The following is a 57,671-nucleotide window of genomic DNA, read 5'->3' as shown; positions in this document are numbered from 1 at the left end:
TGCTGCCGCAGGCGCTGCGCCGCATGGTGCCGCCGCTGGTGAACGAGGCGGTCACGCTGCTCAAGGACTCCTCCCTGGTCTCTGCCATCGGCCTGGCCGAACTGGCCATGGCCGCGCGTACGGTCGCAGGCGCCTACTCGCGCTACTGGGAGCCCTACCTGGCCATTTCGCTGGTTTATCTGGTGATGACCGGAGTGATCACGCTGGCGGCGCGCCGGCTGGAAACCTCCGAGGAACAGCGCGGGCGCTGAAGCTTCTTGAAATTGCGGCACCCGTGCCCATCTGCATCCCGAGACGCAGCAGCCCTGCTGCCCTGCCATCGGACTATTGAAAGCAAGGCCCCATGACGAACCCCGAACAACAACCCGATTCCCTCCAGCCCGAAACGCAAGCCCCCGCCGACGCAGCACCTGAAGCGGCAGCCGACGCCGCCGTCGACGTCGCTACCCTGCAGGCCCAGGTCGCCGAACTGCAGGACCAGTACCTGCGCGCCCAGGCCGAAGTGCAGAACGCCCGCCGCCGTGCCGACGAGGAAGTGCAGAAGGCCCGCAAATTCGGCATCGAGAGCTTCGCCGAAAGCATGCTGCCCGTGATCGACAGCCTGGAAGCCGGCCTGGCGGTGCCCAATGCCACCGCCGAGCAGATCCGCGAAGGCACCGACGCCACCCTGCGCCAGTTGCTGAGCGCGCTGGAGCGCAACAAGGTGGTGGTGGTCAACCCGGCCCAGGGCGAGAAGTTCGACCCCAACCAGCACCAGGCCATCAGCGTGGTGCCTGCTCCTGCGGGCGTCGAGCTGCCCCCGAACAGCATCAACACCGTGCTGCAGAAGGGTTACCTGATTGCCGAGCGCGTGCTGCGCCCGGCCCTGGTAACCGTGACGCCCGCGTGAACCAGACACTCCCTCAAAAATATTGCGGACACGGCTTGAAAAACCGCCAGTGATCCGCAAGTTCAGACCAGCAGCCAGCCTCGAGGTGAAACAAGCAGGACTGGCAGATATTGAAAGATCAGGAGAATCCAGACATGGGAAAAATCATCGGTATTGACTTGGGCACCACCAACTCGTGCGTGGCCATCATGGAAGGCAACACCACCCGCGTGATCGAGAACAGCGAAGGTGCGCGCACCACGCCGTCCATCGTCGCCTACCAGGACGACGGCGAAGTGCTGGTCGGCGCGTCCGCCAAGCGCCAGGCCGTCACCAACCCGAAGAACACGCTGTACGCCATCAAGCGCCTGATCGGTCGCAAGTTCTCCGAGAAGGAAGTCCAGAAGGACATCGACCTGATGCCCTTCGAGATCGTCAAGGCCGACAACGGCGACGCTTGGGTACAAGTGCGCGGCAACAAACTGGCACCGCCCCAGGTCAGCGCCGAGATTCTGCGCAAGATGAAGAAGACCGCCGAGGACTACCTGGGCGAGCCCGTGACCGAAGCCGTAATCACGGTGCCGGCCTACTTCAACGACAGCCAGCGCCAGGCCACCAAGGATGCCGGCCGCATTGCCGGTCTGGATGTCAAGCGCATCATCAACGAGCCCACTGCTGCCGCCTTGGCCTTCGGCCTGGACAAACAGGACAAGGCCGACCGCAAGATCGTCGTCTATGACCTGGGCGGCGGTACCTTCGACGTGTCCATCATCGAGATTGCCGACGTCGACGGCGAGAAGCAGTTCGAAGTGCTGTCCACCAACGGCGACACCTTCCTGGGTGGCGAGGACTTCGACCAGCGCATCATCGACTACGTGATCGGCGAATTCAAGAAGGAACAAGGCGTCGATCTGAAGAACGACGTGCTGGCCCTGCAGCGCCTGAAGGAAGCCGCCGAGAAGGCCAAGATCGAGCTGTCCAACAGCACGCAGACCGACATCAACCTGCCCTACATCACGGCCGATGCGTCCGGTCCCAAGCATCTGAACATCAAGCTGACCCGCGCCAAGCTGGAAGCCCTGGTGGAAGATCTGGTCGAGCGCTCCATCGAGCCCTGCAAGATCGCGCTGAAGGATGCCGGCATCAGCCTGAGCGACATCTCCGACGTGATCCTGGTCGGCGGCCAGACCCGCATGCCCAAGGTGCAGGACAAGGTCAAGGAGTTCTTCGGCAAGGAGCCGCGCAAGGACGTGAACCCCGATGAGGCCGTGGCCGTCGGTGCCGCCATCCAGGGCCAGGTACTCTCCGGCGACCGCAAGGACGTGCTGCTGCTGGACGTGACGCCGCTGTCCCTGGGCATCGAGACCATGGGCAACGTCATGACCAAGATGATCCAGAAGAACACCACGATCCCGACGAAGTTCGCACAGACCTTCTCGACGGCCGAAGACAACCAGCCGGCGGTGACGATCAAGGTGTTCCAGGGCGAGCGTGAAGTGACGGCCGGCAACAAGCTGCTGGGCGAATTCAACTTGGAAGGCATCGCTCCCGCTCCGCGTGGCATGCCCCAGATCGAAGTGACCTTCGACATCGACGCCAACGGCATTCTGCACGTCAGCGCCAAGGACAAGGGCACCGGCAAGGAAAACAAGATCACCATCAAGGCGAACTCCGGCCTGTCCGAGGACGAGATCCAGAAGATGGTGAAGGACGCCGAGCTGAACGCCGCCGAAGACCACAAGAAGGTCGAGTTGGTGCAGGCCCGCAACCAGGCTGATGCCATGGCGCACAGCGTGAAGAAGAGCCTGGCCGAGCATGGCGACAAGCTGGACGCTTCCGAGAAGGAAAAGATCGAAGCCGCCATCAAGGACGTGGAAGAGGCGATCAAGGGCGACGACAAGGACGCCATCGAAGCCAAGAACAACGCCCTGATGGAAGCCAGCCAGAAGCTGGGCGAGAAGATCTACGCCGAACAGGCCGCTGCTGCCGGTGCAGCAGGCGGCCCCGGTGCAGACGCCTCCGCAGCAGCCGGCAACGACGATGTGGTCGACGCCGAAGTCAAGGAAGTGAAGAAGGACTGATGCCGATCGGGGCAAAAGCGTGAAACCTTTCACGCTTTTGCCCATGGCATCAGCTGCGCCGCGTGCTGCCCCGGGCCACGCGGCGTTTGTGTTGAGGCAGCCGGCTTTTTGGCGCTGCCCCGACCGCCCCCTCAGGAAGTGTCATGTCTAAACGCGACTATTACGAAGTGCTCGGCGTTCCGCGCAATGCCGGCGACGACGAGATCAAGAAGGCCTACCGCAAGCTGGCCATGAAGTACCACCCGGACCGCAACCAGGGTGATGCGGCCAAGGAAGCCGAAGCCAAGTTCAAGGAGGTCAAGGAAGCCTACGAGATGCTGTCCGACCCACAGAAGAAGGCGGCCTACGACCAGTACGGCCATGCCGGGGTCGATCCCAACATGGGCGGCGCCGGCTTTGGCGGCGGTTTTGGCGGGGGCTTCGAGAGCTTCAGCGACATCTTCGGCGACATCTTCGGCCAGGGCCGCGGCGGCCGTGGCGGCGGCCGCCAGGTGCACCGCGGCAACGACCTCAGCTACGCCATGGACATCACGCTGGAAGAAGCCGCTGCCGGCAAGGAAGCGCAGATCCGCATCCCGAGCTGGGATGACTGCGACACCTGCCACGGTACCGGCGCCAAGCCCGGCACCAGCGCCAAGGACTGCCCGACCTGCCACGGCTCCGGCGTGGTGCAGATGCGCCAGGGCTTCTTCAGCGTGCAGCAGACCTGCCCGCACTGCCACGGCACCGGCAAGATCATTCCCGATCCCTGCACGACGTGCCACGGCCAGGGCAAGATCAAGCAGCAGAAAACGCTGGAAGTGAAAATCCCCGCCGGCATCGACGACGGCATGCGCATCCGCAGCGCCGGCAATGGCGAGCCCAGCCCGAACGGTGGCCCTCCGGGTGACCTCTACATCGAGATCCGCATCCGCAAACACCCCGTGTTCGAGCGCGATGGCGATGACCTGCACTGCATGGTGCCGATCAGCTTCACCAAGGCGGCGCTGGGTGGCGAGATCGAGGTGCCCACGCTCAATGGCAAGGCCGTGATCGACATTCCCGAAGGCACGCAACATGGCAAGCAGTTCCGCCTGCGCGGCAAGGGTATCAAGGGCGTGCGCTCGGCCAGCACCGGCGACCTGTACTGCCATATCAGCATCGAAACGCCGGTGAAACTCACCGAGCACCAGCGCAAGCTGCTCAAGCAACTCGATGAGTCGCTGGAAAAAGGCGGTGGCAAGCACAGCCCGAACGAGAAGAGCTGGTTCGACAAGGCGAAGGACTTCTTCTCCTGAGCCAGCACGCTCGTGAACGCATGGGGCCGGCATCACTGCTGGCCCTTTTTTCATCGCGGATGTGCATGTGACCCCTACGGCCGCAGACTAGGCCGCCCGCCCTGGATCCATGCATGTTGCGCTTGAAAAAACGGGTTGCCATCATGACAACCCGTTCTCGTTCAACGCCAGGGGGCAGCCCCGGGATCAGGCGCCACACAGCTCCTTGCGTGCCTGCGCATATTCGCGTTTGAACTGCTCCACCAGTTCGCCGGCCGGCTGCACCTTGTCGATGGCGCCAATGCCCTGCCCGCAGCCCCAGATGTCCTTCCAGGCCTTGGCCGCCCCGCCGCCAAAATCCATCTTGCTCGGATCTGCTTCCGGCAGATGCGCCGGATCCAGCCCTGCAGCACGGATAGATGGCGCCAGATAGTTGCCGTGCACGCCAGTGAACAGGTTGGTATACACCACGTCATCCGAGTTGGAATCCACGATGCACTGCTTGTAGGCGTCGCTGGCGCGTGCCTCGTCGGTGGCGATGAAGGGACTGCCGATATAGGCAAAATCCGCGCCCATGGCCTGCGCCGCCAGGATGGAACGGCCCGAGGCAATCGAGCCACTCAGTGCCAGCGGGCCGTCAAACCAGGTGCGGATTTCCTGCACCAGCGCAAACGGGCTCTTTGTGCCGGCATGGCCACCGGCGCCGGCCGCCACGGCGATCAGGCCATCAGCGCCCTTCTCGACCGCCTTGCGCGCAAAGCGGTTGTTGATCACGTCGTGCATCACCACGCCGCCGTAGCTGTGCGCGGCCTGGTTCACTTCTTCCACTGCACCCAGGCTGGTGATGACCACCGGCACCTTGTACTTCACGCACAGCGCCATGTCTTCCATCAGGCGGGCATTGCTCTTGTGCACGATCTGGTTGATGGCAAACGGTGCTGCCGGATGATCCGGATGCGCCTTGTCGTGCGCAGCCAGCTCTTCGGTGATCTCGGCCAGCCATTCATCCAGTTGCGAAGCCGGACGCGCGTTGAGTGCCGGCATGGCACCAATGATGCCGGCCTTGCACTGCGCAATCACCAGCTTGGGGTTGCTGATGATGAACAGCGGAGAACCAATGACGGGAAAAGGCACGCGCGCCAGTGCGCCGGGAAGTGTGCGGCTCATGAAACTTGTCTCCTGAAAGGCGTTGTTCTGCAGGATGATGAAGATATCACAAAACCGAACGAACGTTCACTTTCGCGTCACCCTCTTCCAGCTGGCCGACAATGGCCGCATCAGCAAACCCTGCCTGGCGGAAAACATCCAGCACTTCCTGAGCAGCCTCGGGCGCGCAACTCACCAGCAGGCCGCCCGAGGTCTGCGGATCGCATAGCAGCTTCTGTTTCCATTCCGGAGTGCCGTCCGGCAACACTATCTCGGCACCATAGCTGGCCCAGTTGCGGGTGGAGGCGCCAGTGGCAATGCCCTGCTGTGCCAGCGCCACGGCTTCACCGATCATGGGCACCGCCGCATAGTCGACACTGGCTGCCAGGCCGGAGCCACGGCACATTTCCAGCAGATGGCCGAGAAGACCGAAGCCGGTCACATCGGTCATGGCATGCACGCCGGGCATGGCTGCCAGCTGCGCGCCGACGCGGTTGAGCTGTGTGGTCAGCTGCACCATGCGGGCATAGCCGTCCGCACTGAGCAGCTCCTTCTTGAGCGCCGCCGACAGGATGCCGATGCCCAACGGCTTGCCGAGGATCAGCACGTCCCCTGCCCTGGCCGCGGCATTCTTCTTGACCTGATCCGGATGCACCAGGCCCAGCGCCACCAGGCCATAGATCGGCTCGACCACGTCGATCGAGTGGCCACCGGCAATCGGAATGCCGGCGTCGCGGCAGACGGAAGCACCCCCTTCCAGGATGCGGCCGATGGTCTCCAGCGGCAGCTTGTCCAGCGGCATGCCGACCAGCGCCAGCGCCAGGATGGGTGTGCCCCCCATGGCGTAGATGTCGGAAATCGCGTTGGTGGCCGCTATGCGGCCGAAATCATGCGGATCGTCGACGATGGGCGTGAAGAAGTCGGTGGTGGCCACCACGGCCTGCTGATCGTTCAGGCGGTACACGGCCGCGTCATCCGATGCCTCGGTGCCGACCAGCAATTGCGGCGGAACAATGCCGGCGGGCACCGATGCCATGATGTCCTGCAGCACGGAGGGTGCGATCTTGCAGCCGCAACCGCCACCGTGGGCGAGCGAAGTCAGTTTGGGAAATTCCATGATGTGTTTACAGTTTCAACTGGATCATGCCGATGATACGTCTTAAGATGAGAGGTTATCGAAAATGCGGCTTTCCATGAAAAACAACTGGCTGGTTCCCCCCTCTGCCCTCCACGGCTACGACATGATAATCGACGTGCGTACGCCGGCAGAATTTGCCCTCGACCACATCCCGGGTGCTGTCAATTTTCCAGTCCTGAGCAACGAAGAGCGGGTGGTGGTTGGCACCACCTACAAGCAGGTCTCGCCCTTCGAGGCCAAGAAGATGGGCGCTGCCATGATTTCGAGGAATGTCGCGCGCCACATCGAAGAGCAGATGCTGGACAAGCCCAAGGAATGGCGCCCGCTGATCTACTGCTGGCGCGGTGGCCAGCGCAGCGGCGCCATGCAGGTGATTCTTCGCCAGATCGGCTGGACCGCCGACCGGATTGAAGGCGGCTACAAGGCATTTCGCAATCATGTGATGGAAGATACCCGGTACCTGGCTGAACAGTTCGACTTCTTCATCATCTGCGGCGCCACCGGAAGCGCCAAGACGCGCATTCTGCAGCAGGTCGAGGCCCAGGGCGGTCAAATCCTGGATCTGGAGACACTGGCCAGCCACAAGGGCTCGGTGCTGGGCAATCTGCCCGGGCAGCCCCAGCCCAGCCAGAAGGGTTTTGAAACCCTGGTGTGGGATCGCCTGGACCAACTGGACCCGTCCCGGCCCGTCTTCGTGGAAGCCGAAAGCCGCAAGGTCGGCAACCTGCATATTCCCGAACCTGTGATCGAGGCCATGCGCGCCAGCCCATGTCTGGACGTACAGGCCAGCATGCATGCCCGCGTCAATTTCCTGCTGCGCGACTATCCCTACGCCCAGCAGGACAACGAGTGGCTGCTGCCGCGTCTGGCCAAGCTCAAGGAGCGCCAGGGCACCAAGGTGATCGAACACTGGCATGAGCTGGCCGAGCACGGCCAGTGGCCGCTGCTGGTGGAAGAACTGCTGACCCAGCACTACGACCCGCTCTACCGCCAGTCGCAAGGCCAGAACTATACCGGCGTGCGCCCGTGGCCCACCTTCGAAGCCAGCGATCTGTCCGAAGCCGGCATCGCAGACGTGGCTGCACGCATGCTGCGGGCGGTGGAAAGCTGACAACCTCGCCGGCCAGCAAGAACACAGGTTCCGATCGCACCGACCACGCCCGCTTCGCTGCGGGCACGAAAAAACCGGCCGAAGCCGGTTTTTTGCTGCATGGAGCCGGCATGCCTGCGGGCATGCCGGAAGTCACCATCAGAATGCGTCCACGTTGAACGCATTGGTTGCACCGTGCCCCTTCACGATGCTGTAGCCGATGCCAGGCACGCGGCTCAGGATCTGGTCGGCGTAGAAACGCGCCGTCTGGATCTTGTTCTGATAGAAAGCCGGACCGTAGTCGTCATTGCCGCCTTCAGCCAGCTTCTGTTCGGACACCAGCAGCGAACGGGCCATCTGCCAGCCGGACACCAGGTTGCCTGCCAGCATCAGGTAGGGCACGCTGCCTGCGAACACGGCATTGGGGTCTGCCTTGGTATTGGCAACCACGAAGTCCACCACTTCCAGGAAAGACTTGCGGGCAGCCGTCAGGGACTCCAGCATGGCCTTGGCTTCTTCGGAACCGCTCTGGGCCAGTTCGGCTTCGGTCTGCTCGATCATGCCGGCGATCTTCCTGGCAACGGCGCCGCCGTCACGCACGGTCTTGCGGCCGACCAGGTCGTTGGCCTGGATGGCGGTGGTACCTTCGTAGATCGTCAGGATCTTGGCATCGCGGTAGTACTGGGCAGCGCCGGTTTCCTCGATAAAGCCCATGCCGCCGTGCACCTGCACGCCCAGGCTGGTGGTTTCCAGGCTGGTTTCGGTGCTGTAGCCCTTGATCAGCGGCACCATGAACTCGTACAGCGCCTGGCTGTCGGCAGCGATGGTGGCATCGGGGTGGTTGTGCTCGACGTCATACAGCGAAGCGGCGTAGATGGCCATGGCGCGCGTGCCTTCGGCAGTGGCACGCATGGTCAGCAGCATGCGCTTGATGTCGGGGTGGTTGATGATGGCCACGGGAGCCTTCACGGAACCATCCACCGGACGGCTCTGCACGCGCTCGCGGGCATAGTTCACGGCGTGCTGGTAGGCGCGCTCGGTCACGGCGATACCCTGCACACCTACAGCGTAGCGGGCAGCGTTCATCATGATGAACATGTACTCGAGGCCGCGGTTTTCTTCGCCGACCAGGTAGCCGGTGGCACCGCCATTGTCACCGAACTGCAGCACGCAGGTTGCGCTGCCCTTGATGCCCAGCTTGTGCTCGATGCTCACGCACTGCACGTCGTTGCGAGCGCCCAGGCTGCCGTCGTCGTTGACCATGACCTTGGGTACGACAAACAGGCTGATGCCCTTCACACCCTCCGGAGCGCCAGCCACGCGGGCCAGCACCAGGTGGATGATGTTGTCGGCCATGTCGTGCTCACCCCAGGTGATGAAGATCTTGGTGCCGAATATCTTGTAGCTGCCGTCGCCCACGGGCTCGGCACGGCTGCGCACGGCAGCCAGGTCGGAACCGGCCTGGGGCTCGGTCAGGTTCATGGTACCGGTCCACTCGCCGGAAACCAGCTTGGGCAGGTACTTGGCCTTGAGCTCGTCGGAACCAGCCGTCAGCAGGGCCTCGATGGCGCCGTCGGTCAGCATGGGGCACAGGGCAAAGCTGATGTTGGCAGCGTTGCACATTTCGCCCACGGCCGCGCCGATGGTCTTGGGCAGATCTTGGCCGCCGTACTGGCCGGGATGCTGCAGGCCTTGCCAGCCGCCTTCCACGTACTGCTTGTAGGCTTCCTTGAAGCCCAGGGCAGCGGTGACCACGCCATCCTTCCAGGTGGAGGGATTCTTGTCGCCCTGGAAGTTGATCGGGGCGATGACGTCCTGCACCAGGTTGGCGGCTTCCTGCAGCACTGCCTGAGCGGTTTCCATACCGGCATCTGCGTAAGCAGGCACGTCCTGTGCCAGCTTGTCGAGGTTTGCCAGATACTGCATGTCGAACAGCATGTCTTGCACGGGTGCGGTAAAGCTCATCAGGAACTCCTTGAGTTGTTGAAATAGTTATGCGGGTTTTTACGGACCGCTCAAATACAACAGCCGTCCAGCTGCTTTACGGCAGAAGAACGGCTGCTTGATCGTAGTTTACTACGCCTACATTACAGGGCTTTGACAAGCTCCGGAACGGCGGTGAACAGATCGGCTTCCAGCGCATAGTCCGCCACGGCAAAGATCGGGGCTTCCGGATCCTTGTTGATGGCGACGATCACCTTGCTGTCCTTCATGCCGGCCAGGTGCTGGATGGCACCGGAAATGCCGCAGGCAATGTACAGCTCGGGGGCAACGATCTTGCCGGTCTGGCCGACCTGCAGGTCGTTGGGAGCGTAACCGGCATCCACCGCAGCGCGGCTGGCGCCGATGGCGGCGTTCAGCTTGTCGGCCAGCGGAGTCAGCACGGCCTGGAACTGCTCTTCGCTGCCCAGGGCACGGCCGCCGGCCACCACCACCTTGGCGGCAGTCAGGTCGGGACGGTCGGACTTGGACATCTCGCGGCCCACGAAGGCGGACTTGCCGGTGTCGGCAACAGCGGCCACGCTCTCGACGGCGGCGCTGCCACCGGTAGCGGCGGCGGCGTCGAAGCCGGTGGCGCGCACGGTGATGACCTTGGTGGCATCGCTGCTCTGCACGGTGGCCATGGCGTTGCCGGCGTAGATCGGGCGCTCGAAGGTGTCGGGGCTGTCGACCTTGGTGATTTCGCTGATCTGGGCCACGTCCAGCTTGGCAGCAACGCGCGGAGCGACGTTCTTGCCGGAAGCGGTAGCGGGGAACAGGATGTGGCTGTAGTTGCCGGCAACAGCCAGCACCTGCTCGGCCAGGTTCTCGGCCAGGCCTTCGGCAACGGAAGCGCCGTCAGCGTGCAGCACCTTGCTCACGCCGGCGATCTGTGCAGCAGCCTGGGCAGCAGCGGCGGCGTTGGAGCCGGCAACCAGCACGTGCACGTCGCCGCCGCACTGGGCAGCAGCAGTCACGGTGTTGAGCGTGGCAGCCTTGATGGAAGCGTTGTCGTGTTCAGCAATCACGAGTGCAGTCATGGGGTATCTCCTGAAATCTTGTTGTGGTTTAGAGGACTTTGGCGGTGTTCTTCAGCTTGTCCACCAGGGTCGCCACATCGGGCACCTTGATGCCGGCGCTGCGGGCAGCAGGCTCGGACACCTTCACGGTTTTCAGGCGCGGAGCGACGTCGACGCCCAGATCTTCGGGCTTCATGGTGTCGATCGGCTTCTTCTTGGCCTTCATGATGTTGGGCAGCGTGACGTAGCGCGGCTCGTTCAGGCGCAGGTCGGCGGTGATCACGGCGGGCAGGCCCACGGTGATGGTTTCCAGGCCGCCGTCCACTTCACGCGTGACAGTTGCCTTGCCGTCGGCCAGTTCGACCTTGCTGGCAAACGCTGCCTGGGGCAGGTCGGCCAGGGCAGCCAGCATCTGGCCGGTCTGGTTGGCGTCGTCGTCGATTGCCTGCTTGCCCAGGATGATCACCTGCGCCTGCTCCTTGTCCTGCACGGCCTTGAGCAGCTTGGCCACGGCCAGGGGCTGCAGTTCTTCGCCGGTTTCGACCAGAATGCCGCGGTCGGCGCCGATGGCCATGGCGGTACGCAGGGTTTCCTGAGCCTGGGTCGGGCCGCAGGACACGGCGACGATCTCGGTCACAACACCCTTTTCCTTCAGTCGCACCGCCTCTTCCACGGCGATTTCGTCAAAGGGGTTCATGCTCATCTTGACGTTTGCGATGTCCACGCCGGTGTTGTCCGACTTGACGCGGACCTTGACGTTGTAATCCACCACGCGCTTGACAGCGACCAATGCTTTCATGAGTTTATCTCCTGAGGGTGTGTTGATATTTTGGAAAATTCGCGTGTAACACACGAACATCTTATCGCGTTATATCCATTGACGTAAACGTCAATCAACAAGCATTTTACGTTGGTTTTCCTCGGCTTTGCCTGCGGATAATAGAACGATCGTGCTTTTAGTGAGTATACTACCTTCCGGCCACTCGGTTGCGCCCCATTATCGGCCTTCCGTCTGACTTGCCTGTGACAGGGCCTTCGCTGCCGGCGCATGCCCGCCTTCTTCCTGCGAATGCAGTGCTGCCGCGGTGCTTTCGACGCCGCCGCCCGATGCATACAGCCCCTGATGGTGCACCACACGCTGCGGGAAGGGAATCTCGACCTTGTGGGCGCGCAGCGACTGCAGGATCTGCTTGTTGATCTCCGAGCGCAGCAGGCCGGTGCCGTTTTCGGGGTCGCGGATCCAGAAGCCCAGACGGAATTCCAGCCCGTCCGCACCGAAGTTTTCCAGGTTGGCCGCCGGAGGCGGCTCGCGCAGTACGCGCGGCTGCCCCAGCGCTGCCTCCACCAGCAGCCGCTGCACCAGATCAATCTCGCTGTCGTAACCCACAGCCACGGTCGTGGACACCCATACCTGCCGGTCGGCCAGCGAGTTGTTCTCCACGCGCTGGGTGACCAGGGTTTCGTTCGGCAGGATGGCCTCGACGCCGGTGAGGGAGCGGATCAGCGTGTAGCGCGCGGTGATGTCGGAAATGCGGCCCTCGAAACCGTCCACCTTGACCGTGTCACCGATGCGGATGCTGCGCTCGGCCAGGATGACGAAGCCGCTCACGTAGTTGGAGGCCAGCTTCTGCAGGCCCAGGCCGATGCCCACGCCCAGCGCGCCACCAAACACCGACAGCGCGGTCAGGTCGATGCCGGCGATCGACAGCGACACGATGGTACCCACGATCATCATGGCCGCACGCAATACATTGCTCATGATCTTGCGCAGCGACAGCATGCTGCCGGTGGCATTGCGCATCAGCTGCTGCTCGGCCAGCGCCGACAGCCAGAGCGTGAGCAACAGCGTCAGGCCCACCATCAGCGCCCCTTCCAGCAATGAGCGCGCGTCGAACTGGCTGTTGCCGAGCTTGAAGCTGATGCTCTCGAGCTGCTCCAGGAAAACCGGCAGGATACCGCTCACCCACAGCACCATGCCCAGCCAGATCAGCCAGGAGCCGCGCCGCTCGAGCGTGAGCACCCAGCGCGCCTCATGGAAGGCGGCGCGCAGGATCTTGGCGCCCAGGCGGATCAGCACCAGAGCCACCAGCACCGGCAGCGCCACGCGGAACAGCGAATACCGCAGGGGAACGTCTAGCACGTATGGCGCCACGTTGGCCAGCAGCAGCCAGAGCGCAGGGAACAGCACACCGTCGAAATCGCGGCGCCCGAAGATCACGGAAAAGTGGCGGTCTTGCGCACTGGCGCGCCCCAGAAACAGTCTGCGTCCCAGGTGCGTCAGCAACAGTGCCAGCAGGCCCGCTACCAGGATGGCTCCCAGCTGCGTCAGCGTTTCGGGGCGCGAGATGCGGCTGTACCACTCGATCCAGTCATCGAAGCCCAGGCTTGTGCTGCCCATTGTGTCCTTTCCAGCGTATCGGCAAAAAAATGCCATTCTGGCACAGGCGTCCGCTTCAAGCTGCGTGCACTGGCGCGGCTACACGGCTACACGGCTACACGGCTACACGGCTGCTCGCAGCCGGACTTCGGACAAGGCAATAAAAAGCCGGGCGTGGCCCGGCTTTGCAACGGTTGATTCCCGCCGTCGTCAGACGTCTGCCAGCACGCGCAGGTGCGCCTCGACGCTGCGCGCCAGCGAGCTGAGATTGTAGCCGCCTTCGAGGCAGCTGACGATGCGGCCTTCGCAGTGGCGCTTGGCCACGTCCTTGATGCGCTGCGTCATCCACTGGTAGTCAGCCTCGACCAGGCCGAGCTGGCCCATGTCGTCCTCGCGGTGGGCATCAAAGCCTGCGCTGATGAAGATCAGTTGCGGCTTGAACTCGTCCAGGCGCGGAATCCACATGGCATCGACCAGTTCACGGATGTCCATGCCCTTGGTATAGGCCGGCACCGGCACGTTGACCAGGTTGTCGTCGTGGCGCAGCGGCCAGTCTTCGGGGTAGAACGGGTGCTGGAAGTAGCTCAGCATCAGGATGCGATCGTCGCCAGCGACGATGTCCTCGGTGCCGTTGCCATGGTGCACGTCGAAATCGATGATGGCCACGCGCTCCAGGCCATGGCGGGCCACGGCGTACTTGGCGGCAATGGCCACGTTGTTGAAGAAGCAGAAACCCATGGCACGGTTGCCGCAGGCATGGTGCCCGGGCGGACGCACACAGCAGAAGGCGTTTTCGAGCTCGCCGGCCAGCACCGCATCGGTGGCCTCGACGGCTGCGCCGGCCGCCAGCAAGGCTGCACGATAGGTCTTGCTGTTCATGGAGGTGTCGGTGTCGAGCGAGAAGTGCTGCGAGGAACCTGCGGCAACGTCGTCCTCTTCCAGCCAGTCGCTCATGCCGCGGATGGCGGCAATGTGCAGACGGCGGTGCGCCAGCTTGATCTCGGCCAGGTTGGCCTCGCCGGGGGTACGGCGATCCAGCGCGTCGGCCACGCCGGTAATCAGGAGCCGGTCTTCGATCGCATCGATGCGTTCGGGGCATTCGGGATGGCCTGCACCCATATTGTGCAGCTTGCAGTCAGAATGAATGTAGTAGCCAGTGGCGCCCATTCTTTTGTCTCCTCGGTGTCTATTTTTATCACTACAAAGTGTAATGGATTGTTGCGTGGCGCGCAAACCATCCCCTACCCCCTGCACACTGTCGTGCAAGGCGGGTTTCGGGCACGCCGCTACCGTGCGGAACGATCCGCTAAACTGTCCGGGCCGGCCGTCAGCATGCCGCTTTCATCGTACGTTTTTCCACGCTCCAGCCCCATGATTCCTGACTTGCATACTCCTCTATCCCCTGCCCCCGAGCGCCGCCGCCTGCACCTGCTGGGCGCACTGGCCGGAGCCTCTGCGCTGGCCCTGGCAGGCTGCGGCACGCCACCCAAGCCCGACGAGGGCGCCACTCCCGCGCCCGCCCCTCACCCGCAACCGGCACCCGCCTCCTTGGCTCTCAACGGCAGCTACGCCCAGCGCGCCGACGTGATGGCGCAGGTGCCGAACATGGCCCGCCGCCTCGGCCTACCGGAAACCTTTGTGCGCAATGCCATCGGCAATGCCGACTTCCTGCCCAGCGTCCCGCGCCTGATCCTGCCGGCCGGCAAGGGAGTTCGCCGCAGCTGGCGCGTGTACCGCAGCCGCTTCATCGACAACACGCGCATCCGTGCAGGCGTGCAGTTCTGGAACGAGAACGCCACCCAGCTGCAGCGCGCCGAGCGCGAATACGGCGTGCCGGCCAAGTACATTGTGGGCATCGTGGGCGTGGAAACCATCTACGGACGTAACGTGGGCAACATGCGGGTGATTGATACCCTGGCCACGCTGAGCTTCGATTTTCCGCAGGCGCATCCGCGCGCGGCGGACCGCAACGCCTTCTTCCGCAGCGAACTGGAACACTATCTGCAGCTCACCTGGAAAAACCGCGATGATCCACTCACGCTGCGTGGCAGCTATGCCGGCGCCATGGGCCTGCCGCAGTTCATGCCGTCCAGCTGGGTAAAGCATGCCGTCGACTTCGACCGCGACGGGCATATTGACCTGTTCGAAAGCCCGACCGACGTGGTGGGCTCGGTGGCGCACTACTTCAAGCAGTACGGCTGGGTGAGCGGGCTGGAGCCGGTCTTCGACGTAACCTTCGACCAGAGCCGCCTGCAGCTGGAAACGCTGCTCGGCCCGGACATCACGCCAAGCTTCACGCCGGAACAGTTCAGCGAACTGGGCGCCACGGCCGTGGGCTTGCCCGCCGGCTTCAACCGCAAGCTGGCGCTGATCGAGTTGGAGAATGGCTATGCACCGGCCTCGTATTACGCCGGCACCGACAACTTCTACGTGATCACGCGTTACAACAACAGCAGCTACTACGCCAAGGCAGTGATCGATCTGGCCAATGAAGTCGAGCGTGCGATGGGGCTGCAGGCGCGCTGAGTCGGGGGCGAATGCCTGCAGAGGAAGGCGCTCTGGTCTGACAGGCTGCAAGCAGCGGGACAGTTAGAGTGGTTTCCATGTTTTGGCTACTGGAGAACATGATGACTTTCCCCGCTTCCCTGCGCACAATCGGTCTGGCTGGCGCCATTGCGGCCGGCTCCCTGGGCCTGGCCGCGTGTACCACCACGCCTTCCACCACTTCGCCCACGCCGACGATTCCGTCCAACACGCGCGCGTCCGTGGACACTCAGGTGGACGCTGCACTGAACCGCCTGTACAACACCGTACCCGGCTCGCGTGAACTGGTGGCGCGCTCCAAGGGCGTGCTCGTGTTCCCGGCCGTGGTGGGTGGCTCCTTCATCGTAGGCGGTGAATACGGTCGCGGCGCCCTGCGCGTGGACGGCAAGACACTGGATTACTACAGCACCACCGCGGCCTCGATCGGCCTGCAGGCCGGCGCCCAGTCCAAGGCCGTGTACTACGTCTTTACCACCCAGGAAGCTCTGGACAAGTTCCGCGCCAGCAAGGGCTGGACGGCCGGTATCGATGCAACCGTGGCAGTGGCCCAGATCGGCGCCAACGGCACGGTGGATACCCAGACGCTGCAGCAGCCGGTGGTGGCCTTTGTGCTGAACAACGCGGGCCTGGAAGCCGGCGTGTCGCTGCAGGGTGCAAAGATTTCCAAGATCGCCCTGTAAGTCCCCACTGTTGCCAACAGAAAATAAACCCCGTATCGGCTTTCCGAACGGGGTTTATTTTTGCGTCAGTCCGGACAGGAAAATCCTGTCCGCGCGCGTCGGCCATCAGGCAGCAGCCAGCGCCTGATCCAGATCCGCGATAATGTCATCGCTGTGCTCGATGCCCACGGACAGGCGGATCATGTCTTCGCTCACGCCGGCCTTTTCCAGCTCGGCCGGCGACAGCTGGCGGTGCGTGGTGCTGGCGGGGTGCGTAGCCAGGGTCTTGGCATCGCCGATATTGACGAGGCGCAGGATCAGCTGCAGCGCATCCTGGAAACGCGCGCCGGCTTCACGGCCACCCTTCACGCCGAAATTGAGGATGCCGGAGGCATTGCCCTTCATGTATTTCTGCACCAGCGGATAGTCCTTGTGATCCGGCAGGCCGGAGTAGTTGACCCAGTTCACCTTGGGATGCTGCTGCAGGAACTCGGCCACCTTGCGCGAGTTGTCGCCGATGCGGTCCATGCGCAGCGGCAGCGTCTCCAGCCCCTGCAGGATCAGGAAGGCATTGAAGGGGCTGATGGCGGCGCCCATGTTTCGCAGCGGCACGGTACGGGCACGGCCGATGTAGGCCGCCGGGCCCAGCGCCTCGGTGTAGACCACGCCGTGGTAGCTGACTTCAGGCGTGTTCAGGCGGTGGAAGCGCTCCTTGTGCTCGGCCCAGGGGAACTTGCCGCTATCGACGATGATGCCGCCGATGCTGGTGCCATGGCCGCCGATGTATTTGGTCAGGGCATGCACGACGATGTCGGCGCCGTGCTCGATCGGGCGGCACAGGTAGGGGCTGGGCACGGTGTTGTCCACGATCAGCGGTACGCCGTGGGCATGGGCGATCTCGGCCAGCTTCTCGAAGTCGGTGACGTTGCCGAGCGGGTTGCCGATGGATTCGCAGAAGATCGCCTTGGTCTTGCCGTCGATCAGCTTGGCGAACTGCTCGGGCTGGCGGTAGTCGGCAAAGCGCACCTCGATGCCGTACTGCGGCAGCGTATGGGCAAACAGGTTGTAGGTGCCGCCATACAGGGTGGACGACGTGACGATGTTGTCCCCCGCCTCGGCAATGGTCTGGATGGCATAGGTGATGGCCGACATGCCCGAGGCCACGGCCAGGCCGGCAATGCCGCCTTCCATGGCTGCGACGCGCTTTTCCAGCACGTCCTGCGTCGGGTTCATGATGCGGGTGTAGATGTTGCCCGGCACCTTCAGGTCGAACAGGTCCGCACCGTGCTGCGTGTTGTCGAAGGTGTAGGACGTGGTCTGGTAGATCGGCACGGCCGCGGCGCGGGTGGTGGGTTCGCTGCTGTAGCCACCGTGCACGGCAATGGTTTCGGGCTTGAAGGTGCTGGGATCGAGCGCCATGGGTGGAATTCTCCTGGGGAATACGGTTCTTCTGGAAGGTGGGATGGTACAACCTTCCACCACGTTGGCGGGCCGCTGCCCCTAGACACAATGGTGATTTGCTTATGCAACGGGCAGCAGGACGGATGATGCCCAGCCGGCCAGCGCGCTAACCAGCACCACCAGCCACGGCGCCCAGCGCAGGCGCATCAGCAGCCACAGGGCCAGCCCCGTAACCAGAAGGTCCGCCCACTGATGCAGGCTGGCTGCGCCCTGCTGCAAGAGTGCAGCCAGCAGCAAGCCCACCACGGCGGCATTGATGCCCTGCAGGGCGCTGCGCAGCCAGCGCAGGTGACGCCAGCGCTCCCAGAACGGCAGTGCGCCCGCCACCAGCAGAAAAGCCGGCAGGAAAATGGCAAGCAGCGCCAGGCTGGCGCCTGTCCAGCCAGTGGGCGCCGACTGCATCGTCGCCCCCAGAAAGGCAGCAAACGTGAACAGCGGCCCCGGCACGGCCTGCGCCAGCCCGTAGCCGGCCAGGAATACCGGCGCCTCGACCCAGCCACGCTGCACCAACTCGCCTTCCAGCAGCGGCAACACCACATGCCCGCCACCGAACACCAGGCTGCCGGTGCGATAAAACGCCGCCAGCAACTGCGCCGCCTGCCCCGTCCACGTCATCACGCTGAGGGCAAGCAGCGCCGCAAACAGCATCAGCCAGCCCACGGCCGCCCGGCTGCCCACCGGCACCCGGAGCGAGCCGGCCGCACCCGTGCTGCCCGACCGCAACAGCAGTACACCCGCCACGCCGACCAGCGCCAGCATCACGATCACCCAGCCGGCCCAGTGCGCTCCCCACCCCATGACGACCAGGGTGGCGGCCAGCATCAGTGCGAGTTGCACCGGACCACGGCAGAACGCCTTGCCCATGCTCCATACTGCCTGCAGGATGACGGCAATAGCGGCCAGGTGCAGGCCATGCAGCAGGCCTGGCGGCACCGCACTGCCCCAGTGCACCAGCCCCTGCGCGGCCAGCACGAGCAAAATGGCTGAGGGCAAGGTAAAACCCGCCCAGGCCGCCAGGGCACCCCCATAGCCCGCCCGCATCAGCCCGAGCCCCATGCCCACCTGGCTGCTGGCCGGGCCGGGCAGGAACTGGCACAAAGCCACCAGATCGGCATAGGCCTGCTCGCCCAGCCAGCGCCGCTGCACCACGAAGGCCTCGCGAAAATAGCCCAAATGCGCCGCCGGGCCGCCAAAACTGGTCAGGCCCAGCTGCAGGAAAACAAGGAACACCTCCCGCACGGAAGGCCGGCTGGTGTCAGGCAAAGGGGATGAAGAAGACAGGGGCATGGCAAGGCATGGGAACAAGCATGTCATGATACGGGGCACAGATGACAAATTCCCGCCCTGAACCGGCACCGGCCGTTTGACGCATCCTGTCATGGCCGGCAAGTCCGTTTTCAGCCCCTAACTGCATCCGCACGTCCCGACAATGCACGATTTCAAGCACATTCTTGCCGCCACCGACCTTTCCGCGCCAGCCCGCCACGCCGTCGAGCGCGCCGCCCTGCTGGCACGACAGCTGGAGGCGCAAATGGAAGTCGTGCACGTGGCGGATCTGACGCCGCTGGAAAAGCTGCGCCACATGATGGGCGTGGGGCCCGAGGAACTGAAGGAGCGCGTGGCCACGCGTGCCAGCGAGAAGCTGGACGAGTTGCGGTTCGCCCTGCACAAGCGTCTGGGCGAATTGCCCATGAACGCGCATGTCGAATTCGGTTCGCTGCTGCCGGTACTGGGCGAATACGCGCGCAATGCCGACCTGCTGGTGTGCGGCTCGCGCGGCGAAAGTTTCATGCGGCACCTGCTGCTGGGCTCGACGGCGGAGCGCCTGCTCAATACCGCCGCCTGTCCGGTGCTGGTGGTGAAGCAGCCCATGCACGAGCCCTACCGCAACGTGCTGGTTCCGGTGGATTTCTCGAAGGCCTCGCTGCAGGCCATCCGCCATGCGCAGCAGATTGCCCCGGGGGCGGAACTGGTGCTGCTGCATGTGTACGAGGTGCCGTTTGCCGGCTACCTGCGCTACGCCAGCGTTGAGCACGACACCTTCGCCCACTACCGTGACCAGGCCCGCCAGGAAGCCACGCAGAAGCTGCAGGCATTGCGCGACGACGCCGGCCTGCCGCTGGACAGCACGCGCCTGCTCGTGCTGCAGGGCGACCCGGTGATGCGCATCGTCGAGCAGGAGCAGGAACAGTACGCCGAGCTGGTCGTGCTGGGCAAACACGGCGAAAACGCGCTGACCGAGATGCTGCTCGGCAGCGTCACCAAGCGCGTGCTGACCGAAGTGCAGAGCGACGTGCTGATCTCGGTCTGACCCTTTCTGCGGATTGCTTTGCCCTATCCCGCCGCCAGCCCGGTGGCGACCTGAGCTGTTTTACAACGCCAGACGCATGTCTTGGTGCGGCACACCGCACTCTTCGTAGACAGGGCCGAAGGGCTGGTACCCCAGGCGGCGATAGAAACCGGCTGCCGACAGCTGCGCGCCCAGCTGGATATGGCTGTCGCCGCGCATGCGCGCGCTTTGCTGCAGGGCCTGCATCACCAACTGGCCGGCGCCCGTGCCGCGCAAGGGCTGCAGCACGGCCACGCGGCCGATGCGACCGATGCGCAGCGGCCTGCCCTCTTCCTCCAGCTCCAGCGTGGGCAGCAAGCGGGCGGTGGCCAGCGCCATGCCGATGCGGTTGCTCACCACCGCATGCAGCGCGGCTTCGTCCAGGCCATCGTATTCCTCTTCGGGTGCGAAGCCCTGTTCCTGCACAAAGACGGGTTCGCGTACCGCGCGTGCGAGTTCACTTAGGGTTGACCAGTCGCCCGTGCGGCAGTGGGTCATCTCCACGCCGGATTCAAAGGCGCCATAGAGCTCACGCAAGGGCTCCGGCACCGGCATGGCGCGCCGCTGCACCGGGTCTGCATAGACGTAGAGCAGCTCCGCGCTGTTGAGCAGCTGGTTGCCGCCAAACACCGCCCCGGAAAACAGCAGGCTGCTGTTGCCGATACGCTCGCAGCGCAGGCAGACCTCGACCAGATCGTCCAGTTTTGCGCTGGCGTGAAACTCGGTCGTCGCCTTCTTCAGGTACACGTCACAGCCAAAGCGGCGCATGGTGTCGCCATAGGCCAGGCCGAGACTGCGCCAGTAGTCGCTGAAGGCGGTGTCATACCAGGCGAGATAGTGTGCGTTGAAGACGATGTTCTGCAAGTCCACCTCCGACCAGCGCACACGCAGGCGGGTGACATGGCGGAAGGAGGAACGGCTGGACGCCGAGAAAACGGCCTGGCTCATGGCAATGACTTCCTTGTACGTGCAAATCAGGGCTGCAGCGCCTCGCGCAGGGCGCGCGCCGCATCCTGGTGTGCCTGTCTTGCCTCGGGAATGGCGTGCCCCATCTTGATGAATTCGTGGATCACGCCGTGGTAGACCTCCAGCTCCACCGGCACGCCGGCATGGCGCAGCTTGTCGGCCCAGAGCAGGCTGTCGTCCGCAATCGGATCGCATTCCGCCAGGCCCAGCCACAGCGGCGCCACGCCATCCACATGCTCGGCGTGGATGGGGGCAAAGCGCCAGTCGGCAAACTGTGCAGCATCCTCGACGAAGGTGTGGAACATCCACTGGATCTGCGGTTCGGTGAGCAGAAAGCCTTCGGCATAGAGCTTGCGGGACGGCGTGAGCGCCTCGGCCTGCATGCCGGGGTAGAACAGCAGCTGCAGGCGCAGCGAAATGCCCTCTTGCGCGGCCTGTACGGCACAGCCCGCCGCCAGTGTGCCGCCGGCACTGTCGCCACCCACTGCGATGCGGGTTTCATCCAGGCCCAGCACGGCTGCGTGTTGCGAGACCCAGTGCACCGCATCCCAGGCATCGTTGAAGGCTGCAGGGAACTTGTGTTCGGGCGCCAGACGGTAATCCACCGACAGCACGGCGCAGCCGCTCAGGTGGCTCAGCACGCGGCACAGCGTGTCATGCGTCTCCACGCTGCCCACGACGAAGCCGCCTCCATGGAAGAACACCAGCACAGGCAGCACGCCCTGCCCTTCGGCCAGCGGTGCATACAGACGCGCCGGCAGGGGATGGCCGTCGCGGTTGGGAATCTGCAGGTCTTCGACGCGCGCCAGCGCGGGGGCATCCACTTCGAGCACATGCGAGCCCATGGCATAGGCTTCGCGCGCCAGATCGACCGGCAGCGATTCCATGGGTGGACGCGGCTTGCGGTGGATGCGCTGCAACAGATGGCGGACGTGCGGCTTGAGATGGCGCCAGGCTTCAGGCTGAATATGGGGATCGGGCAGGTGCATGGAAATTTCGGAAGAATCAGCCTGCCATCATAGTGGCCTGATGCGCGATGGATCGGGACGCTCCAGCCATTCGGCGAATTCTTCCACCAGCTGCTGGCTGGCCGCCACCGCCTGCGTCCAGGCCTTGACGCGGCCTGCGTGGTCGTCGATATAGTGTTTGAAGTCGTTGCGGTCCGGCAGCTTGCCGTTGGGCAGCTGGCGCACCCAATCCGGATCGGGCGCGAGCAGCAGCATGTGGTCCAGCGCAGACGTGCTGGCATGGCGCCATTGCAGCGCCTTGTCGAGCCAGCCCGGCACCACGGCCTGCTGGAAGTGGGGATAGAGCACGATGCTGCCGGTACCGTCCGCGCTGGCCGGGGCGGCGGCCTGCCCCTGCAGATAGCGCAGGTGCAGGTGGTAGTCGGTGATGCCGCCATCCCAGTAGGCGCCGCGCGGCGCGCCCGGGATGTCGTGCACGGCCTGCAGCACGAAGGGAATCGAGCCGCTGGCCTGCAGCGCAGGCATGAAGTTGTCGGGCGTCAGGGCCACCTGGTGCGTGCGGAAATCGGCGGTGTCAAAAGGAAGTGCACCCAGCCCGTTGCGCTCCACCGTCGGCGCGGAGAACACCACGCGGTCCAGCCAGTGCGACAGTGCCTGCCGGTTCCAGGCGTTGGCACCATAGGCCGCCAGATAGCCGAGATGGCTGCGCCCTGCCCCCTCGCGCGCCAGCAGATGCCGCCCGCGTGCCGTGACCACATGCAGGCGGTAGCGCGGATGTTCCAGCACCTCTTCGACGCGGCCGCCATAGAACTGCTGCAGATTGCGGGCAAAGGCTGCGCTCACTTCGGATGGCGGCGGCAGGCGCTTGCGCCCGCGTACCGTGCGCGTCTGGAATTCCTCGTTGATGTAGTTGTACTCGAGCAGCTGGAAGGCCTGCACCGCATCGGGCAGGCAGGCGGTTGCCATGCGCCAGGCGCCGATCGAGGCACCCACCAGATGCACCGGCTGCGCACTGCGTGGCAGCCAGTCACCGAACAGGAACTGGTCCATGCGCAGCAGCATCAGCCCCTTGGGCCCGCCCGCCGCAGCGGGAATCACCCCGATGTGCCTGGGCAACAGGCCATGCTGCTGTACATGGCGCAAGGCGGCAGGTCCGGCGTAAATGGCTAGGGCTTGCATGGCAAATGGGCTCGAAGTGGAAAGTAAGCAGCAAGTGTAGCCAGCCCGGATGGCCGAAGCTGAATGCAGCATTCACCTGCCGGAAAACGTGATGCAGTACCGCTTTCCGCCGCAACGCACGGCAAGCGCATCTTGCAGCGCCGGATGCAAGCCGTAACAATCAGGCTCCGCCCGGGGATTGAAGCGGTTTGCGCTCCCCCGCATATGGGATGGCCGCGCATGCGGCATCGTCGCCCACCACAAGGAGTACGCACATGAATGCCATGGACATGGCCCAGGGAGATCCCCGTCTGGAAGCAGCGATCGTCCGTTCGCGCAAGCTGCTGCACAAGAAGGCCATGACGGGCGCCGTCACCAGCATGGTGCCGATTCCGGGCGTGGACTGGCTGGTGGACGCCTCGCTCATGACCAAGGTGATTCCGCAGATCAACCAGGAGTTCGGCCTGACGCAGGCGCAGATCGCCCGGCTCGATCCGCAGAAGCAGGAGCGCATCCAGAAAGCGATTGCCGCCGTCGGCGCGGTGATGGTGGGCCGCCTGGTGACCAAGGAGCTGGTGCTGCGCGCCGCGCGCATGGTGGGCATGCGCCTGACGACCAAGCAGGCCGTCAAGTACGTGCCGCTGGCGGGCCAGATGGCGGCCGCCGCGCTGGGCTATACCGCCCTGCGCTATCTGGGCGAGCAACACATCCGCGACTGCGTGCGGGTGCTGCGCGAAGCCGGGCTGGCCGAACTGCTGCCGCCCGCGCAGTCGCTGGAATTGCCCCTGGAAACCCCGGCACGCAAGCGCACGCTGGGCAAATGGCTGGGGCGCCCGGGTCAGGATTCAGCCACCTGAATGCGCTGGCTGGCGTCCTGAATCCATTCCGGGATGCTAACGACACCATGGCTACGCTGATGCGTGGCCATTTTTGTCTGGTGCATGCAAAGCCACCCGGTGCGCGCCGATGCCGGGCAGGGACGCGTTTGCACCCAGTTAGCAAGCCGTCAGCCAGACAAGGCACAATAACGCCTGCAAAACGCTGGCGCAGTCGGCCAGTGAGGTATTGCCATTACTTGAACAGACCCAAGGAACACCCATGACCACCATCATCAAGCAGGATGACCTGATCGAATCGATTGCTGCGGCGCTGCAGTACATCAGCTTCTACCACCCGGCCGACTACATCCAGCACCTGGCGCGTGCCTACGAGCGCGAGCAATCGCCCGCCGCCAAGGACGCAATGGCGCAGATCCTCACCAACAGCAAGATGAGCGCCACCGGCCACCGCCCGATCTGCCAGGACACCGGCATCGTCAACGTGTTCCTCAAAGTAGGCATGGACGTGCGCTTCGAAGGCCTGACCGGCAGCCTTGATGACGCCATCAACGAAGGCGTGCGCCGCGGCTACAACAACCCCGACAACCGCCTGCGCGCCTCCGTCGTGGCCGATCCGCAGTTTGCCCGCAAGAACACCAAGGACAACACCCCCGCCGTGATCCACGTCGAGCTGGTACCCGGCGACAAGCTGGACGTGACCGTGGCGGCCAAGGGCGGCGGCTCCGAAAACAAGACCAAATTCGTCATGCTCAACCCCAGCGACAACCTGGTGGACTGGGTGCTCAAGACCGTGCCGCTGATGGGCGCCGGCTGGTGCCCGCCCGGCATGCTGGGCATCGGCATCGGCGGCACTGCCGAAAAAGCCATGCTGATGGCCAAGCAGGCGCTGATGGAAGACCTGGACATGTACGAGCTGCAGGAAAAGGCCTCTTCCGGCGCGGAACTGTCCGACGTCGAGAAGCTGCGTCTGGAACTGTTCGAGAAGGTCAACGCACTGGGCATCGGCGCACAAGGCCTGGGCGGCCTGACCACCGTGCTGGACGTGAAGATCAACATGTACCCCACGCACGCAGCTTCCAAGCCGGTCGCCATGATCCCGAACTGCGCCGCCACACGCCACGCCCACTTCGTGATGGACGGCAGCGGTCCGGTCTACATGGATCCCCCGAGCCTGGACCTGTGGCCCAAGGTCGACTGGACGCCCAACACCGAAACCAGCAAGCGCGTCGACCTCAACACCCTGACCAAGGAAGAAGTCGCCAGCTGGAAGCCGGGCCAGACCCTGTTGCTCAACGGCAAGATGCTGACCGGCCGCGATGCCGCGCACAAGCGCATCCAGGACATGCTGGCCAAGGGCGAAAAGCTGCCGGTCGATTTCACCAACCGCGTGATCTACTACGTGGGCCCGGTCGATCCGGTCGGTGACGAGGTCGTCGGCCCCGCCGGCCCGACCACCGCCACCCGCATGGACAAGTTCACCGACATGATGCTGGAGCAGACCGGCCTGATCGCCATGGTCGGCAAGGCCGAGCGCGGTCCGGTCGCCATCGAGTCGATCAAGAACCACAAGTCGGCCTACCTGATGGCCGTGGGTGGCGCCGCCTATCTGGTATCCAAAGCGATCAAGGCCGCCAAGGTGGTCGGCTTTGAAGACCTGGGCATGGAAGCCATCTACGAATTCGACGTGGTCGACATGCCCGTGACTGTCGCCGTGGATGCCGGCGGCACCAGCGCCCACATCACCGGCCCGGCCGAGTGGGAAAAGCGCATCGCCAGCGGCGAGTTCAAGGGCATCGACATCACGTCGGCCTGAGGCACGTCGTACTGCGGGCGGGGCTGTTTCGCGCGGCTCCTGCCAGCCGGCCGCCTGCACGGTATTTGCTGCGAAAACCCGCTGTTTTCGTGAGCAAGGCCGGTGCGGCGGCTTTTTTGTGTCCGCCGCCCAGCCCGCACCCCGTGGCGGCACGCCATTTCTGGCATCATGCTTCCATCGCGGAGTGAAGTGTTTGCTCCGCCTGTCCAGACCGATTGATCATGCAGCCCGATCCCGCACTTGCCTCCCGTCCCATTGGCGTTTTCGACAGTGGCGTGGGCGGGTTGAGCGTGCTGCGCCAGTTGCTGCGCCTGCTGCCGCAGGAGGATTTCGTCTATCTGGCCGATACCGCCTGGGCACCCTACGGCGAACGCAGCACGGAAGAAATCCAGCAACGCAGCCTGGCCATCACGCGTCATCTGGTCGATGCCTATGGCATCAAACTGCTTGTCGTGGCCTGCAACACCGCCACGGCGCAAGCCGTACACGCGATCCGTGCGGCCTGGCCAGAGCTGCCCATCGTCGGCATCGAGCCCGCCATCAAGCCCGCCGCCGCCCTGACCATGACCGGCCATATCGGCATCATGGCCACGCACGCCACAGTGAAAAGCCAGCGTTTCCAGCGGCTGGTGCAGGAATGGTCCGGTGACCGCCAGATGCATATCCAGGCCTGCAACGGACTGGCGCTGGCCATCGAGAACGCCCTCGACAACCAGGCCAATCCCGACGGCGAAACCGTGGACAGCCTGTGCCGCCGCTACGTGCAGGCCCTGGGCCCGTTCGTGCAGGACGATGCGCAGAACGGCATCGATACGCTGGTGCTGGGCTGCACGCACTACCCGTTTGCGGCCGATGTGCTGCGCCCGCTGGTCGGCCCGGGGGTGCGCCTGATCGAGCCCGGCGAGCCCGTGGCGCGCCAGACGGCTCGGCTGCTGGAACAAGCGCACCTGCTGCGCCAGGCCACGCTGGAGCACTCGCCCCTGCACCATGGCCGGCTGGAACTGCTCTGCACCGCTGCCCCCAGGCGCCTGGAACTGGCCGCCAGCCAGTGGCTCCATCTGCCCGATCCGCAGGCACAACTGCTGCAGGCCTACACCGCCCACTGAGCGCTGCCCGGTCAAACCTCACGGAGATCCAGCTGGACTTCTCCGGGTTCATGCCCCCTGCACGGACGCCAGCGCCGCCTCGCGCCCCCGCTGCACCCGCATCGGCCACAGGAACAGCAATCCGGCGACAAAGAAGGCGCTGCAGGCCACGATGGCAATGCGCTGGTTGCCCCCCGCCAGCCAGGTGATCAGCCCGTAGCTGATCGGCCCGACAATGCTGGCAATGCGGGTCGCCGTGGTCCATAGCCCGAAGAATTCCGCCAGTTGCTGCCGCGGCACAAACAGGCCGACCATGGCCCGCCCCGCCGACTGGCTGCTGCCCATGCACAGGCCGGCAATCGTGGCCGCCACCCAGAACTGCGCCTTGTCCTGCGCCAGCGCCGCAATCACGCACACCGCGATCCAGCCCACCAGCGTGAGCGACAGGGCCAGCCGGTGGCCGATACGGTCCTGCACATAGCCGAACACCAGCGCGCCCAGTGCCGCCGCCAGGTTCAGCACCAGAATCAGCACCATGGTTTCCTGCGGCGCAAAGCCGATCACCTGTTCGGCATAGATGGCTGCCAGCGCGATGGCCACCGCCACGCCCGCCTGGTAGCAGACAGTGCTGCCCAGCAGCAGACGCAGGTCGGGCAAGTGCGCGGCCTGCCGGTAGGTCTGCCGCAGGTGCCGCAGCGCATCACCCACGGTCACGGCCGCCCGGGTGCCTGCCACCGGAGGGCGCGCATGTTCGCGCAGCAAGGCGAAGGTGACCAGCGCGGGCAAGCCGTACATCACGGCCGTGAGCAGCATGGTGACCGGGACAAAGCGCGCTGCCGGCTCGCCCCGCTGCTGCGCCCACAGCACGTAGGCCAGACACAGCCCCAGCGTCAGCATGCCGCCCAGATAGCCCAGTCCCCAGCCCAGCCCGCTCACGCGCCCCATGGCCTCCGGCCGCGCAAGTTCCGGCAGGAAGGAAGCCGTCAGCGACTCGCCAAAGCTGTAGAAGATGTTGGAGACAATGATCAGCCCCACGGCCAGCGCCACCATGCCCGGCTGCGCCAGCGCCAGCGCCGCCGTGGCCAGCACACAGCCCGCCGTGGCCAGCATCAGCAACCGCTTTTTTCGCGCATGCGCATCCGCCCAGGCACCGATCGCCGGCATCAGCAGCATCACCACGGCATTGGAAACGCCCAGCGCCAGCGTCCAGGCGAGCGTTGCCCAGTCCGCCTTGCCGGCGATCCCTGCCACGAAATAGGCCGAGAACACCGCCGTGAGCACCACGGTGGTGTAGCCCGAGTTGGCAAAATCGTACATCGCCCAGCCGAACACCTCGCGGCGGCGCACGCCGGGGTTCAGGGCGGAATCGGGAAGCAGGCGCATGAATCAGGCAGACAGCATGAAAAATTCGACAGTCTGCCAGACTCGCGTGACGCTTCCGCTCAGTGCAGGTGCCGCGGCTTGTTGCGCCCGCGATGGCCGCCATTGCCGCTGCCGCGCGGCGGCTTGCCGATTTCGAGCGACTCGACCAGCGCATCGAAGCGCTGGGTGAACAGCTTGTCCACCTCGCCCACCACACCGGTCAGCTCGGAGGCATCGAAATGGCGCTCCATCAGGCTGATCACGTCCTGCACCAGCAGGTCGCGCTGCACCTGCATGATGGCCGCGGGCGTGGGGCCGACGAAGACGATCATGAAGTCGTCACGCGAGTCCTCGTCGCGCATTTCTTCGTCTTCCTCGTCGAATTCGGCGTCGTAGAAAGTGACCTCGATCGGCGCGCCGGTGCTGGCGAGCTCGTTCAGGTTCATGCACATGTCGTCGACATTGCGGCGGAAGTCCTCGTCGCCGCGCACCGTCCAGCACATGCGCAGCAGGTGCTGGCGCTGGTCGAACTGCAGGCCGGGTTCTTCCTCGTAGTGGCTGATGGCGCCTTCGGCCAGCGAGCGGGCGCCGGCATATTGCCACAGGGGCTTGAGGGCCTCCTGCACGTCGGCCACTTTCACGTCGGGATGCAAAGAGACCTCGCCGTGCACATGAATCTCAAAGGGGGGGTCGTAATGTGCCATAGGATTTCTCTGCAGATTGTCTTGTCCTCCGGCAGCCAGGCTGCCGGGCAGTGCCGGGAGCACACGGCTGCCGGACATCGTCCAAGTGTACCGGAGCTTGCCCGCACAGGTGTGCCGCTGCGTCCACAGGCATGATCAGTAAATTGCGGCCGTTTCATGACGCCTGCATGGCGACGCGCTAGAATGGGGTTTTCCTGCATATGCATTGACCACACAGCCAAGAGCGAGAAAGGCAGCACGGGTTATGACACCGCGAACTACGCCCTCTTCCTTTTCCGGCACCCTTATCACAGGTGTCGGGCCGCTGCTTGCTGGCACGCCCGCCTGAATCCTTTCCAGGCACTCCGAGCAAAGCGCGGCACTGTCCGCGCTTTTTTGTTGTCTCCTTTTTCCGCAGCACCATGATTACCATCACTCTCCCCGACGGCTCGCAACGCAGTTTTGAACAGGCCGTGACCGTGGCCGACGTGGCCGCCAGCATCGGCAGCGGTCTGGCCAAGGCCGCCCTCGGCGGCAAGGTGGACGGCAAGCTGGTCGATACCAGCTACCTGATCGAGCAGGATGCGCCCCTTTCCATCATCACCGCCAAGGATGCCGACGGTCTGGAGCTGATCCGCCACTCCACCGCCCACCTGCTGGCCTATGCCGTCAAGGAACTGTTCCCCGACGCCCAGGTCACCATCGGTCCGGTGATCGACAACGGCTTCTACTACGACTTCAGCTACAAGCGCCCGTTTACGCCGGAAGACCTGGCCGCCATCGAGAAGAAGATGACCGAGCTGTCCAACAAGGACGAGCCGGTGGTGCGCCGCGTGCTGCCGCGCGACGAGGCCGTGGCCTACTTCAAGGGCCTGGGCGAGAACTACAAGGCCGAGATCATCGCCAGCATCCCGAGCAACGAGGATGTGTCGCTCTACCGCGAAGGCGCCTTCGAGGACCTGTGCCGCGGCCCGCACGTGCCCAGCACTGGCAAGCTCAAGCACTTCAAGCTGATGAAGGTGGCCGGTGCCTACTGGCGCGGCGACAGCAAGAACGAGATGCTGCAGCGCATCTACGGCACCGCGTGGGCCAGCAAGGATGAGCTCAAAGCCTATCTGCACATGCTGGAAGAAGCCGAGAAACGCGACCACCGCAAACTGGCGCGCGAACTGGACCTGTTCCACATCGACGAGCACTCCCCCGGCACCGTGTTCTGGCACCCCAAGGGCTGGAGCATCTGGCAGCAGGTGGAGCAGTACATGCGCAACGTCTACCGCGACAACGGCTACCAGGAAGTGAAAGGCCCGCAGCTGCTCGACAAGGGCCTGTGGGAAAAGACCGGCCACTGGGACAAGTACCGCGAGAACATGTTCACCACCGAGAGTGAAAAGCGCGACTATGCCCTGAAGCCCATGAACTGCCCGGGCCACATCCTGATCTACAAGCAGGGCGTGCGCAGCTACCGTGACCTGCCGCTGCGTTACGGCGAATTCGGCCAGTGCCACCGCAACGAACCCAGCGGCGGCCTGCACGGCATCATGCGCGTGCGCGCCTTCACGCAGGACGACGGCCACATCTTCTGTACCGAAGACCAGATCCTGTCCGAATGCAGCGCTTTCACCAGCCTGCTGCAGAAGGTCTATGCCGACTTCGGCTTCACCAACATCATCTACAAGGTGTCCACCCGCCCCGAACAGCGCATCGGCTCGGACGAGGTCTGGGACAAGGCCGAGCACGCGCTGATGGAAAGCCTGCGCGCCTCCGGCTGCGAGTACGTGATTTCTCCCGGCGACGGCGCCTTCTATGGCCCCAAGATCGAATACACCCTCAAGGACGCCATCGGCCGTGAATGGCAGTGCGGCACCATCCAGGTCGATTTCTCCATGCCGGAGCGGCTGGATGCCGAGTTCGTGGGTGAGGACGGCAACCGCCATCGCCCGGTGATGCTGCACCGGGCCATCGTCGGCAGCCTGGAACGTTTCATCGGTATCCTGATCGAACAATATGCGGGCGCCCTGCCCGCCTGGCTCGCTCCGGTGCAGGTGGCGGTGCTCAATATCACCGACGCACAGGCCGAATATGCCCAAAACGTGGCTCGGATGCTGCGAAATCAAGGTGTTAGGGTCATCACAGACCTGCACAATGACAAGATTACCTATAAAATACGCAGTCACGCCACGCAAAAGCTGCCGTACATCCTCGTCGTCGGCGACAAGGAAAAGGAAAATGGCAACGTGGCGGTACGCGCCAGAGGCAATCAGGATCTGGGCGTGATGTCGGTCGAGAGCTTCGCCAAGCTGCTGCAGGACGACATCGCCCGCAAATCCGCCGTTTCCACACCGGAGCAGGCTTGAGCACTTGGCGGCGGTTTTTCACGCAAGTGAAAGGCCAGCCGCCTTTCTGGCGTACTGAGACAACGTTGAAAGGATATTTACCATAGCTACCGAATACCGTGATCGCCGTCACCGTGAAGAGCGCAAGCATCGCCTGAACCGTGAAATCAATGCCCCCGAAGTACGTCTGTCGGGCCCCGACAACGAGCCGCTGGGCATCGTCAGCATCCAGGAAGCCCTGCGCATGGCCGGTGACCTGGACGTGGATCTGGTCGAGATTGCCGCCATGGCCAATCCCCCGGTCTGCCGCCTGATGGACTACGGCAAGTTCAAGTACCAGGAGCAGAAGAAGGCAGCCGAGGCCAAGGCCAAGCAGAAGGTCATCGAGGTCAAGGAAATCAAGTTCCGCCCCGGTACCGACGACGGCGATTACAACATCAAGATGCGCAACATCCGCCGCTTCCTGGAAGACGGCGACAAGTGTAAAATCACGCTCCGCTTCCGCGGCCGCGAGATCACGCACCAGGAGATCGGCATGGCCCTGCTCCAGCGCATCCGCGACGAACTGGGTGATGCCATCACGGTCGAGTCCTTCCCCAAGCTGGAAGGCCGCCAGATGATCATGATGATCGCCCCCGGCCGCAAGAAGCCGACTGCCGCAGCCAAGCCGGCTGCACCGGCCGAAGAGGCCGCCAAGCAGTAAATTCTGCAAGAGGTTCGAGGGCAGGACGCGCAAGCGCCCTGCCTTCAGCACTGCCCGGGCATTCGTGCCGGGGCACAACAAGTGGCTCGGGGCCAGCAAGAGGATGCCAAGGTGGCATTCCGCCTCACGAGCACAACAAATAGGAGCATTCCAATGCCCAAGATGAAGACCAAGAGCAGCGCGAAAAAACGTTTCCGCGTTCGTCCCGGTGGCAGCGTCAAGCGTGGCCAGGCTTTCAAGCGCCACATCCTGACCAAGAAAACCACCAAGAACAAGCGCCACCTGCGCGGCGCAGTGAATGTGCATGAGACCAACATGGGTCACATGGCACAGATGCTGCCCAAGCAAGGCCTGTAATCAACCGACGAACAAGGAGATAGATAATGCCTCGCGTCAAACGTGGTGTAACGGCACGTGCCCGTCACAAGAAAGTTCTCGCCCTTGCAAAAGGTTTCCGTGGTCGTCGTGGTAACGTCTACCGCGTAGCCAAACAGGCCGTCATGAAGGCTGGCCAGTATGCCTACCGTGACCGCCGTACCAAGAAGCGCGTGTTCCGCCAGCTGTGGATCGCGCGTATCAACGCCGCAGCCCGTGCCAATGGCCTGACTTACAGCCAGTTCATCAATGGTCTGAACAAGGCTGCCATCGGTCTGGACCGCAAGGTGCTGGCCGACATCGCCGTGCATGACGAAGCCGCTTTCGCAGCCATCGTCAACCAGGTCAAAGCCAAGCTGGCCGCCTGATTGCACGAGGAACCCTGCCAGTCACTGTTGCCTCAACACGACCAACAGGGTTCCGAGCCAAGAAACAAGGGCTGGTTCTGCAAAGTGCCAGCCCTTTTTCTTTAGACTTGTCCGGATGGCATCCGCCAGTGCAGCCTTCTTCCCGGTTGCCGTGCTGACGCATGCCTCCTGAATCCAGCAGCCCGGTCTGCCGGCGGGGTGGTACAGCGCCGCTGTTACGCCCCTTGTTGTTGAACCGCCAGCAGGCGCCTGAAGCCTGCCAGTGCCTTTTTTTCTCCTGATTGCCACCATGAACGACCTGGACGCCATTGTTGCCAGCGCGCAGCAGAGTTTCGCCGAAGCCGCCACCCCGAATGATCTGGAAAACGCCAAGGCGCGTTTCCTGGGCAAGGCCGGCCAGATCACCGAGCTGATGAAGGGCATGGCCAAGCTGCCGGTGGAAGAAAAGAAAACCCGCGGCGCCGCCATCAACCAGGCCAAGCAGGCGATCGAGGCCGCGCTGACGGCGCGCCGCAATGCCCTGGCCGAGGCCGAGCTGCAGGCGCAACTGCAGGCCGAGGCGCTGGACGTGACCCTGCCCGGCCGCACGCGCGGTGCCGGCGGTCTGCATCCGGTCACGCTCACGCTGGAGCGCATCGAGTCCATCTTCGGTTCCATGGGCTTTGAAGTGGCGCGCGGCCCCGAGATCGAATCCGACTGGTTCAACTTCACCGCGCTGAACACGCCCGAAGACCATCCGGCGCGCTCCATGCACGACACCTTCTATGTGGAAGGCGGCAGCGAGAAGGCTCCCAACCTGCTGCGCACGCACACCAGCCCGATGCAGATCCGCCATGCGGTGCAGCACGTGAAGCGTCACCGCGGCCTGATCGATGCCGGCCAGACCATGCCCGAGATCCGCGTCATCGCCCCGGGCCGCACCTACCGCGTGGACAGCGATGCGACGCACTCGCCCATGTTCCACCAGTGCGAAGGCCTGTGGATCGGCCAGAACATCAGCTTCAAGGACCTGAAGGTGGTGTTTACCGACTTCTGCCGCACCTTCTTCGAGAGCGATGACCTGGTGCTGCGCTTCCGCCCGAGCTTCTTTCCGTTCACCGAGCCGAGCGCCGAAATCGACATCCAGTTCCAGAGCGGCCCGCTGGCCGGCAAATGGCTGGAAGTGGCCGGCAGCGGCCAGACGCATCCCAACGTGGTGCGCAACATGGGGCTGGACCCCGAGCAGTACATCGGCTTTGCCTTCGGCATGGGCCTGGACCGTTTCACCATGCTGCGTTATGGCGTGAACGACCTGCGCCTGTTCTTCGACGGCGACGTGCGCTTCCTCAGCCAGTTCCGCTGATCGGCTGCCGGCGCCCGTGGGCGCCGCCCTGCCAAGCCCCGTTGTCCGACCGTCCCCGCATTTTCCGAGAGCATCATGCAATTTCCCGAATCCTGGCTCCGCAGTTTCTGCAATCCTTCGCTCACCACCCAGCAACTGGCCGATACCCTGACCATGGCCGGCCTGGAAGTGGAAGAGCTGTCGCCCGTCGCTCCGCCCTTCTCCTCCATCGTGGTGGGCGAGATCAAGGAGGCCGAGCAGCATCCCGACGCCGACCGCCTGCGCGTGTGCAAGGTGGATGTAGGTCAGCCGGAGCTGCTGTCAATCGTCTGCGGTGCGCCCAATGCCCGCGTCGGCATCCGCGTGCCCTGCGCGCTGGTTGGCGCCGAGCTGCCTCCGGGCGAGGATGGCAAGCCGTTCAAGATCAAGGTGGGCAAACTGCGTGGTGTGGAGAGCTACGGCATGCTGTGCTCGGCACGCGAACTGGGCCTGTCGGAAGACCACGGCGGCCTGCTGGAACTGGCGGCTGATGCCCCGGTCGGCCAGAGCATCCGCGAGCATCTGGATCTGGACGACACCCTGTTCACGCTCAAGCTCACGCCCAACCTGGCGCACTGCCTGAGCGTGTATGGCGTGGCGCGCGAAGTGTCTGCCCTGACCGGCGCGCCGCTGCAGGCTCTGCCCGAAGCGCAGGTACCGGTCACCGCCAGCGAGCAGGTGAAGGTGGAAGTGCAGGCGCCGGATCTGTGCGGGCGCTTCAGCGGCCGCGTGATCACCGGCGTGAATACCGATGCCCAGACGCCTGCCTGGATGGTGGATCGCCTGGCGCGTTGCGGCCAGCGCAGCGTCTCGGCGCTGGTGGACATCTCCAACTACGTGATGTTCGAGCTGGGCCAGCCCTCGCACATCTTCGATGCCGACAAGATTGCCGGTTCCCAGCTGCAGGTGCGCTGGGGCAAGCCCGGCGAACAGCTCAAGCTGCTCAACGGCAACACCGTGACCCTGGACGAGACGGTCGGGGTGATCGCCGATACCAAAGAAGTCGAATCGCTGGCCGGCATCATGGGCGGCGATGCCACTTCGGTGAGCGACGACACCAAGAACGTGTACGTGGAGGTCGCCTTCTGGTGGCCCAAGGCGATTGCCGGCCGTTCGCGCCGCTACAACTTCAGCACCGATGCCGGCCACCGCTATGAGCGCGGTGTCGATCCGGCGCGCACCGCACAGGTGGTAGAGCGCATCAGCCAGCTCATTCTGGAGATCTGCGGCGGCCAGGCCGGCCCGGCCAGCGATGTGCAGCCCAATATGCCGCAGCCGCAACCGGTGACGCTGCGCGTGGAACGCGCCTGCAAGGTGATCGGCATGCCGGTGACGGAGGAGCAGTGCCTGAACGCCCTGCGCGGCCTCGGCCTGCCGGCCACGGCTGACGATGGCGTGATCACCGTAACGCCGCCGACCTACCGCTTCGACCTGCAACTGGAAGAGGACCTGATCGAGGAAGTGATCCGCGTGATCGGCTACAAGAAGCTGCCGACCACGCCGCCGCAGGCGCCCATCACGCCCAAATTGCGCCGCGAGACCGAGCGCAACCCCTATGCCGTGCGCCGCCAACTGGCCGGCCTGGGCTATCAGGAAACCATCAACTACAGCTTCGTGGAAGAACGCTGGGAGAACGAGCTGGCAGGCAACGCCAACCCGATCAGGCTGATGAACCCGATCGCCAGCCAGATGAGCGTGATGCGCTCCTCGCTGATCGGTTCGCTGCTGAACGTGGTGAAGTTCAATCTGGACCGCAAGGCCAGCCGCGTGCGGGTGTTCGAGGTGGGCGCGGTGTTCCTGCGTGATGATTCCGTGGTGGAAAGCGACAGCAGCGTGGCCGGTTTTGCCCAGCCCACGCGCGTGGCCGGCATGGCCTACGGGCCGGTGCAGGCGCTGCAGTGGAGCAGCAAGGACAGCGCGGTCGATTTCTACGATGTGAAGGGCGATGTGGAAGCGCTGCTGGCTCCGCTGCGCGCCACCTTCGAGCCGGCCGAGCACCCTGCCCTGCACCCGGGCCGCTGCGCACGCGTGCTGGTCGATGGCAAGGCGATCGGCTTTGTCGGCGAGCTGCATCCGCGCTGGCGCCAGGCCTATGATCTGCCGCAGGCGCCGGTGGTGTTCGAGCTGGACTGGGATGCCGTGCTGCAGCGCCCGCTGCCGAAGTTTGCGTCCGTCTCCAAGTACCAGGCCGCCGAGCGCGACATTGCCGTGATCGTGAAGGAATCGGTGACGCACGACGCGCTGGTGGCTGCCGCCATGGCGGCGCCCACAAACGGCACGTTGCGCAGCGCCGTGGTGTTCGACGTGTTCCGCGCCGGCAAGAACAGCCAGGCCGACTGGCTGGCCGCCGGCGAAAAGAGCGTGGCGATCCGCCTGCAGTTCCTGAACGAGGCGGCCGCGCATACCGACGAATCGCTGGAAAGCGCGCGCCAGGCGGTGCTGCAGCAACTCGCAAGCAGCGTCGGCGCCCGCCTGCGCGGCTAAGTTGGCGTAATTTCTGCGAGAATCACCGGAACTGAATCAAACGACTGTCATGGAAATCGCACTCGACTCCCTCGAAACCCCGACGCTGACCAAGGCCCAGCTGGCCGAAAAGCTGTTCGACAACATCGGCCTGAACAAGCGCGAGGCCAAGGACATGGTCGACGCCTTTTTCGACCTGATCGCGCAGGAACTGGTCAAGGGCAATGACGTGAAAATCTCCGGCTTTGGCAACTTCCAGCTGCGCGCCAAATCGCCACGGCCGGGACGCAACCCGCGCACGGGCGAGCTGATCTCGATCGAGGCACGCCGGGTGGTGACTTTTCATGCCAGCCACAAGCTCAAGGCGATTGTGCAGGGCGATGAAGGGGCTGGCGACGAGGAATAATTTTCCGTTAATGGAAATTTCTCTTTCAGGGGCCGCGGTTGCGGTCCTTTTTTCATGTATTTTCTCAACTAGCTCCAGGCGTGTATGCGGGGTGAGTTCAGGAATTACTTGAAGTATGGGGAAGTGAGGAGGCGCTGATGCGTGCACTGCACGCTGGTGACTTGCATCGTCAGTCTTTTTGAAAAATCCCTGCAGAATCATCCTCTAAGCGGACTTTTTGAAACCCTACCTTCACAAACAGGCGCAACTTTAGGCTATGCTATCGGTTTGCAGCGCCTTGCTTGCTGCGTGCATTGTTGTTGCCATGAGCACCCTCACTCCGAATCTTCCCGCCATTCCTGCCAAACGCTACTTCACCATCGGCGAAGTCGCAGAACTCTGCGGTGTCAAGCCGCATGTGCTGCGTTACTGGGAGCAGGAATTTACCCAGCTCAACCCCATGAAGCGCCGCGGCAACCGCCGCTACTACCAGCACCACGAGGTGCTGATGGTGCGCCGCATCCGCGATCTTCTGTATGAGCAGGGTTTCACCATCAGCGGCGCGCGGCATCAGCTGGAGATGAGCAAGGGCAAGGCGGCGGCTTCTGCTGCGGCCGAGGTGAATGGAACGAATGGGGCTGCAGTTGCCGGTGTGGCGGCCGGGGCTGCTGCGATTGACGCCGCAGGAGTGGCTGGGGGCGATGGCATCCCGGCGAACACCGGGTCTGAACCGATTGCGGATGTGGCCAGCCTGCGCCGTGAGCTGGAGGCGATCCTGTCGTTTCTGGCTTGAAGCTGGGCGAGCTGGAGGCGTCTGGCGCCCTGCCCGAACGCTGCTGCAGAAAATTTTCTGCATCTTTTCAAAACCTCAAAAATCAGCATATAATTGATGTTCTCGGCGTGTGGCGCAGCCTGGTAGCGCACTTGCATGGGGTGCAAGGGGTCGCGAGTTCGAATCCCGCCACGCCGACCATAATCAACGGACTACGGTTAACACCGTAGTCCGTTTTTCTTTTGCGCACCATCAGCAAACACCTTTCACAGGCAGGGATTTGTCGTTGCCGTTCTAGACGACCGGTCTATTCAATTTATGATTTCCATTCTCATTACTTGCGGTGTCATGGAAAAGCTGGAAATTTGCCATGCCTCCGAACGATGAAAAGTCAACCAATGGCAGGGCATGGCCGATAACGGCAGCTGCTGCCCCACTCTTGCATAACAGGAAATCTTCATGAAAATCTTCTACAAGACTCGTGCTACCTCCATCGGGGGACGTTCCGGCCGCACTGCGCTGGACGACGGCAGTCTGGCGCTGGATCTGGCCGTTCCGGGCTCGGGGAAAGCCGGCGCCAATCCCGAGCAGCTGTTTGCGATGGGCTATGCGGCCTGCTTCGACAATGCCCTGCCGGTTGCTGCCAAGCAATTGAAGCTGGAGCCCAGGAGCACGCGGACTTCGGTGGAGGTCGGCATCGGACAAACGGCCAGTGGCGGTTATGCCCTGGATGTGGACCTGTATGTCCATGTTGAGGGTCTGCCAGAGGCAGAGGCTCGCAAGCTGGTGGAAGCCACGCATCAGGTTTGCCCCTACTCCAACGCAACGCGCGGCAATATCGATGTGCGGCTGCATGTCTCGACCACGTAAGCCGTAACCAGGGCGACCTGGCCCTGTTCGAGCAAGAAACTGCGTACCGTCAGCGCAGACCTGCCTGCTTCAGCATTCGGCATAGGCCACGGCCAGCCCGCCCCGCGACGTTTCCTTGTACTTGTCCAGCATGTCGCGCCCGGTATCGCGCATGGTGCGGATGGCTGTGTCGAGGCTGACCTTGTGCCTGCCATCACCCGACAGCGCAAGCTGAGCGGCGTTGATGGCCTTGATGGCGCCCATGGCGTTGCGCTCGATGCAGGGCACCTGCACCAGGCCGCCCACGGGATCGCAAGTAAGGCCTAGGTTGTGTTCCAGGCCGATTTCGGCGGCGTTTTCGACTTGTTCCGGCGTGCCTCCCAACACCTGGGTTAGGCCTGCCGCAGCCATGGCGCAGGCAGAGCCGACTTCGCCCTGACAGCCGACTTCCGCCCCCGAAATGGAAGCATTGCGCTTGAGCAGCACCCCGATGGCAGTGGCGGCAAGCAGGAAGTCGACCACGTCGTCGTCATTGGCGCCGCGCTGGAAATCCATGAAGTAGTGCAGTACCGCCGGGATGATGCCTGCGGCGCCGTTGGTGGGCGCGGTGACGACGCGGCCACCCGCGGCATTTTCCTCGTTGACGGCCAGAGCGTAGAGGTTGACCCAGTCCATGGCGGAGAAGGTCTGGGTGATGAGGTTGGGCAGCGCGTCACGCGCGTGGAGGCGGCGGTACATGCCGGGGGCGCGGCGTTCCACGTCGAGACCGCCTGGGAGCGTCCCCTCCTGACGCAGGCCGCGGCAGACGCAGGCGCGCATGGTGGCCCAGATGTCGAGCAAGGCGGCGCGGGTTTCGGCTTCGGGGCGCCAGGTGCGCTCGTTGCGCAGCACCAGGTCGGCCAGGCGCAGATTGTGCTGGCGGCAGAGTGCGAGCATCTGTTCGGCATCGTCGAAAGACAGTTCGACTTCCTCACGCGGGGCGCCGGTCTGGCCTTCGGCTGCCTGGGCTTCATCGATGACGAAGCCGCCGCCGATGGAGTAGTAGGTGTTCTCGTAAACGGTCTGCCCCTCCTGCCCGAATGCGGTCAGGCGCATGGCGTTGGGGTGGCGCGGCAGGCTGACGGGCTGGAACTGCAGGTCGCGCTGCCAGTCAAAGGCAATGGGGTGGGCGCCTGCCAGGGGCAGGCTGGCGTCCAGCTGCACGGCATCCACGGCCTGGGTCATCTGGTCGGGATCAGCCTGGTCGGGTTGCTGACCCATCAGGCCGGCGATGATGGCACGGTCAGTGCCGTGGCCGACGCCGGTGGCCGAGAGCGAGCCGTAGAGCCTGATCTGCACACGCTGCACGGCAGACAGCAGGCCGGCCTCCTGCAGATGGCGGGCGAAATTGCAGGCCGCCCGCATGGGGCCGACGGTGTGGGAGCTGGAGGGGCCGATGCCGATCTTGAACAGGTCGAGCGCGCTGATCATGGATGCCTGAAAATGCGGTAATGATGATGGGACGGCATCTTGGGGTATTGTCGTCGGCAAGGCAAACTGGCGCGGCTTTGCCCCTGCAGGTGCGAGTAAATCCATCGGTGTGATTGCTGCGCGCCGCACGGCTACTTGCGTATGTGGCGGCGCTGCCGGATGATGGCAGATTAAGCCAAGCAGACGGAGGGTAAGTCCCAAGCAAGGCTGGCGGCTCGTCATTCCCAATCAGGAAGATTCATGCGTGTTTTTCTCGATACCGAATTCACCAATTTCAATCTGCCCGAGCTGATCAGCCTGGGGCTGGTGACGGAAGACGGGCGGGAGTTCTATGCCGAGCGCACCGATTTTTCGCGCGAGGCGTGCAGCGCGTTTGTGCATGCGCATGTGCTGCCCTTGCTGGGGCGCGTGCCGGGGGCAGCCTGCGATGCCGGAACGCTCGGGGAGCGGCTGCATGGCTGGCTGGAGGCGCTGGGCGAGCCGGTGTGCATGGTGTATGACTATGCGGATGACTGGCTGCTGCTGACGCAAACGCTGATCTCCGAGGAGCGGCTGCGTTTGCCCACGACGCTGCAATCGCGCGAGTTTGTGTGGGCAGATACGCTGCACCATCCGGCGTTTCGGGAGGCACATGCGGCGGTGTATTCGCTGGAATGGATGCCGCACCATGCGCTGGCGGATGCGCGCAGTCTGCGGGCGGGGGTGCTGGCCTGGGAGGCGGTGGCACGGAAGTCGCGCTAGTGGTTTTTTGTGGGTTGAAAATGCTTGATTACTGTATTTTTATACAGTATATTTGCAGGCATGAATGCTCCCTCTCTCCAGCAGGCTGCGCTTGCAACGCCGCCGCCTTTGCCCTCTTCCCGGCCATCTGCTGATCGCCTGGCTGCGGCATTGTCGGCGTCGGTCTGGCGCGCTTCGGAACTGGGGACTGCGCCGGCACCGGTGCGTGCTTCGGGCTGGGCGGAGCTGGATGCCGAGTTGCCGGGAGGTGGCTGGCCGTGCCAGGCGCTGACGGAGATTTTGCTGCCGTGCACTGCCAGCTGTGAATGGCGCTTGACTGGCCCTGCCCTGCGTACCGTGGCGGCCAATCATGGGCCGATTGTGCTGATCGGTCCGCCGGTTCCGCCGCATGTGCCGGGCCTGATGCACGCGGGTGTAGGGGCGCGGGATCTGGTGTGGATCCAGGCCGAGAAGGTAGCGGAGCGGCTGTGGGCGGCAGAGCAGCTGATCCGCGCCAATGCGGCGGCTGCGGTGCTGGCCTGGGTGCCGCAGGCCCGGCCGGAACAGATCCGGCGACTGCAGATCAGCGCCTTGCGCTGCGAGGGGCTGGTGTTTGTGTTCCGGCCCGATTCGGCGTGCCAGCAGGCGTCTGCGGCGCCCTTGCGCCTGCGTGTGGCGCCAAGAGCTGGCTGGGCCCTGGAGGTGCAGATTCTCAAGCGGCGCGGCGCCTTGCATGAGGATGCCATCCTGCTGCCTTCGGTGCCGGGCGGGCTGGCAGAGGTGTTGCCGCCGCGCCTGCTCCAGCGGGGTTTGCCCCTGCCTGTTCCTGCTGTCGAGGTGTCCCATGTTGTGGGCCGCGCTGCTGTCCGATCCGTCTCCGTCGTGCATTGAGGGACTGGTGGTGTGGGGCCTGCAGTTCACGCCGCGGGTGGCCATCGTCCGTTCGGAGCTAGGCTTTGCGCCAGCCGTGCTGATGGAGCTGGAAAGCAGCGTGCGCCTGTTTGGCGGGCGGCGCCGGCTGGCGGCAAGAATGCGAAGCGAAAGCGCCGAATTGGGCGCAACGGCGCTGAGCTGGGCGACGACCGGGCTGGGGGCACTGGCCCTGGCACGAGGCGGTGTGCGGCATGGTTTTGGTGCACCGCTGGCGCAGTGTCTGGATGCCCTGCCCTTGTCCAGCCTGGATGCCGTGCATCAGGAAGCTGCCACGCTGGCACGGCTGGGCTGCCGCACGCTGGGGCAGGTGCGCGTCCTGCCCCGCGCCGGCCTGGGGCGGCGCTTTGGTGCGGGCTTGCTGGAGGCTCTGGATCAGGCGTATGGCTTGCGTCCCGAAACGCCGGTGTGGGAGCAGTTGCCGGAGCGTTTCCATGGCCGGCTGGAACTGATGGCGCGGGTGGAAACCGCCCCCGCGCTGATGCATGGCGCGCGGCGCCTGTTGTTGCAGCTGTGCGGCTGGCTGGCGGCGCGCTGCTGTGGCGTGACGGTATTCACCCTGCGCTGGTGCCATGACGGCATGCGTTCGCGCCATGTGGAGGATGGCGGGGAGCTGACTATCCGCACGGCGCAGCCGACGCGACAGATCGGGCATCTGGGCCGGCTGCTGACCGAGCATTTGGCCAGGGTGGAGTTGCAGGCGCCGGTGGGCGAGCTGCACCTGCTGGTCGATGAAATACAGCCTTTCGAGGAAGCCCCCGCTTCGCTGCTGCCTGATGAACGCCCGGATGACGAGCCGCTGCCCTTGGTGCTGGAGCGCATGGCCGCGCGATTGGGCAATGCGCGGGTGCTGCGTCCCGTGCTGTGCGAAGACCACCGGCCCGAATGGCAGGTGCAGTGGCAGCCGGCGCAAGAGGCGCTGCCCCGTGCTGGCGCCAGTTGGCAAGGTTTGCCGCAGCCGGGTTTTCTGCTGCCGCAGCCGGTGAAGCTGGGGATCAATGCTGCCGGCCAGCCGCTGTACCACGGCGCGCTGAAGCTGCTTTCGGGGCCGCATCGCATCGAGGGGGGCTGGTGGCACCGGGTGCAGGAGGCGGATGGCAGCCAGCATGCGGTAACGGCCGTGCGGGATTACTGGGTGGCGCAGAGTGAACAGGCGGGTGTGCTCTGGCTGTACCAGACGCGGCTGGCCCATGAGGGTACGGCCTGGTATCTGCATGGCTTCTTTGCCTGAGGAGCTGCCATGTCACGCCCTTTTGTGATTCCGGCTTATGCCGAACTCTGGTGCCTGAGCAATTTCAGCTTTCTGCGCGGGGCCAGCCATCCACGCGAACTGGTCGAGCGGGCGCAGCAGCTGGGCTACCAGGCGCTGGCGGTGACGGATGAGTGTTCGCTGGCGGGGGTGGTGCGTGCCCATGAAGCGGCCAGGGAAACGGGGCTGAAATTGCTGATCGGCGCGCAGTTCGAGGTGGAGCATGCGGCGCCCTTCACTCTGATCGTGCTGGCCTGCAACCTGGATGGCTATGGCAATCTGTGCGAGTTCATCACCGGCTTGCGCCGGCGGGCCGACAAGGGCAGCTACCGGCTGGAGCGGCACGAAATTGTGCCGAGAGCGCTGGATGATTGCGTGGTGCTGGCGGCGCCACGGCGTCCGGCTACGCCGGAGCAGTTGCAGGCTACGGCGCGCTGGCTGCTGGACGGCTTCAGCGGGCGCTGCTGGCTGGTCGTGCGGCTGTTGCGCGAACTCGGAGACGAACTGTGGCTGCACCAGATGCGCGAGGTTTCGGCGTTGACGGCGATTCCGCTGGTGGCGGCGGGCGATGTGCACATGCATGTGCGCTCGCGCAAGCCGCTGCAGGATGTGCTGACGGCCACACGCATCGGCAAGCCGCTCACGGACTGCGGCTACGCCCTGCAGGGCAATGCCGAGCGGCATCTACGTACGCGCTTGCGGCTGGCGCAGACCTATCCCGCAGACTTGCTGGCGGAGACCTTGCGGGTGGCCGACCGCTGCAATTTCAGTCTGGAGGAGTTGCGCTACCAGTATCCGGACGAGGTGGTTCCTGCTGGTGAAACGCCAGCGTCCTACCTGCGCCGCATCACCTACGAAGGGGCCAGCCTGCGCTGGCCGGGCGGCATCAGCGCCAAGGTGCGCGGCCTGATCGAGCATGAACTGGCGCTGATCTCGGAACTGGGATACGAACACTATTTTCTCACCGTGTTCGACATCGTGCAGTTTGCGCGCAGCGAGCGCATCCTGTGCCAGGGGCGCGGCTCGGCAGCCAATTCTGCGGTGTGCTATTGCCTGCACGTGACGGAGGTGGATCCGGAGCGTGGCACTTTGCTGTTCGAGCGTTTCATGAGCAAGGAGCGCAATGAGCCGCCGGATATCGACGTCGATTTCGAGCACGAGCGGCGCGAGGAGGTGATCCAGTACCTGTACCAGAAATACGGCCGCCATCGCGCCGGACTGACGGCGACCGTGATCAGCTACCGTTCCAAATCGGCCATGCGTGATGTGGGCAAGGCGCTGGGCTTCGATGCCACGGTGGTGGACGCACTGGCCCAGGACCACCACTGGTGGGATGGCAGTGGCGTGCAGCCGGAGGCGCTGCAGCGGCTGGGCTTGTCGGCAGACGATCTGGCGGTGCGCCAGCTGGTGCAGCTGACGCGCACGCTGATGGGTTTTCCGCGCCATCTGTCGCAGCATGTGGGCGGCTTTGTGCTGACCAAGGGTGCCTTGTCGCGCATGGTGCCTATCGAGAATGCCGCCATGCAGGACCGCACGGTGATCGAATGGGACAAGGACGATCTGGATGTGCTGGGGCTGCTCAAGGTGGACGTGCTGGCCCTGGGCATGCTCACGGCACTGCGCAAGATGCTGGATCTGGTCAGCCGGCGCAAGGGGGTGGAGTTCCGGATGCAGGATATTCCGCCGGAAGACCCGGCCACCTACGCCATGATCAGCAGGGCCGACACTATTGGCGTGTTCCAGATCGAGAGCCGGGCGCAGATGAGCATGCTGCCGCGCTTGCAGCCGAAGTGCTTCTACGATCTGGTGATTGAAGTGGCGATCGTGCGGCCGGGGCCGATTCAGGGGGGCATGGTGCATCCTTATCTGCGGCGCCGCCAGGGACTGGAGCAAGTGAGCTATCCGAGCGAAGCCCTGCAAGAAGTGCTGAAGCGCACGCTCGGTGTGCCGATTTTTCAGGAACAGGTGATGCAGATTGCCATGGTGGCGGCCGGTTTCAGCGCCGGGGAAGCCGATGGCCTGCGCCGCTCCATGGCGGCCTGGCGGCGCAAGGGGGGCATGGAGAAGTACTACCGGAAGATCGTGGATGGCATGCTCGAGCGCGGCTATGAGCGTGCGTTTGCCGAGTCGATCTTCGAGCAGATCAAGGGGTTTTCCGAGTACGGCTTTCCGGAAAGCCATTCGGCCAGTTTTGCCCTGTTGGTATATGCCAGCAGCTGGCTCAAGTGCCACTATCCTGCCGAATTTCTGGCGGCCCTGATCAACAGCCAGCCGCTGGGCTTCTATACGCCCAGCCAGCTGGTGCAGGATGCGCGCCGGCATGGGGTGGAGGTGCGGCCGGTGGATGTGGTGCACAGTGCAGTGGATTGCACGCTGGAAGAGCCGCTGCCTTCGCTAGATGCTCCTGCGGCACGCGGGATCGAACCAGACCGCACTCGGTTTCCCGGGATGCAGCAGGACCACGCATCCCCTCCCCCCGTCCGCCTGGGCCTGCGCCTGATCGACAAGCTCCCGCGCGCCGCAGCCTTGCGGATTGTGGCGGAGCGCGAACGCGCCCCACTCCGCAGCGCCGAGGACCTGGCTCGCCGCTGCGGGCTGGACCACACCGCCATGAAGCTGCTCGCCGCCGCCGACGCCCTGAGGAGCCTGAGCGGCCATCGTCGCAACCAGGTGTGGGAAGCGGCCGGCCTGCATGCCATGCCGCGCCTGCTGCGCGAGGCGCCCGTCAACGAGGCGCAATTCGAACTGCCCGCCGCCCCCGAAGGCGAGGAAGTGCTGTGGGACTACGCCGCCACCGGTCTCACCCTGCGCCGCCATCCGCTGGCCCTGCTGCGCCCGCAACTGGCACGGCGGCGCCTGCTGACCAGTGCGCAACTGGCGCAGCAGCCCGATGGTGCACTGGTGCGCCATGCCGGCATCATCACCCTGCGCCAGCAGCCGCAGACGGCCAAGGGCACGGTGTTCGTCACGCTGGAGGACGAAATAGGGGTGGTGCAAGTCATCTGCTGGAAAGGTGTGCGCGATGCGCAGCGTTCCGTGCTGCTGCATGCGCGCCTGATGGCTGTGTACGGGCGCTGGCAGCGCGAAGGCCAGGTCACCAACCTGATCGCCTTCCAACTGACCGACCTGACCCCGCTGCTCGGGCGCCTGCCCACGGAAAGCCGGGATTTTCATTGAGCCCCTGCTTGACCCCCATCAAGCAAACCCGCAACAGCAGTACCGTCAAGAACAAAATCCGAGAAGATTACTCAACTTTTATCTAAACTTCATCCTTGATGGCATTCCCCCGATGGCATTTGCCTTGCTGAAGCCGCACGCAAAACCCGCCTCGACATTGCCCTGTTGCTACCGACACGCAAGATCAGGAGTACTTGCATGACCTCCACCACCCCCCAACCCCCGCGCCGCAGCATTCCGATCGGCAGTGCGCCGCCTAAAGCGGCTGACAAGGCCGCCGAGCGCGAAGCCCTGCGCGCCAAGTACGAAGCCATGCCCTGGCGCATGGAGATGCTCAATGCCGCGCCGCACCGGCTGGGTTTCTTCCTGGCGATGGTGTTGCTGTTCGTTTTTTCGGGCTGGTGGGCCTGGGTGCAGATTGCCCGTGTGGCCGGCCTGTTCCAGCCGTCGTATGCCATTCCCCCCACGCTGCTGCATTCCGCCATGATGGTGCTGGGTTTCATGCCGCTCTACTTTGCCGGCTTTCTGTTCACGGCCGGGCCCAAGTGGCTGCATGTGGAGGCCCCTGAAACCCGCCAGGTGCGCGGCATGATGCTGATGCAGGCCGGCGGCTGGCTGCTGTGGCTCATGGGCGGACAAGGCCTGTATGGCCTGGCCATCGCCGGCGCCATCATCGCCCTGCTCGGTCTGGCGTGGATGTTTGCCTATTGGTGGAAACTGGTGCGCTCCAGCAAGGTCAAGGATCAGGTGCACGCCCGCACCGTCGGCATTGCCGGCATCATCGGCTGCATCAGCCTGATCGGCATGATCGTGAGCCTGCTGATGGACAATGTCCCGACCGCCCTGCTCTGGGTGCAGACGGGGCTGTGGGGATTCATCCTGTTCGTGTTCGTGGCGGTGGCGCACCGCATGATTCCGTTCTTCACCTCCAACGTGCTGCCGCTGATAGAGGTGTGGCGCCCGTTCTGGGTGCTGTGGCTGATGCTGGGAGCTGCCGGTTTCGAGATTCTGGCACTGTGGCTGCAGGCCTTTGGCATACAGGGCACGGCCTGGCTGGTGGTGCGCGGCGTGGTCGAGATCGTGCTGGGCGGCATGCTGCTGTGGCTGGCCGTGGTCTGGGGGCTGGCGCAAAGCCTGAAAATCCGCCTGCTGGCCATGCTGCACATCGGTTTTGTCTGGCTCGGCATCACCTTCGTGCTGTTCGGGCTGACGCAGTTTGCCGCACTGCGCTACGGTCAGGGCGCGCTGCTGCTGGCGCCCCTGCATGCGCTCACCATGGGTTGCCTGGGATCGCTCGTGGTGGCCATGGTGACGCGGGTGTCCTGCGGGCACAGCGGCCGCACGCTGGTGGCCGACGATACGGTGTGGCGCCTGTTCCTGCTGCTGCAAGTCGCCGTGGTGCTGCGTCTGGCGGGCGCTTTTCCGGGCTTGTCGGCACTGCTGCCATTGGCGGCTGCGGCCTGGTTCGGCATCGTGCTGATCTGGGGCAACCGCCTGGTGCCGTGGTACGGCAAGCCGCGGGTGGATGGCAAGGAGGGTTAAGGCCCCTCCAGCCCGGTGCACAGCGCCTCATCGAGCACGCCCGCCACCGCCCGGTGAAACACCGGCATCTCGCCGATCGCCGGCGCCAGGCGCCATTCCACGCCACGCCAGTTTTCGCGCAATTGCTCCAGCAGCTTCGCCATGTCCACGCGCACATGGTGGCCGGCACCCAGGAACATGGGCACCACCAGCACATGCCGGCAGCCCTGGCGCGCCAGCGCATCGCCCGCCTCCAGGCTGCGCGGCTCCTGGATCTCCACGAAACCCAGTTCTACCGCCAGCCCCGGCCGGCCATCGCGCAGCAATTGCGCCACCGTCTCGAAGGGCTGGCTCCAGTCCGGATCACGTGATCCATGCGCCACCAGCAATGCGCCATCCATTTCCACCATAGTGTGTCAACTCCGTGTCTTTTCAGGTTTGCAGACCTTAATTACATTTGTTTGCATGTTTTGATCCATTGACTGCCGTCAATGCCGCAGAAACGCGCTCTCCGGATGATCACCCCTGCAATGTAAGCAAACACTACGGGAGCACACGATGAGTTCATACAAGTTGAAATTGCTGAGCGCCAGCCTGATTCTGGCAGGATTTGCCGTCGGCGCACAGGCCCAGACCAGCGCCACTGCCAAGTCGGATGGCCAGAGCCATACCACGGCAGTCCAGGCGACCTACGAGAACGCGGGCAGCTCCCCCGTAGGCAAGGCCGACATGCACCAGGACGTCAATCCCAAGGCGCCGCCCATGTCCAAGACCGAGTTCGAGCGCGCCAAGGAGATTTACTTCCAGCGCTGTGCCGGCTGCCACGGCGTGCTGCGCAAGGGCGCCACCGGCAAGGCGCTGACGCCCGACATCACGCTGGAGCGCGGCAGCGAATACCTGAAGACCTTCATCGCCTACGGCAGCCCGGCCGGCATGCCCAACTGGCAGACCAGCGGCGAGATGACCGCGGCCGACGTCGACCTTATGGCGCGCTACATCCAGCAAACGCCTCCCACGCCGCCGGAATTCTCGCTGGCCGACATGGAAAAGACACGCAAGGAATACATCCCCGTGTCCAAACGTCCCAGCAGGAAGATGAACAAATACAACATCGACAATATCTTCTCCGTCACCCTGCGTGACAGCGGCGAAGTGGCACTGATCGATGGCGATACCAAGCAGATCATCAACATCGTCAAAACCGGCTACGCGGTGCACATCTCCCGCCTGTCCAAATCCGGCCGCTACCTGTATGTGATCGGCCGCGATGCGCGTATCAACCTGATCGACCTGTGGATGGAGAAACCGGACAACGTCGCCGAGATCAAGGTCGGCCTGGAAGCCCGCTCGGTGGAAACGTCCAAGTTCAAGGGTTACGAGGACAAAATCGCCGTGGCCGGCACCTACTGGCCGCCGCAGTTCGTGATCATGGACGGCGATACGCTCAAGCCGCGCAAAATCGTCTCGACCCGCGGCATGACGGTGGACAACGAGTACCACCCCGAGCCGCGCGTTGCTGCCATCGTGGCCAGCCACTACCGCCCCGAATTCCTGGTCAACGCCAAGGAAACCGGCAAGATCTACATGGTCGACTACACCGACCTGAACAACCTCAAGAGCACCACGCTCGACGCGGCCAAGTTCCTGCACGATGGCGGCTTCGACAGCACTGGTCGCTACTTCCTGACGGCTGCCAACGCTTCCAACAAGATCGCCGTGGTCGACACCAAGGAAGACAAGCTGGCCGCTCTGGTTGATGTGGGCAAGACCCCGCACCCGGGCCGTGGCGCCAACTTCACCCATCCCAAGTTCGGTCCCGTGTGGGCGACTTCCCACCTGGGCGACGAAAGCATCAGCCTGATCGGTACCGATCCGGTCAAGCACAAGGCCAACGCCTGGAAAGTGGTGCAGACCATCAAGGGCCAGGGCGGCGGCTCGCTGTTCATCAAGACCCATCCCAAGTCGAAGAACCTGTGGGTGGATACGGCCCTGAACCCCGATGCCAAGATCAGCCAGAGCGTGGCCGTGTATGACATCAACAAGCTGGACGGCAAGCCGCAGATCGTGGACATCGCAGCCTGTGCCAAGCTGGGCGATGACGGCGCCAAGCGCGTGGTACAGCCCGAATACAACAAGGCCGGCGACGAAGTCTGGTTCTCCGTCTGGAGTGCCAAGAACAAGGAGTCCGCCATTGTCGTGGTCGACGACAAGACCCGCGCCTGCAAGACCGTGATCAAGGACAAGCGCCTGATCACGCCGACCGGCAAGTTCAACGTCTACAACACCCAGCACGACGTGTACTGATTGACTGCAATCAATGAGCCGCGATTCAGGCCCCGCCACAATGGGCCTGAACCGAAAAAGGTTTTTCAACTGGAGTGAACCATCATGAGCAAGCGTCTTATTACTCCCGCGCTCGTCGCCGTCGGCCTGCTGTTCGGCATCGCCAGCAACGTGCAGGCCAGCGAAGCCTTGGCCAAGTCCAAGAACTGCATGGCCTGCCACGCAGTGGACAAGAAAATGGTAGGCCCGTCCTACAAGGATGTGTCTGCCAAATACAAGGGCAAGGGCGCAGAAGCCACCCTGGCCGGCAAGATCAAGAAAGGCGGCGTGGGTGCATGGGGCAACGTGCCGATGCCCCCCAACAACGTGACGGATGCAGAAGCCGCCGCCCTGGCCAAGTGGGTTCTCTCCCTGTAAGACTGCTCTTACGCGCTTTATCAGCCGACGCCTACGCGTCGGCTTTTTTTATTTCCTGAACGCGCAAATTGGTAGCAAAAACAAACGTTTTGATGCATCATTCAACCGATTGACGGCAGTCAATGCAATAACCCCACGCCAAGGCGATGATTCTTACCGAACCCCTCGCCAACAACCTGGAGTCTTTATATGAGCCCGTTCCAGCTGAAGTACCTTGCTGCCGCCCTGGCAGTCGTCGGCCTCTCCGTAGCCGGATGCAACAACAAACAGGACGCAGCCCCCACGGCCGCTCCTGCCTCTACCGCTTCTGCTGCGGCTGCGGCCAGTGCACAGGCTCCAGCCGCCACGGCTGAAAACGCCGCTGCCAAGGCCGATGCAGCCAGCCACGGCGACAGCACTGCCGCCACCTATGCCAACGCCGGCTCCTCGCCGGTAGGCGCAGCAGCCCTGCACCAGAACGTCAACCCCAAGGCCCCGCAGATGACGCAGGCCGAATTCGAGCGCGGCAAGGAAATCTACTTCCAGCGCTGTGCCGGTTGCCACGGCGTGCTGCGCAAGGGCGCCACCGGCAAGCCGCTCACCACCGACATCACGCTGGAGCGCGGCACCGAGTACCTGAAGACCTTCATTGCCTACGGCAGCCCTGCCGGCATGCCCAACTGGCAGACCAGCGGCGAAATGTCCGCCCAAGACGTGGACCTGATGGCCCGCTACATCCAGCAGGAACCGCCCACCCCGCCGGAATTCTCGCTGGCCGACATCGAGAGCTCCCGCAAGGAGTACATTCCGGTCGACAAGCGTCCGACCAAGAAGATGAACAATTTCAACATCGACAACATCTTCTCCGTCACCCTGCGTGACAGCGGCGAAGTGGCGCTGATCGATGGTGACACCAAGCAGATCATCAACATCGTCAAGACCGGCTACGCGGTGCACATCTCCCGCATGTCCAAGTCCGGCCGCTACCTGTACGTGATCGGCCGCGACGCACGCCTGAACCTGATCGACCTGTGGATGGAGAAGCCGGACAACGTGGCCGAAGTCAAGGTCGGTCTGGAGGCCCGCTCGGTGGAAACCTCCAAGTTCAAGGGCTTTGAAGACAAGCTGGCAATTGCGGGCACCTACTGGCCGCCGCAATTCGTGATCATGGACGGCGATACGCTCAAGCCGCGCAAGGTGGTTTCCACCCGTGGCATGACGGTAGACAACGAGTACCACCCCGAACCGCGCGTCGCTGCCATCGTGGCCAGCCACTACCGCCCCGAATTCCTGGTCAACGCCAAGGAAACCGGCAAGATCTACATGGTCGACTACTCCGACCTGGCCAACCTGAAGATGACGGTGCTGGATTCTGCCAAGTTCCTGCACGACGGTGGCTTCGACAGCACCGGCCGCTACTTCATGACGGCAGCCAACGCCTCCAACAAGATCGCCGTGGTCGACACCAAGGAAGACAAGCTGGCCGCTCTGGTCGATGTGGGCAAGACCCCGCACCCGGGCCGTGGCGCCAACTTCAAGCATCCCAAGTTCGGTCCGGTGTGGGCAACGTCCCACCTGGGTGACGAGAGCATCAGCCTGATCGGTACGGATCCGGTCAAGAACAAGGCCAACGCCTGGAAAGTGGTGCAGACCATCAAGGGCCAGGGCGGCGGCTCGCTGTTCATCAAGACCCATCCCAAGTCCAAGAACCTGTGGATCGACACCCCGCTCCACCCGGATGCCAAGATCAGCCAGAGCGTGGTCGTGTATGACATCAACAAGCTGGACGACAAGCCACAGGTGATCGACATCGCGGCCTGCGCCAAGATCGGCGACGACGGTGCCAAGCGCGTGGTACAGCCCGAGTACAACAAGGCCGGTGACGAGATCTGGTTCTCCGTCTGGAGCGCCAAGGACAAGGAATCCGCCATTGTGGTGGTGGACGACAAGACCCGCGCCTGCAAGACCGTGATCAAGGACAAGCGCCTGATCACGCCGACCGGCAAGTTCAACGTCTACAACACCCAGCACGACGTGTACTGATCCACGCCCTTTCCTGAAAGGAGCACAGGCCGGGCGGGCAACCGTCCGGCCTTTTTTCAGGGTTGCCGGCAATCAAGAAAGCATGGCCGGCTCCCTCCTATACTTGACCTCAACCCAACCCCATGGTGACGCGAGATGTTGCAGTTGATAAGAATCCTCGTGATGTGTGGCGCCTGCCTGGCCAGCCTGGCCCAAGCGCAGGAATCTGCCCCCGTTCCCACCGAAGCCCGCCAGCGTGAACTGCTGCACCTGCTCAAGCAGGATTGCGGCGCCTGCCATGGAATGACAATGCAGGGCGGCCTGGGCACCCCGCTCACTGCCGAGGCCCTGCGCGGCAAGCCGGTGGACAGCCTGGTCGCCACCATCATGGGTGGCCGCCCCGGCACCGCCATGCCACCCTGGCATCCGTTCATGAACGAGCAGGAAGCCCGCTGGATGGTGGAGCTGCTGCAGGCCGGAAAGCATCCGTAAGACATTCAGGGAGCACACCATGACCAACTTCTCCAGCAACACCCTGCGCCGCCTGCCGGGCGCCCTCTCCGCCCTGGTGACCGCTCTGGCGCTGGCCGGCTGCGCCACCAGCGGCGGCGCCGTGCGTGGCACTGGCGACCTCGGCGTCGTCATCGAGCGTGCCACCGGCAGTGTGCAGATCGTCGAAAACAGCCAGGACACCAGCCTCGCCCGCGTCAAGGGCCTGGGTGACCTGTCGCACGCCTCCGTCGTGTTCTCGCGCGACACGCGCTACGCCTATGTATTCGGCCGCGATGGCGGCCTGAGCAAGGTCGACATGCTCACGCACAAGCTGGTCAAGCGCGTGATCCAGGCCGGCAACAGCATCGGCGGTGCGGTATCGACCGACGGCCGCATCCTCGCCGCCCAGAACTACGAGCCCGGCGGCGTCAAGCTGTTCGATGCCGACACGCTGGAACTGCTGGCCGACATCCCCGCCGTAGGCCCCGACGGCAAGCACTCCAAGGTGGTCGGCCTGGCCGACCTGCCCGGCCAGCGCTTTGCCTACAGCCTGTTCGAGGCCGGCGAAATCTGGATGATCGACGCCAGCAACCCGCGCCAGCCCAAGATCACCAAATTTCCCAACGTCGGCAAGCAGCCATATGACGGCCTGGGCAGCTCCAACGGCCGCTATTACATTGCCGGCCTGTACGGCGAGGATGGCTTGGCCATGCTCGATACCTGGGCCAGGGACCTGCAGGTGCGCCGCATCCTGCCCGATTACGGCAAGGGCCGCGAAAAACAGCCCGTCTACAAGATGCCGCACCTGCGCGGCTGGGCCATCTCGGGCGACTACGCCTTCCTGCCGGCCATCGGCCACAAGCAGGTACTGGTGGCGGACAACCGCAGCTGGAACCAGGTGACCGCCGTGCCGGTGTACGGCCAGCCGGTGTTCGTGATGGCCGAACCTTCCGGTCGCAAGGTGTGGGTCAACTTCGCCTTCCCGCACAACGACACGCTGCAGGTGATCGACGTGCCCAGCATGCAGGTGGTGCAGACGCTCAAGCCGGGCAAGGCCATCCTGCACATGGAGTTCTCGCCCAAGGGCGACGAGATCTGGGTTTCCAGCCGCGACGAGAACAAGGTGGTGGTGATCGACACGCAAAGCTATGCCACGCGCAAGGTGCTGCCGGCAGAAAGCCCGTCCGGGATTTTCTTCACCTGGCGCGCCAGTCGCATGGGTATGTAAATTTCCGCCATGCAGTACCCCACGGCCTCGCCGCACATGCCCTTGCTGGATGCCTGGCAACGGGATTTTCCGCTCGAATCCAGGCCTTTTGCGCGCATGGCTGCTGCGCATGGTCTGGATGAAGCGGCGCTGCTCGCCTTGCTGCAACAGGCGCTGGACCAGAAGCTGCTGAGCCGGGTTGGCGGCATTTTTGCTCCCAACACCGTCGGCGCCAGCACGCTGGCAGCGGTGACTGTGCCGCCCGGCCAGATCGAAGCAGCCGCCGCGCTTATCAACCGCTACCCGGAAGTCAACCACAACTACCTGCGCGAGCACCACTATAACCTGTGGTTCGTAGTAGCGGCGCTGGACCGCACCGGGCTGCAGCGCGTGCTCGCAGAAATCGGCCAGGCACTGGGCCAGACCGTGCTCGACCTGCCGCTGGAAGCCGAATACCACGTGGACCTCGGCTTTTCGCTGCATGACGGCAGCAAGGTGGCCCACCGCCCTGCCCCTGCGGCCTTGCTGCACATCAGCCCCGAACAACGCCAGCTGATGGCCGCCCTCGGCCATGGCCTGCCGCTGGTACCCCAGCCCTATGCCGCCGTGGCGCAATCCATGGGCTGGAGCGAACAGCAAGTGCTCGACCAGCTGACCGAGTGGCTGGACAGCGGCGTGCTGCGCCGCCTCGGCCTGATCGTGCGCCACCACGAGTTCGGCTACACCGCCAATGCCATGTGCGTCTGGCAGGTGCCGGCCGGGCAGCGCGATGCCAAGGGCGAAGCGCTAGCCGCGCAGCATGGCGTCAACCTCTGCTATGCGCGCCCGGCGCGCGGCAGCCACTGGCCCTACAACCTGTTCTGCATGGTGCACGGCAAGGACCGCTCCGAAGTGAGCCTGCGCGTGGCCGAACTGAACCAGGCTGCCGGCCTGCAGCAGATGCCGCACGCCGTGCTGTTTTCCACCCGCCGTTTCAAGCAGAGCGGCGCCCTGTATGGAAGGACGCGCCCCTATGCCGCAAGCTGACGCCCCCCCGCACCCCGACACACCGGCCCGAGCCTCTTCGGACTCCCGGCGCCAAGCGGTGACGCTGACGGAACCGGAAACCCACATCGTCAATACGCTGCAGGGCGGTTTTCCGCTGCACACCCGGCCGTTCGAGCAAGCTGGCGCACGCCTTGGCATCAGCGGCCCGCACTTGCGCGACGCCATCGCCAGCCTGCTCGAACGCAAGGTGCTGACCCGCTTCGGCCCGCTGTTCCAGATCGAGCGCATGGGCGGCCAGTTCGTGCTGGCTGCGCTGCAGGTGCCCGAAGAACGCTACGAAACCGTCACTGCCCAGGTCAATGCCTTCGACGCCGTGGCCCACAACTACCGGCGCGAACATGCGCTGAACATGTGGTTCGTGCTGGCCACCTCCACTCCCGCCGCCATGCAACAGGCGATTGCCGAGATCGAACAGGCTACCGGACTGCCGGTGCATGCCTTTCCCAAGCTTGAGGAATACTTCGTCGGCATGCGGTTCACCGTAGGGGGCGAAGCCCCGGTGGGCATGCTGGAGCCCCAGGCAGGCGGACCGATGACCTTCCCGACTGATGCGGCATTCGCACTGCAGGACGAAGACTGGCCCCTGATCCGCGCCAGCCAGGCCGGCCTCGCGCTCGACACCGATACCCCCTACGCCACGCTGGCGGCGCAACTCGGCTGGCCCGAGCAACGCGTCCTGCAGCGCCTGCAGCAATTGCTCGATGCCGGCATCATCCGCCGCATCGGCGTGGTGCCCAACCACTACGCCATCGGTTACCGCTTCAATGCCATGGGCGTGTTCGACGTGGACGATGCCGCCATCGCGCGCCTCGGCCCGCAGGTTGGCGCGCTGGATTTCGTCACCCACTGCTACCGCCGCCCGCGCGATCTGCCGCTGTGGCCCTACAACCTGTTCGCCATGTGCCACGGCGCCAGCCGCGAAAGCGTGCTGGAGCAGATCGATCAGGTGCGCCAATTGCTCGGCCCCGACTGCCGCCGGCATGACGCCCTGTTTTCCACCCGCATCCTGAAAAAATCCGGCCTGCGTGTTTAAATGGCCGGACAGTGCAAATAGCGGAAAATGCGGGATCGGGCACTTGCCTCATGCCGGGCGCAGCCCGAGCGAGCTTCCAGAGGATTGACGGCAATTAAGTGCACCCGCGGCCGTCTGTGATCTACTTTCGTTGAAGTTTACGGAGTACCCCCATGCTGCGCCTCACCACCTATCTGCAAGGCCTGCTGTCCGAGCAGCCCGACCGATTCGTTCCAGCCCGCAAGCCCAGCGGCCCGGTCGTCATCTGGAACCTGATCCGGCGCTGCAACCTCACCTGCCAGCACTGTTACGCCAGCGCCGCCAACAAGGACTTTGCCGGCGAGCTGGACACCGCTGAAGTATTCCGCGTGATGGACGACCTGTACGACAGCGGCGTGCGCGTGCTCATCCTCTCCGGCGGCGAACCGCTGATGCGTCCGGACATCTTCGAAATCGCCGCCCGCGCCAAGGCCAAGGGCATGTACACCGGCCTGTCCAGCAACGGCACGCTGATCGACGAACACAACGTGGGCCATATCGCCTCGATCGGCTTCGACTACATCGGTGTCAGCCTGGACGGCATCGGCGCCACGCATGACGCCTTCCGCGGCCTGCCCGGCAGCTTCGAGCAGTCCATGCGCGGCATCCGCCTGTGCCACGACCATGGCATGAAAGTGGGCGTGCGCTTCACCATGACGGAAGAAAACGCGCACGACCTGCCCGCCCTGCTCCAACTGGTGGATGACGAGGACATCGACAAGTTCTATTTCTCGCACCTCAACTACGCCGGCCGCGGCAATGCCAACCGCGAGACCGACGCCCTGCACCAGCGCACACGCTGGGCCATGGACATGCTGATCGACGCCTGCGCGGCCAGCATCCGCAACGGCCGCCCGCGCGAGTTCGTGACCGGCAACAACGATGCCGATGGTGTTTATCTGCTGCAATGGGCACGCAAGCATTTTCCCGAAAAGGAAGAAAAGATTGCCCAACTCGAGCAGAAACTCTACAGCTGGGGCGGCAACAGCAGCGGCGTGAACGTGGCCAACATCGACAACCGCGGCTATGTGCACCCCGACACCATGTGGTGGAAGATCCGCCTCGGCAACGTGAAGGAGCGCAGCTTCGGCGACATCTGGCAGGACACCAGCCACCCGCTCATGGCGGGCCTCAAGCAGGCGCCGCGCCCGGTCACCGGCCGCTGCGCCAGCTGCCAGTACCTCACGCTGTGCAACGGCAACACCCGCGTGCGCGCCTGGGAACTGACGGGCGACTACTGGGCCGCCGACCCGGCCTGCTACCTGAGCGATGCCGAACTGGGCATTGCGCCCGGCAGCTATTCCGAAGAAGAACACCGTCTGGCCCGCCGCCTGCGCAGCATTCCGATCCAGCCGCTTTCCCTCGACGAACAGGAGGTCGCACCATGCGCCCAGGCATGATTTCCCGCAGGGCCACCCCCCTCGCACGCACCCTTGCCACCATCATGGTGGGGCTGGGCAGCCTTGCCGGCCTGACGTTCACCGTTTGCGCCCAGGCTGCGCCTGGCAGCGGCAACACCCAGATGCTGGAATGGATGCAGCGCTCGCACCAGCCGGCCGCCATCCCCGACGCCCGTCTCGCCACCCTTTACCGCCAGCAATGCGCCAGCTGCCACGGCAGCGAGCGGCTGGGCGCCATGGGCCCCGCCCTGCTGCCCGAGAATCTGGAGCGCATCA

At 64.1% G+C, this 57,671-nt stretch carries 50 protein-coding genes and 1 tRNA gene (2 of these 51 only partly in view); 35 read left to right on the top strand and 16 right to left on the bottom strand.

Annotated features, from left to right (window positions below; genetic code table 11):
• The 4 genes from ACX36O_RS05920 to dnaJ form a co-directional block, all read left to right on the top strand.
• On the top strand, positions 1-251 hold the end of the coding sequence (locus tag ACX36O_RS05920) for an amino acid ABC transporter permease (RefSeq protein WP_213360483.1). 475 nt of this gene lie to the left of the window's left edge; only the last 251 of its 726 coding nucleotides appear in the window; the start codon falls outside the window, past its left edge; the stop codon is at positions 249-251.
• 92 nt (positions 252-343) lie between these two features.
• Entirely contained in the window at positions 344-889 is a 546-nt protein-coding gene (grpE, locus tag ACX36O_RS05915) for a nucleotide exchange factor GrpE (protein ID WP_488360189.1), read from the top strand.
• Positions 890-1,023: 134 nt separating this feature from the next.
• On the top strand, positions 1,024-2,949 hold the full coding sequence (gene dnaK / locus ACX36O_RS05910; protein WP_213360479.1) for a molecular chaperone DnaK: 1,926 nt from the start codon (positions 1,024-1,026) through the stop codon (positions 2,947-2,949).
• A 143-nt stretch (positions 2,950-3,092) separates the two neighbouring features.
• Positions 3,093-4,226, top strand: a complete 1,134-nt coding sequence (dnaJ, locus tag ACX36O_RS05905) for a molecular chaperone DnaJ (RefSeq protein WP_213360477.1) — start codon at positions 3,093-3,095, stop codon at positions 4,224-4,226.
• A gap of 186 nt (positions 4,227-4,412) precedes the next feature.
• Here dnaJ and ACX36O_RS05900 read toward each other — a convergent pair whose 3' ends face one another.
• Positions 4,413-5,372: an NAD(P)H-dependent flavin oxidoreductase gene (locus tag ACX36O_RS05900; RefSeq protein WP_213360475.1), complete on the bottom strand. Its 960-nt coding sequence runs from the start codon at positions 5,370-5,372 to the stop codon at positions 4,413-4,415.
• Positions 5,373-5,418: 46 nt separating this feature from the next.
• Complete coding sequence (gene selD / locus ACX36O_RS05895) at positions 5,419-6,468, bottom strand: selenide, water dikinase SelD (RefSeq protein ID WP_488360188.1); 1,050 nt, start codon at positions 6,466-6,468, stop codon at positions 5,419-5,421.
• A gap of 76 nt (positions 6,469-6,544) precedes the next feature.
• Between selD and mnmH the strand changes: the two genes are divergently transcribed.
• Positions 6,545-7,600 carry a tRNA 2-selenouridine(34) synthase MnmH gene (gene mnmH / locus ACX36O_RS05890; RefSeq protein ID WP_213360470.1) on the top strand — a complete coding sequence of 352 codons (1,056 nt, stop codon included), beginning with the start codon at positions 6,545-6,547 and terminating at the stop codon, positions 7,598-7,600.
• A 138-nt stretch (positions 7,601-7,738) separates the two neighbouring features.
• Here mnmH and ACX36O_RS05885 read toward each other — a convergent pair whose 3' ends face one another.
• The 5 genes from ACX36O_RS05885 to ACX36O_RS05865 all read right to left on the bottom strand — a co-directional run bounded on the left by ACX36O_RS05885 (position 7,739) and on the right by ACX36O_RS05865 (position 14,122).
• Entirely contained in the window at positions 7,739-9,544 is a 1,806-nt protein-coding gene (locus tag ACX36O_RS05885) for an acyl-CoA dehydrogenase (RefSeq protein WP_213360467.1), read from the bottom strand.
• Between the two features lie 122 nt (positions 9,545-9,666).
• Entirely contained in the window at positions 9,667-10,599 is a 933-nt protein-coding gene (locus ACX36O_RS05880) for an electron transfer flavoprotein subunit alpha/FixB family protein (protein ID WP_213360465.1), read from the bottom strand.
• A gap of 28 nt (positions 10,600-10,627) precedes the next feature.
• Positions 10,628-11,377: an electron transfer flavoprotein subunit beta/FixA family protein gene (locus ACX36O_RS05875; protein WP_213360464.1), complete on the bottom strand. Its 750-nt coding sequence runs from the start codon at positions 11,375-11,377 to the stop codon at positions 10,628-10,630.
• A gap of 198 nt (positions 11,378-11,575) precedes the next feature.
• The gene (locus ACX36O_RS05870; RefSeq protein ID WP_213360463.1) at positions 11,576-12,976 is read right to left on the bottom strand and encodes a mechanosensitive ion channel family protein; all 1,401 of its coding nucleotides are present in this window, start codon (positions 12,974-12,976) and stop codon (positions 11,576-11,578) included.
• A gap of 189 nt (positions 12,977-13,165) precedes the next feature.
• Positions 13,166-14,122 carry a histone deacetylase family protein gene (locus ACX36O_RS05865; protein ID WP_213360462.1) on the bottom strand — a complete coding sequence of 319 codons (957 nt, stop codon included), beginning with the start codon at positions 14,120-14,122 and terminating at the stop codon, positions 13,166-13,168.
• Positions 14,123-14,338: 216 nt separating this feature from the next.
• Here ACX36O_RS05865 and mltB point away from each other — a divergent pair, with 216 nt between their 5' ends.
• Positions 14,339-15,481 (top strand): lytic murein transglycosylase B, encoded by a 1,143-nt coding sequence (mltB, locus tag ACX36O_RS05860; protein ID WP_488360187.1) that lies wholly within the window; start codon positions 14,339-14,341, stop codon positions 15,479-15,481.
• Between the two features lie 98 nt (positions 15,482-15,579).
• Positions 15,580-16,179 (top strand): BPSL1445 family SYLF domain-containing lipoprotein, encoded by a 600-nt coding sequence (locus tag ACX36O_RS05855; protein ID WP_213360460.1) that lies wholly within the window; start codon positions 15,580-15,582, stop codon positions 16,177-16,179.
• A gap of 105 nt (positions 16,180-16,284) precedes the next feature.
• Here ACX36O_RS05855 and ACX36O_RS05850 read toward each other — a convergent pair whose 3' ends face one another.
• Both ACX36O_RS05850 and chrA read right to left on the bottom strand, forming a co-directional pair.
• Entirely contained in the window at positions 16,285-17,577 is a 1,293-nt protein-coding gene (locus ACX36O_RS05850) for an O-acetylhomoserine aminocarboxypropyltransferase/cysteine synthase family protein (protein ID WP_213360458.1), read from the bottom strand.
• Positions 17,578-17,679: 102 nt separating this feature from the next.
• Positions 17,680-18,906, bottom strand: a complete 1,227-nt coding sequence (gene chrA, locus ACX36O_RS05845) for a chromate efflux transporter (protein WP_371698209.1) — start codon at positions 18,904-18,906, stop codon at positions 17,680-17,682.
• Positions 18,907-19,048: 142 nt separating this feature from the next.
• Between chrA and ACX36O_RS05840 the strand changes: the two genes are divergently transcribed.
• Complete coding sequence (locus ACX36O_RS05840; protein ID WP_488360186.1) at positions 19,049-19,930, top strand: universal stress protein; 882 nt, start codon at positions 19,049-19,051, stop codon at positions 19,928-19,930.
• 60 nt (positions 19,931-19,990) lie between these two features.
• Here ACX36O_RS05840 and ACX36O_RS05835 read toward each other — a convergent pair whose 3' ends face one another.
• From ACX36O_RS05835 to ACX36O_RS05825, 3 genes are read right to left on the bottom strand one after another with little or no spacing between them, the layout of a single operon-like run.
• Positions 19,991-20,896 (bottom strand): YbgC/FadM family acyl-CoA thioesterase, encoded by a 906-nt coding sequence (locus ACX36O_RS05835; RefSeq protein ID WP_371686378.1) that lies wholly within the window; start codon positions 20,894-20,896, stop codon positions 19,991-19,993.
• 26 nt (positions 20,897-20,922) lie between these two features.
• Positions 20,923-21,903, bottom strand: a complete 981-nt coding sequence (locus ACX36O_RS05830) for an alpha/beta hydrolase (protein ID WP_213360448.1) — start codon at positions 21,901-21,903, stop codon at positions 20,923-20,925.
• 27 nt (positions 21,904-21,930) lie between these two features.
• A complete protein-coding gene (locus tag ACX36O_RS05825) occupies positions 21,931-23,061 on the bottom strand; it encodes a patatin-like phospholipase family protein (RefSeq protein WP_213360445.1) in 1,131 nt (376 codons plus the stop codon).
• A gap of 254 nt (positions 23,062-23,315) precedes the next feature.
• Here ACX36O_RS05825 and ACX36O_RS05820 point away from each other — a divergent pair, with 254 nt between their 5' ends.
• The 3 genes from ACX36O_RS05820 (at position 23,316) to murI (ending at position 26,798) form a co-directional block, all read left to right on the top strand.
• Positions 23,316-23,897, top strand: coding sequence for a hypothetical protein (locus ACX36O_RS05820; protein ID WP_250130994.1), 582 nt, complete (start codon positions 23,316-23,318; stop codon positions 23,895-23,897).
• 241 nt (positions 23,898-24,138) lie between these two features.
• A complete protein-coding gene (locus ACX36O_RS05815; RefSeq protein WP_213360444.1) occupies positions 24,139-25,692 on the top strand; it encodes a fumarate hydratase in 1,554 nt (517 codons plus the stop codon).
• A gap of 221 nt (positions 25,693-25,913) precedes the next feature.
• Positions 25,914-26,798 (top strand): glutamate racemase, encoded by an 885-nt coding sequence (murI, locus tag ACX36O_RS05810; RefSeq protein WP_488360185.1) that lies wholly within the window; start codon positions 25,914-25,916, stop codon positions 26,796-26,798.
• Between the two features lie 48 nt (positions 26,799-26,846).
• On the opposite strand, the gene ACX36O_RS05805 is transcribed toward murI, so the two are convergent.
• Both ACX36O_RS05805 and ACX36O_RS05800 read right to left on the bottom strand, forming a co-directional pair.
• Positions 26,847-28,160, bottom strand: coding sequence for an MFS transporter (locus ACX36O_RS05805; protein ID WP_488360184.1), 1,314 nt, complete (start codon positions 28,158-28,160; stop codon positions 26,847-26,849).
• Positions 28,161-28,219: 59 nt separating this feature from the next.
• On the bottom strand, positions 28,220-28,843 hold the full coding sequence (locus tag ACX36O_RS05800) for a DUF6806 family protein (protein ID WP_213360441.1): 624 nt from the start codon (positions 28,841-28,843) through the stop codon (positions 28,220-28,222).
• Between the two features lie 401 nt (positions 28,844-29,244).
• Between ACX36O_RS05800 and thrS the strand changes: the two genes are divergently transcribed.
• The 10 genes from thrS to ACX36O_RS05750 all read left to right on the top strand — a co-directional run bounded on the left by thrS (position 29,245) and on the right by ACX36O_RS05750 (position 38,451).
• Entirely contained in the window at positions 29,245-31,176 is a 1,932-nt protein-coding gene (gene thrS, locus ACX36O_RS05795) for a threonine--tRNA ligase (RefSeq protein WP_488360183.1), read from the top strand.
• Positions 31,177-31,249: 73 nt separating this feature from the next.
• Positions 31,250-31,858: a translation initiation factor IF-3 gene (infC, locus tag ACX36O_RS05790; RefSeq protein WP_488360232.1), complete on the top strand. Its 609-nt coding sequence runs from the start codon at positions 31,250-31,252 to the stop codon at positions 31,856-31,858.
• Positions 31,859-32,011: 153 nt separating this feature from the next.
• A complete protein-coding gene (gene rpmI, locus ACX36O_RS05785; RefSeq protein WP_091815223.1) occupies positions 32,012-32,215 on the top strand; it encodes a 50S ribosomal protein L35 in 204 nt (67 codons plus the stop codon).
• Positions 32,216-32,241: 26 nt separating this feature from the next.
• Positions 32,242-32,601, top strand: coding sequence for a 50S ribosomal protein L20 (gene rplT / locus ACX36O_RS05780; RefSeq protein ID WP_091815225.1), 360 nt, complete (start codon positions 32,242-32,244; stop codon positions 32,599-32,601).
• A gap of 289 nt (positions 32,602-32,890) precedes the next feature.
• The gene (pheS, locus tag ACX36O_RS05775; protein WP_488360182.1) at positions 32,891-33,943 is read left to right on the top strand and encodes a phenylalanine--tRNA ligase subunit alpha; all 1,053 of its coding nucleotides are present in this window, start codon (positions 32,891-32,893) and stop codon (positions 33,941-33,943) included.
• 75 nt (positions 33,944-34,018) lie between these two features.
• A complete protein-coding gene (pheT, locus tag ACX36O_RS05770; protein ID WP_488360181.1) occupies positions 34,019-36,445 on the top strand; it encodes a phenylalanine--tRNA ligase subunit beta in 2,427 nt (808 codons plus the stop codon).
• A gap of 49 nt (positions 36,446-36,494) precedes the next feature.
• Entirely contained in the window at positions 36,495-36,830 is a 336-nt protein-coding gene (locus tag ACX36O_RS05765) for an integration host factor subunit alpha (protein WP_213360435.1), read from the top strand.
• A 304-nt stretch (positions 36,831-37,134) separates the two neighbouring features.
• On the top strand, positions 37,135-37,602 hold the full coding sequence (locus tag ACX36O_RS05760) for a MerR family transcriptional regulator (RefSeq protein WP_213360433.1): 468 nt from the start codon (positions 37,135-37,137) through the stop codon (positions 37,600-37,602).
• A 103-nt stretch (positions 37,603-37,705) separates the two neighbouring features.
• A tRNA-Pro gene (locus ACX36O_RS05755) sits at positions 37,706-37,782 on the top strand.
• 258 nt (positions 37,783-38,040) lie between these two features.
• On the top strand, positions 38,041-38,451 hold the full coding sequence (locus tag ACX36O_RS05750) for an organic hydroperoxide resistance protein (RefSeq protein ID WP_371686375.1): 411 nt from the start codon (positions 38,041-38,043) through the stop codon (positions 38,449-38,451).
• A 69-nt stretch (positions 38,452-38,520) separates the two neighbouring features.
• Here ACX36O_RS05750 and ACX36O_RS05745 read toward each other — a convergent pair whose 3' ends face one another.
• On the bottom strand, positions 38,521-39,900 hold the full coding sequence (locus tag ACX36O_RS05745) for an L-serine ammonia-lyase (protein WP_371686374.1): 1,380 nt from the start codon (positions 39,898-39,900) through the stop codon (positions 38,521-38,523).
• A 240-nt stretch (positions 39,901-40,140) separates the two neighbouring features.
• On the opposite strand from ACX36O_RS05745, the gene ACX36O_RS05740 reads away from it, so the two are divergent.
• The 5 genes from ACX36O_RS05740 (at position 40,141) to ACX36O_RS05720 (ending at position 47,518) form a co-directional block, all read left to right on the top strand.
• Complete coding sequence (locus ACX36O_RS05740; RefSeq protein ID WP_213360429.1) at positions 40,141-40,641, top strand: 3'-5' exonuclease family protein; 501 nt, start codon at positions 40,141-40,143, stop codon at positions 40,639-40,641.
• A 60-nt stretch (positions 40,642-40,701) separates the two neighbouring features.
• Positions 40,702-41,511, top strand: a complete 810-nt coding sequence (gene imuA, locus ACX36O_RS05735; protein WP_371686373.1) for a translesion DNA synthesis-associated protein ImuA — start codon at positions 40,702-40,704, stop codon at positions 41,509-41,511.
• Positions 41,465-42,781: a Y-family DNA polymerase gene (locus ACX36O_RS05730; RefSeq protein WP_371686372.1), complete on the top strand. Its 1,317-nt coding sequence runs from the start codon at positions 41,465-41,467 to the stop codon at positions 42,779-42,781. Before imuA ends, ACX36O_RS05730 begins: the two co-directional genes overlap by 47 nt.
• 9 nt (positions 42,782-42,790) lie before the next feature.
• On the top strand, positions 42,791-45,976 hold the full coding sequence (locus ACX36O_RS05725) for an error-prone DNA polymerase (RefSeq protein ID WP_371686371.1): 3,186 nt from the start codon (positions 42,791-42,793) through the stop codon (positions 45,974-45,976).
• 198 nt (positions 45,977-46,174) lie between these two features.
• Positions 46,175-47,518: an NnrS family protein gene (locus tag ACX36O_RS05720; protein WP_213360421.1), complete on the top strand. Its 1,344-nt coding sequence runs from the start codon at positions 46,175-46,177 to the stop codon at positions 47,516-47,518.
• Here the strand turns inward: ACX36O_RS05720 and ACX36O_RS05715 are convergent.
• On the bottom strand, positions 47,515-47,907 hold the full coding sequence (locus ACX36O_RS05715) for a sirohydrochlorin chelatase (protein ID WP_488360180.1): 393 nt from the start codon (positions 47,905-47,907) through the stop codon (positions 47,515-47,517). The two genes, ACX36O_RS05720 and ACX36O_RS05715, sit on opposite strands and share 4 nt — an antisense overlap.
• Positions 47,908-48,055: 148 nt before the next feature.
• Between ACX36O_RS05715 and ACX36O_RS05710 the strand changes: the two genes are divergently transcribed.
• From ACX36O_RS05710 to ACX36O_RS05670, 9 genes are all read left to right on the top strand, one after another.
• Complete coding sequence (locus ACX36O_RS05710; RefSeq protein WP_488360179.1) at positions 48,056-49,801, top strand: cytochrome D1 domain-containing protein; 1,746 nt, start codon at positions 48,056-48,058, stop codon at positions 49,799-49,801.
• Positions 49,802-49,885: 84 nt separating this feature from the next.
• Entirely contained in the window at positions 49,886-50,197 is a 312-nt protein-coding gene (locus ACX36O_RS05705) for a c-type cytochrome (RefSeq protein ID WP_213360419.1), read from the top strand.
• A 189-nt stretch (positions 50,198-50,386) separates the two neighbouring features.
• On the top strand, positions 50,387-52,219 hold the full coding sequence (locus tag ACX36O_RS05700; RefSeq protein ID WP_250130993.1) for a nitrite reductase: 1,833 nt from the start codon (positions 50,387-50,389) through the stop codon (positions 52,217-52,219).
• A 162-nt stretch (positions 52,220-52,381) separates the two neighbouring features.
• Positions 52,382-52,690 carry a c-type cytochrome gene (locus ACX36O_RS05695; protein WP_250130992.1) on the top strand — a complete coding sequence of 103 codons (309 nt, stop codon included), beginning with the start codon at positions 52,382-52,384 and terminating at the stop codon, positions 52,688-52,690.
• A gap of 19 nt (positions 52,691-52,709) precedes the next feature.
• Positions 52,710-53,918: a cytochrome D1 domain-containing protein gene (locus ACX36O_RS05690; RefSeq protein ID WP_213360417.1), complete on the top strand. Its 1,209-nt coding sequence runs from the start codon at positions 52,710-52,712 to the stop codon at positions 53,916-53,918.
• 9 nt (positions 53,919-53,927) lie between these two features.
• Entirely contained in the window at positions 53,928-54,923 is a 996-nt protein-coding gene (ahbB, locus tag ACX36O_RS05685) for a siroheme decarboxylase subunit beta (RefSeq protein ID WP_371686369.1), read from the top strand.
• Positions 54,924-54,981: 58 nt separating this feature from the next.
• Positions 54,982-55,977 carry a siroheme decarboxylase subunit beta gene (gene ahbB, locus ACX36O_RS05680; RefSeq protein WP_371686368.1) on the top strand — a complete coding sequence of 332 codons (996 nt, stop codon included), beginning with the start codon at positions 54,982-54,984 and terminating at the stop codon, positions 55,975-55,977.
• Positions 55,978-56,129: 152 nt separating this feature from the next.
• The gene (gene nirJ, locus ACX36O_RS05675) at positions 56,130-57,395 is read left to right on the top strand and encodes a heme d1 biosynthesis radical SAM protein NirJ (RefSeq protein ID WP_213360412.1); all 1,266 of its coding nucleotides are present in this window, start codon (positions 56,130-56,132) and stop codon (positions 57,393-57,395) included.
• Positions 57,396-57,517: 122 nt separating this feature from the next.
• A protein-coding gene (locus tag ACX36O_RS05670; RefSeq protein ID WP_371686419.1) for a cytochrome D1 domain-containing protein crosses the window boundary here: on the top strand, positions 57,518-57,671 show its start. It continues 1,385 nt past the right edge of the window; 154 of the gene's 1,539 nt are visible here — the first part of the coding sequence; the start codon lies at positions 57,518-57,520; its stop codon lies beyond the right edge, outside the window.

It is taken from the genome of Brachymonas sp. KE5 (genome assembly GCF_057773645.1).
Note: the sequence above shows the minus strand (reverse complement) of the source record. Positions and strands in the feature narration are given on the sequence as shown.

Bases quoted from the DNA above. Each gene is read 5' to 3' on its own strand.
- ACX36O_RS05690 (WP_213360417.1), top strand. From the start codon at position 52,710: ATGACCAACTTCTCCAGCAACACCCTGCGCCGCCTGCCGGGCGCCCTC.
- ACX36O_RS05745 (WP_371686374.1), bottom strand. From the start codon at position 39,900: ATGATCAGCGCGCTCGACCTGTTCAAGATCGGCATCGGCCCCTCCAGC.
- ACX36O_RS05750 (WP_371686375.1), top strand. From the start codon at position 38,041: ATGAAAATCTTCTACAAGACTCGTGCTACCTCCATCGGGGGACGTTCC.
- ACX36O_RS05765 (WP_213360435.1), top strand. From the start codon at position 36,495: ATGGAAATCGCACTCGACTCCCTCGAAACCCCGACGCTGACCAAGGCC.
- ACX36O_RS05725 (WP_371686371.1), top strand. From the start codon at position 42,791: ATGTCACGCCCTTTTGTGATTCCGGCTTATGCCGAACTCTGGTGCCTG.
- ACX36O_RS05805 (WP_488360184.1), bottom strand. From the start codon at position 28,160: ATGCGCCTGCTTCCCGATTCCGCCCTGAACCCCGGCGTGCGCCGCCGC.
- ACX36O_RS05855 (WP_213360460.1), top strand. From the start codon at position 15,580: ATGATGACTTTCCCCGCTTCCCTGCGCACAATCGGTCTGGCTGGCGCC.
- ACX36O_RS05875 (WP_213360464.1), bottom strand. From the start codon at position 11,377: ATGAAAGCATTGGTCGCTGTCAAGCGCGTGGTGGATTACAACGTCAAG.
- dnaJ (WP_213360477.1), top strand. From the start codon at position 3,093: ATGTCTAAACGCGACTATTACGAAGTGCTCGGCGTTCCGCGCAATGCC.
- ACX36O_RS05865 (WP_213360462.1), bottom strand. From the start codon at position 14,122: ATGGGCGCCACTGGCTACTACATTCATTCTGACTGCAAGCTGCACAAT.
- pheT (WP_488360181.1), top strand. From the start codon at position 34,019: ATGCAATTTCCCGAATCCTGGCTCCGCAGTTTCTGCAATCCTTCGCTC.
- mnmH (WP_213360470.1), top strand. From the start codon at position 6,545: ATGAAAAACAACTGGCTGGTTCCCCCCTCTGCCCTCCACGGCTACGAC.
- ACX36O_RS05800 (WP_213360441.1), bottom strand. From the start codon at position 28,843: ATGGCACATTACGACCCCCCCTTTGAGATTCATGTGCACGGCGAGGTC.
- ACX36O_RS05730 (WP_371686372.1), top strand. From the start codon at position 41,465: ATGTTGTGGGCCGCGCTGCTGTCCGATCCGTCTCCGTCGTGCATTGAG.
- thrS (WP_488360183.1), top strand. From the start codon at position 29,245: ATGATTACCATCACTCTCCCCGACGGCTCGCAACGCAGTTTTGAACAG.
- ACX36O_RS05870 (WP_213360463.1), bottom strand. From the start codon at position 12,976: ATGGGCAGCACAAGCCTGGGCTTCGATGACTGGATCGAGTGGTACAGC.
- ACX36O_RS05720 (WP_213360421.1), top strand. From the start codon at position 46,175: ATGACCTCCACCACCCCCCAACCCCCGCGCCGCAGCATTCCGATCGGC.
- ACX36O_RS05710 (WP_488360179.1), top strand. From the start codon at position 48,056: ATGAGTTCATACAAGTTGAAATTGCTGAGCGCCAGCCTGATTCTGGCA.
- nirJ (WP_213360412.1), top strand. From the start codon at position 56,130: ATGCTGCGCCTCACCACCTATCTGCAAGGCCTGCTGTCCGAGCAGCCC.
- ACX36O_RS05715 (WP_488360180.1), bottom strand. From the start codon at position 47,907: ATGGTGGAAATGGATGGCGCATTGCTGGTGGCGCATGGATCACGTGAT.
- ACX36O_RS05705 (WP_213360419.1), top strand. From the start codon at position 49,886: ATGAGCAAGCGTCTTATTACTCCCGCGCTCGTCGCCGTCGGCCTGCTG.
- rpmI (WP_091815223.1), top strand. From the start codon at position 32,012: ATGCCCAAGATGAAGACCAAGAGCAGCGCGAAAAAACGTTTCCGCGTT.
- pheS (WP_488360182.1), top strand. From the start codon at position 32,891: ATGAACGACCTGGACGCCATTGTTGCCAGCGCGCAGCAGAGTTTCGCC.
- dnaK (WP_213360479.1), top strand. From the start codon at position 1,024: ATGGGAAAAATCATCGGTATTGACTTGGGCACCACCAACTCGTGCGTG.
- chrA (WP_371698209.1), bottom strand. From the start codon at position 18,906: ATGCCCCTGTCTTCTTCATCCCCTTTGCCTGACACCAGCCGGCCTTCC.
- murI (WP_488360185.1), top strand. From the start codon at position 25,914: ATGCAGCCCGATCCCGCACTTGCCTCCCGTCCCATTGGCGTTTTCGAC.
- ACX36O_RS05840 (WP_488360186.1), top strand. From the start codon at position 19,049: ATGCACGATTTCAAGCACATTCTTGCCGCCACCGACCTTTCCGCGCCA.
- ACX36O_RS05880 (WP_213360465.1), bottom strand. From the start codon at position 10,599: ATGACTGCACTCGTGATTGCTGAACACGACAACGCTTCCATCAAGGCT.
- ACX36O_RS05835 (WP_371686378.1), bottom strand. From the start codon at position 20,896: ATGAGCCAGGCCGTTTTCTCGGCGTCCAGCCGTTCCTCCTTCCGCCAT.
- ACX36O_RS05740 (WP_213360429.1), top strand. From the start codon at position 40,141: ATGCGTGTTTTTCTCGATACCGAATTCACCAATTTCAATCTGCCCGAG.
- ACX36O_RS05830 (WP_213360448.1), bottom strand. From the start codon at position 21,903: ATGCACCTGCCCGATCCCCATATTCAGCCTGAAGCCTGGCGCCATCTC.
- ahbB (WP_371686369.1), top strand. From the start codon at position 53,928: ATGCAGTACCCCACGGCCTCGCCGCACATGCCCTTGCTGGATGCCTGG.
- ACX36O_RS05825 (WP_213360445.1), bottom strand. From the start codon at position 23,061: ATGCAAGCCCTAGCCATTTACGCCGGACCTGCCGCCTTGCGCCATGTA.
- imuA (WP_371686373.1), top strand. From the start codon at position 40,702: ATGAATGCTCCCTCTCTCCAGCAGGCTGCGCTTGCAACGCCGCCGCCT.
- ACX36O_RS05700 (WP_250130993.1), top strand. From the start codon at position 50,387: ATGAGCCCGTTCCAGCTGAAGTACCTTGCTGCCGCCCTGGCAGTCGTC.
- ACX36O_RS05900 (WP_213360475.1), bottom strand. From the start codon at position 5,372: ATGAGCCGCACACTTCCCGGCGCACTGGCGCGCGTGCCTTTTCCCGTC.
- grpE (WP_488360189.1), top strand. From the start codon at position 344: ATGACGAACCCCGAACAACAACCCGATTCCCTCCAGCCCGAAACGCAA.
- ACX36O_RS05760 (WP_213360433.1), top strand. From the start codon at position 37,135: ATGAGCACCCTCACTCCGAATCTTCCCGCCATTCCTGCCAAACGCTAC.
- ACX36O_RS05820 (WP_250130994.1), top strand. From the start codon at position 23,316: ATGAATGCCATGGACATGGCCCAGGGAGATCCCCGTCTGGAAGCAGCG.
- ACX36O_RS05850 (WP_213360458.1), bottom strand. From the start codon at position 17,577: ATGGCGCTCGATCCCAGCACCTTCAAGCCCGAAACCATTGCCGTGCAC.
- selD (WP_488360188.1), bottom strand. From the start codon at position 6,468: ATGGAATTTCCCAAACTGACTTCGCTCGCCCACGGTGGCGGTTGCGGC.
- ACX36O_RS05695 (WP_250130992.1), top strand. From the start codon at position 52,382: ATGTGTGGCGCCTGCCTGGCCAGCCTGGCCCAAGCGCAGGAATCTGCC.
- ACX36O_RS05815 (WP_213360444.1), top strand. From the start codon at position 24,139: ATGACCACCATCATCAAGCAGGATGACCTGATCGAATCGATTGCTGCG.
- rplT (WP_091815225.1), top strand. From the start codon at position 32,242: ATGCCTCGCGTCAAACGTGGTGTAACGGCACGTGCCCGTCACAAGAAA.
- ACX36O_RS05885 (WP_213360467.1), bottom strand. From the start codon at position 9,544: ATGAGCTTTACCGCACCCGTGCAAGACATGCTGTTCGACATGCAGTAT.